We start from the raw sequence: 57671 nt of genomic DNA, 5'->3' as shown, positions 1-57671 counted from the left end.
GACATCGATCCGCCACACGACATCGCGCCCGGGCGGCACCGGACGGGTTCGGCAGGTGCCGGGATAGACCGGCCCGTCGGGACCGACTTTCGTCGCGGCGGCGGCAATTTCGGCGCGGGTACAGCCGCAGGGATAGACGAGGCCACGGCGATGGAGCGAATCGAAAGCCGCGCGATAGCGGGCGATTCGCGTCGATTGTGCTGCCACTTCGCGCCACTCAAGGCCCAGCCAGGCAAGGTCGGCGCGGAATTCTTCGGAAAGCTCGCTGCGGCTGCGCGCGCCGTCGATGTCCTCGACTCGCAGCAGGAACAGTCCCTCGTCCTCGCGCGCACGGTCGTGCGCCACGATGGCCGCATAGGCATGGCCCAGGTGGAGGGGGCCGTTGGGACTGGGGGCAAAACGGGTAACGGTCGTCATCACGCCCGCGTTTCTGGCGCGGAACGGAAAAAAGTGCAAAAGACGACGGAAAAACGACCAAGACGACTGGCCCAGAGGCGACAAATTCCGCCTTGGGTCAGCCGAAATGGAAAGATCGTGTGCCGAACCGGACGCTCAGACGAGCGTGGCGGTGAACATCAGGCCGCTGATACCAGCAGCGAGGATGATCGGCAGCACGACTGAAGCGATGCTGCGCATAATGTCCTCCTTGGAATGAAGGCTCTTTCAGGCAGTCTCCCAGGTTCGGTGCGCCGGCAGGGTGTGGAATGCAGGAGCGTCTGAACCGAGGCCGCAAATACGCCTTTTGACGTACATCACAAGTGCGGAGTCAGCGACTCTATTTGCAGTATTTGCAATTCGAATTTTGCATTGCGTGCTTCTCAATTGCCTTTTCAAAAGATTCACGGGGCCGCCGTGACCTGCCTTTTCCGGCAAGGCTGGACAGCGCAGGCGCACGTCTCTATCGGCCGGCCATGAGCATCGAGACTTCCGAATCCATCCTGATCGTCGACTTCGGCAGCCAGGTGACGCAGCTGATCGCGCGGCGCGTGCGCGAGGCCGGCGTCTATTCCGAAATCGCTCCCTTCACGCAGGCCGAAGCCGCCTTTGCCCGGATGAAGCCCAAGGGGATCATTCTCTCGGGCTCTCCGGCCAGCGTGCCCGCCGACGGCAGCCCGCGCGCACCGCAAGTGCTGTTCGACAGCGGCCTGCCCATTCTGGGCATCTGTTACGGCCAGCAGGTCATGAGCCAGCAGCTGGGCGGCCAGGTCGAACCGGGCGATGCCGGTGAATTCGGCCGCGCCTTCCTGACCGTGACTGAACCCTGCGTCCTCTTCGACGGACTGTGGCAGGTGGGCGAACGTCATCAGGTGTGGATGAGCCACGGCGACAAGGTCACCGAATTCGCCTCCGGCTTCCGCATCGTCGCGGTATCCGACGGCGCGCCCTTTGCCGTGATCGCCGACGACACGCGCAAGTATTACGGCACCCAGTTCCACCCCGAAGTCGTGCACACGCCCGACGGGGGCAAGCTCATCGCCAATTTCGTCCGTCACGTCTGCGGCTGTCGCGGTGACTGGACCATGGCCGAATTCCGCAAGACCAAGATCGCGGAAATCCGCGAACAGGTCGGTGACGCGCGCGTCATCTGCGGCCTTTCGGGCGGGGTCGATTCGGCGGTCGCCGCCGTTCTTATCCACGAAGCGATCGGCGACCAGCTGACCTGCGTCTTCGTCGATCACGGATTGATGCGCCTTGGCGAAGCCGAACAGGTCGTCGGCCTGTTCCGCAACCATTACAACATCCCGCTGGTTCACCGCGATGCCTCGACCCTGTTCCTGAAAGGACTGGAAGGCGTCACCGATCCGGAAGCCAAGCGCAAATTCATCGGCAAGACCTTCATCGACGTGTTCGAGGAAGAAGCCCGCCAGGTCGGCGGCGCAGATTTCCTTGCCCAGGGCACGCTCTATCCCGACGTCATCGAAAGCGTGTCGTTCACCGGCGGGCCTTCGGTCACGATCAAGAGCCACCACAATGTCGGCGGCCTGCCCGAACGCATGAATATGAAGCTGGTCGAGCCGCTGCGCGAACTGTTCAAGGACGAAGTCCGCGAACTGGGCCGCGAACTGGGCCTGCCCGACATCTTCGTCGGCCGCCACCCCTTCCCCGGCCCCGGCCTTGCCATCCGCATCCCGGGCGAAGTCACCCGCGAACGCTGCGACATCCTGCGCAAGGCGGACGCGATCTACCTCGACGAAATCCGCAAGGCGGGTCTCTACGACGCGATCTGGCAGGCCTTTGCAGTGCTGCTGCCGGTACGCACGGTCGGCGTCATGGGCGACTTCCGCACGTATGATTCGGTCTGTGCCCTGCGCGCAGTGACTTCGACCGACGGCATGACCGCCGACATCTATCCCTTCGACGCCGGGTTCCTGTCCCGCGTGGCGACCCGCATTGTCAACGAAGTGAAGGGCATCAACCGTGTAGTCTATGACTACACCTCGAAGCCGCCCGGCACGATCGAGTGGGAATGATCCCCTGACCGAACACGAAAAGGGCCCCAGACGACAATCTGCGGCCCTTTTTTCATGATGAAAGGTGGGGTCAGCGGCCCGGCGCCTGCCCCGTCTTTCCACCCCCCGTCGTGTTGCCTTGCGCCGTCCCGTTGCCCGGCGTGCTGCCATCGAGTGCGACCAGGCCCTTGCCCGAACCGTTCGCTGCGACACCCGTTGCAGGAAAAGTAAGGTCGGTCTTGCCCGCACGGACGACAAGGCTTCGGACCTGACCGCTGCTGTCGGCAACGACCTGCTTCACTTTGCCCAGGCGCGCGCCGGTCGGCGTCATGAACGCCATGCCCGGCGCGACCGGAACCGTCCCGGCCAAATTCCCCGCCGCGCTCCCCGCCAGGGCAAGGCTGCCCCGCCCTGCCGCGCCGCTCACCAGAACCGCGTCGTTCGCAGCGCCAGTCGCCAAATGATTCGCCGACCGATCCGCCATCCGGGCCGCTGTCGAGGCATAGCGGCTCGCGCGCGTGACCGCACCGGTTGCTGCTGCGGTCGTGGCCGTGCGGACCGACTGCGCCGTCGAGGTCACGGCATCGCTACCGACCAGTTGCGCCTGCGCGCTGCCCGATCCGCTTGCCGAACCGGCGGCATTGCCCGCCAGTGCGAGTGTGCGGGTGCCCGCTGCCGGAGCCGTGGCCGTCGCGGTCTGCGTCAGCCCGGCCGAACCGGATGCCGAACCGCTGCGCTGGGCCGAAACCTTGCCGGTGCGGGGATTGGCGGACTGGGTTCCGCTGGTCGTCGCGGCCCCTCGGGCGACCGTGCGGGTCGAGGACGCGGCGCTGCCCACTTCATCGTCGAAGCTGCCGACCGTGCTGCCCACGCCCCCAAAACCACCGCCAAAACCACCGAGACCGCCCGAGAGGCCACCCATCCCGCCCAGACCGCCACCGAGCGCACCACCCAGATGCTGGGCGTTGGCAGGCATGGCCATCGTGCAAAGCGAAAGCGCGGCAAGGGTCAGGGTCGTCTTCATCCGGTTCATCGCTCGTCTCCTGTCGTTCCTGGTTCCGAGCCGCATTCATTCGGGCTCTAGGAAAGGAACGGATGCCGCGCGATTTTTGATCCGGAAAAAACGACATTTCTCACAAGACAATGAAATACCTATGTTTTAATTACTCAAATACCCTTGCGACAGGTCTCGCACAGGATGCCGCGCCCGACGCGCGCGCCTGCAGGTCGAGCTTCGCCATTGGCCCGGACCAGTGACTGTGACGCATCGGCCCCGCTCGCCCGATAGGCAGCAAGTCGTGCCGCGACGAGGGGCGCTGCAAACGAGGTTCCGCGCAAGGCCCGCGTCCTTCCGTCAAGGCCGATGCCGGTCATGTCCGCCCCGGGCGCCGCATAGTCGAGATGAAGCGCATGGCCCGCCTCGAACAGGACCCGGCGACGTCCGTCGATGCCGGTCACGGCCACGACCCCGTCATAGGAAGCCGGATAGGAAGGCGGCGAGGCAGCCCCGTCGTTGCCGACTGCGGCGACCACGGTCATGCCCTGCGCCAGCACGGCGGCTACGGCCCGAGCCAGCAGCGGATTGGACGGGCCGACCAGGCTGATCGACACCACCGGCACATGTTCGCGCGCCATCCACCCCAGCGCCCGCGCAATCGCAAAGGCGCTGCCGCCTGCCGGATCGCGGCCATAGACGTCGGCGACATGAACGGCCCCCGCGCCCGCGCCGCGCAAAAGCGAAACGATCGCTTGCGCGTGATCGTCGGGGCAAGGCGCTCCGGCAGCGAAACCGGCCTGCGCGACGATACGCGGGCCCGGCAGGACACCCCCGTCGACAAGACCGATGCGCCCGCCATTGGGCGCCAGGAGCGCCGCGCCTCCTTTCCCGCCCCCTGCGCTGCCGCTTTCGAAATGAAGTTGATCGGCGGTGATCGTCCGGCCGGGCAGGACATGGCGCAAGTGGCGGAGGGCCGCGGCAAGGCTCTCGCCCGACGGGCTGGCAAAACGGGCATAAGGCAGATCGAGCCCGTCGATCCGACCCGTTTCGAGCAGTGCAAAACCGGCCTCGCCCGCCACCTTCAGCCCGGCGTCATCGGGATCGAGCAAGAGGAGTTCATGCGCGCGCGCCGGTTGCCCGAGATCGTCGACCTCCACCGTATCGCGGTGGGTGCGCACGAATGCAGCGAGACGGTCGGTCCGGGCGCGAACCATTCGGGCAAGATCCTGCCCCAGCGCATCGACAGGCTCGAGCACGGTGCCGATCCCCGACCGCAGTCGATCGAGCGAACCGGCCACGCCACCGCCGGGCAAAGCGGTCGGCAATCCCAGCTGCCCGCCCAGTTGGGCCATCGCCGGTCCCGCAACCAAGACCGCTGGCAGGACCGCCGCCAGAACCAGAAAGGCCGTGTATCGCCGCGCCATGGGCTTGTCCCCGGTTGAATTTCATCGCACCACTGCGGATCAAACGACCCTGGTCGTCCGTTCCATCCATGACCGTTCCGTCAAAGACAAGGCATCGGCGTTGAAATCGGCCCCATTCGGCGAGGAACTCGTGAGGCTGCTGCCGCAAATGCGGCGCTTTGCCCGCGGACTTGCCCGCGATGCGACCGACGGCGACGACTTGTGCCAGGCAACGATCGAGCGCGCGCTCAAGTCTGCGCATCTGTGGCAGGAAGGAACGCGGCTCGATGCATGGGTGTACAGGATCATGCGCAATCTCTGGATCGACGAAGCCCGGGCCCGCACGCGGCGCGGCCAGACTTTCGTGCCCGAAGAGGAAGGCGATCACGTCGGCATCGCCGGGGATGCGGGGATCGAGGCCCATGCCGAACTCGGGAATGTCGCCCGCGCCATGATCCACTTGCCCGACGAACAGCGCGAAGCGGTCATGCTCGTTCTGGTCGAAGGGTTTGCCTACAAGGAAGCCGCCGAAATCATCGGCTGCCCGATCGGGACGCTGACATCGCGGCTCGTGCGCGGGCGCGAAGCCCTGATGCGGGCGCTGGGAGAATTGCCGTGACCGTCACGCCCGAAGAAATCATGGCCTATGTCGACGACGAACTCGACACGCCCGCGCGCGAGCGCGTGACGCTCGCCGCGCTGGCCGACCCGGCCCTTGCCGAACGCATCGCCGCCGAACGCGCGGTTCGCGACAGCCTGCGCGCGCATTTCGCCAAAGTCGACGACGAACCGCTTCCCGCCGAATGGGTCGCCATGATCCGGAGCAGTGACGCCCCCACTGCGCCAACTGCGCAAGTCCATTCGCTCGACGAAGCCCGCGCGCGGCGCACACCGGCCTGGCGGCAACCCGTCTGGTTCGGGGCGGCGATTGCCGCATCGCTGGTGCTCGGGCTTTTTGCCGGAACGCGGATAACCTCGCCCGGACCGATCGTGACGCGCGGCGGCGCCCTTGTCGCCGGGGGCGAACTCGCCGGAGCGCTCGACCACCAACTGGCCTCGGCCAATGCGGGGGCGCCGGTGCAGATCCTGGGGTCGTTCCGCCGTGGCGACGGCAGTTTGTGCCGGGTCTTCAGCGGTCGCGCGGCCTCGGGCATTGCCTGCCGCGCGCAAGACGCATGGCAATTGCAGCACGTTCTGCCCGGCACGCAGGAAACCGGAACCGCCTATCGACAGGCCGGATCGGCGCAGGCCGAGCTTATGGAACTCGCTCAGCAGATGGCGACCGGCGATCCGCTCGACGCAGCGCAAGAGCAGGCCGCGATGAACGAGGGCTGGCGCGGGGCTGCCCGGAAATAGAGATGGAGACCGGCCCTCCTATGGACGGCGCCCGGGCTGCACCACGAACCCGCCATAGGCCTTGCCGGGATGCGCTTCGGCAAGGAGCTGCTGGATCACCTTTTCCGACTGGTCATAGTCGCCTTCGCCGAAATGGCTGTGGCGGATGCGCCCTTGCGCATCGACGAAATAGTGTGCGGGCCAATAGCGGTTCGAGAACGAATTCCAGATACGGTAGTCGTTGTCGGTGACCACCGGATAAGTGATGTCGAACCGCGCGATCGCCCGGCGCACATTGCCCAGGTCCTTTTCGAAATCGAACTCGGGTGCATGGACGCCGACAATGACCAGGCCGTCCTTGCCGTATTTGTCCTGCCACGCCTTGAGATAGGGCAGCGTATGCAGGCAATTGATGCAGCTGTAGGTCCAGAAATCGACCAGAACCACTTTGCCGCGCAGATCCTGTCGCGACAGCGGGGCCGAATTGATCCAGGTTCCACCGACATCGAGCGAAGGCACCTCGCCTTGCGAGGCAAGCGCGGGCGCGCTGCCGAGCAGGCTGCCCGCGATGGCGCCGACGACAGCCCCCATCGCGCCCACTCCGGCAAGCCCGCCCAGGACCGCCCCGCCCAGTGCCGAGCGCCGACCGCGTCGCAGGCGCCGGTCTCCGGTTACGAGCAGAATGGTCAGGCAGGAAACCGCCAGGGCACCGCCCAGCATGGTGAGGAGAAGTGCGGCCATCGAACGTCGCTCCGAATGGGGGGAACCCGCCCTTCCATTCGTTCTGCCCCGCCCGGCGGTTACACGCAGCGGGGTTGCCTCTGCGCCGGTCGGGTGCCATCCCCCCCGCCCGACGGAAAGGATCTCCCGGAACCTCCTTGATGCCCGACATGACCCAAACCACGATTTCCATTCGCACGGCGCAGGACGCCGATGCCCCGGCCGTCATCGCCTTGTGGCAGGCTGCGGGACTGACCCGGCCGTGGAATGATCCGGCAACCGACTACGCCCTTGCCCTTGCCCACCCCATGGCCCGCGTGCTGATCGCAGACGACCGGGGGCGGGACGGGCATAGCCCGGTCGGGACGATCATGGCCGGATACGACGGCCATCGCGGCTGGTTCTATTACCTCGGCGTCGCCCCCACGGCGCAGCGGCAAGGTATCGGCAGGATGCTTGTCCGCGCGGCCGAGGCATGGCTGACCTCCGTCGGCTGCCCCAAGGCCATGTTGATGGTGCGCAGCGACAATGCGGCGGTGACCGCGTTCTACACAGCGCTCGGTTATGAAGCGCAGGCGGTCACGACTCTGGGGCGTCGCCTCGACGGACGGTGAAATCAAATCCGAAAACCGTCAAAGGGCCGTAACATATGGCCAATCGGTAATCATTTGCTCACTGCCGGTTCGGGCCGCATTTCCTAAATGCAGATCCGGCGATGGACGGTCGCCCAGAATCGCGACGAGACGGTCCCCTGTTCCGATTCCTTCCCGACTGTCCATCGTCACCCGGTCAGTGCTATAGGCGCAATCAGCTCATTCCGGGGAACCCAGTGCAACGCCCGATTTTCTACGATCCTACCGGCCAACGGCGCCGATGGACACGCCGCGTCGTCTTCGCGATCCTTGCCGTCCTGATCGGCACTGCCATCGCCTTTGCGACCACGGTCGCCACCGTTCCTGCTTCCACCCCACTCAATCTCGGCTTTGAACGGCCGCAGCCGTTGCCGCTGCGGACCGAAGTCAGCCGCCTGTCGCGCGAACTCGGCTCGCTGTTCGGCCGTCGTGCCGCACCGGCCCAGCGCCAGTCGAAGAACCTGACGGTCGGTTTCTATTCGACCTCGGGCATCGACGGCGTCGATTCACTCTGGCGCCAATCCTCGCGGCTCGACTGGGTCGCCGCGACGCTGATGTCGCTCGACCATGACGGCAATTTCTCGGCATCCGACGATCCGCGCATGCGCCGCATCCTCGCCGGGGCGCTCCATCGCCCGCTGGTCATCGACGTCCTGCAAAATGCAGCGAACGGCGTGTGGGACGGCCCGGGAACCACCCGCGCTCTTGCCGATCCAATGAAGCGCGCCTCGATCGTGCGCAGTATCGACGCCGCGCTCGACGCCAATGGCGACGCGGGGGTCATGATCGACTTCGAGGCCCTGCAACCGGTCGGGATCAAAGTCCTGCGCCAGTTCCTGATCGAACTTCATGCCCGGCTCGCGCCCAAGCATCGCATCGTCTCGGTGACGGTGCCGGTCGACGACGAGAACTGGTCGCCGCGCGCCTTTGCCCAGGTCACCGACAAGGTCGTCCTGATGGCCTATGACGAGCACTATGAAACCGGGGAACCGGGGCCGATCGCCTCCAACGGCTGGTTCGTCTCGCACCTGACTTCCGCGCTCAAGGGCATTCCGGCAGACAAGGTCATCGTCGCGCTCGGCAGCTATGGCTACGACTGGCACGGGGGCGCCGCCGACCCGATGACCATCGAAGAAGCCTGGCTTTCCGCGCACGACAGCGGCACCAGCCCGATGTGGGACAAGGCCAGCGGCAATTCCGGTTTTGCCTTTGTCGAAGACAGCGACTCCAATCCGGGTACGCCCGGCATTCGCCACGACGTCTGGATGCTCGACGCCGCCACGAGCTGGAACCAGATGCAGGTTCTGGGACGCATGGGCATCGGCTCGGTCGCGCTCTGGCGCCTGGGGTCGGAAGACCCCGGTTTCTGGACCGCGCTCTCAAGTTGGCGGCAGGGGGGCAAGGCCGTTCCCAATCTCGGTCCTTTGCGCGAAATGACCAATGTCGACGTCGAAGGGAACGGCGAAATCCTGCGCATCGATTCGGTGCCCAAGGCGGGCAACCGAACGCTGGCTTTCGACGCGAAATCCTCGCTCATCACCGACGAACGCTATGACGCGCTGCCCACGCCCTATGTCGTGCGGCGCACCGGCGCGAGGGCGAAACAGATCGCCCTGACCTTCGACGACGGCCCCGATCCCAAGTACACGCCGCAGATCCTCTCGATCCTCGAACGCTATCACGTCCCCGGCACGTTCTTCGTGATCGGCGAGAACGGCGTTTCGAACCGCGGCCTGCTCGAACGGATCATCGCCAGCGGCTCGGAAATCGGCAATCACAGCTATACCCATCCGAACATGGCGGACATGAGCGACACCGGCGCCCGGTTGGAACTCAACGCCACGCAACGCCTGATCGAGGCCTATACCGGGCGCTCCACCCGTCTCTTCCGTGCGCCCTATTTCGGCGACGCGGAACCCACTACGCCCGACGAACTCGGCCCTGCCCTCATTGCCCAGCAACAGGGGTACACCATCGTCGGCCTCCACGGCGATCCGGGCGACTGGATGAAGCGCAGCGCCGACGACATCTTCCGCCGTTCGGTCAGCGCGGTCGAGGACCAGACCCCCGACCGCACCGTCAACGTGATCCTGCTGCACGATGGCGGCGGCGACCGCAGCCAGACCGTGCTCGCGCTGCCGCGCATCATCGAAAAGCTCCGTTCGGATGGCTACACTTTCGTTCCGGCCTCGGCTCTCGCGGGGCTCAACCGCGATGCGGTCATGCCCAAGGTCGAAGGCTGGGATCTGGTCGCGGTGCGGCTCGACGTCGGCATCTTCGTGGTGCTCGCGGGGATTCTCGACGGCCTCAAATGGATGTTCTTCTTCGCCATCGCGCTGGGCGTGATCCGTGCGCTGGGGATGACGGGCCTTGCCCTGTTCCCCGAACGCCGGGTCGGACTGCCGATGCCGACGGATGAGGCCGAGAACGGTGCCGAAGCCGGGGAAGCCTATCGCCCGCTCGTGTCGGTCATCATTCCCGCCTATAACGAAGAGCGCGTGATCGAGGCCTCGGTCCATCGCATTCTTGCCAGCGACTATCACCCGATCGAAGTGATCGTCGCGGACGACGGGTCGAAGGACCGGACGAGCCCGATCGTCGCCGAAGTCTTCGGCAACGATCCGCGCGTGCGGCTGATGACCATGGCGAACGGCGGCAAGGCCCGCGCACTCAACCGCGCGCTGGAACAGGCCAACGGCGAGATCATCGTCGCACTCGACGCCGATACCCAGTTCGAGCCGCAGACCATCGCCAAGCTGGTCCGCTGGTTCCAGCGCGAGGATATCGGCGCAGTCGCGGGCAATGCCAAAGTCGGCAATCGCGTCAATCTGGTCACCCGCTGGCAGGCGATCGAATATGTGACCGCGCAGAACATCGAACGGCGCGCGCTCACCCGTTTCGACGCGATCACCGTGGTTCCCGGTGCCGTCGGCGCCTGGCGCCGCAGTGCGCTCGAAGATGTCGGCGGCTATCCCGAAGACACCCTTGCCGAAGATCAGGACCTTACCATCGCGATCCAGCGCCACGGCTGGAAAGTCGCCTACGACGAAGACGCGGTGGCCTGGACCGAAGCGCCCGAAACCCTGCGCGCGCTGGGCAAGCAGCGGTTCCGCTGGGCCTACGGCACGCTGCAGTGCCTGTGGAAGCACCGCTCCGTCCTGTCGCGGCGCACGCCTTCGGGCCTCGCTTTCGTCGGGATGCCGCAGGCTTGGTTGTTCCAGATCTGCTTTGCCATGATCTCGCCGCTGATCGACTTGGCGCTCGCCGTGTCGATCGTCGGGACGATCGTGCGCATCATGCAGCACGGCTGGGCCCAGACCCAGACCGACGTGCTGCGCATGGGGGTCTACTGGATCGGGTTCACGTCGATCGACCTCCTGTGCGGCTGGGTCGCCTATCGCCTCGACGTGCGGGAAAAGCGGTTCCCGCCGCTGCTGCTGCTGATGCAGCGGTTCGTCTATCGCCAGCTCATGTACGGGGTGGTGATCCGCGCAGTCGGATCGGCGCTGGCCGGGCTCGGCATCGGCTGGGGCAAGCTCGAACGCACCGGCCGGGTCAGCACGCCCCAAACCTGAGGCCTAAGATCGTGATGCCGAAGCTGGTGCGGACCAGCCTCGGCATCCTATCGCGGAATGCGCAAGGTCGCGACCAACCCGGCCTTCTCGCCGTCGTCGCGCCCACGCAGAATGAGTTCGCCCCCGTGCAGCCGCGCGACAGCGGCCACCATGGCAAGCCCCAGTCCCCCGCCCGGCAAAGTCCGGGCATTGTCGAGCCGGACGAACCGCTCGACCACTCGCTGCCGATCCTCGGCAGGAATGCCTGGTCCATCGTCGATCACGTCGATTTCGGCCTGCGTAGGCAAGGCCGCCGTGCGCAGGACGATCCGGTGTCCCCCGTATTTGAGCGCATTGTCGACAAGGTTGGCGATCGCCCGCGACAGCAGCTCGCGGTCAACGGCCGCCACCACCGGCTCCAGCTCGGTCACGAGCTGCACGCCCGACTGCTCGGCCAAAGGCTCATAAAGCTCGGCCATGTCCTCGACCACCTGAGCGAGATTGATCGACTGGCGCCGGTCCGCGACCGCGCCGCCTTCGAGCCGGGTGATTTCGAGCGCAGTCTCGAGCATGCGGTGAAGGCCGTCCGCATCGGCGCGGGCGGCCTGCAAGGCCTCGACCGCGCCGGGTTCGTCCACCCGCAACAAGGCCGTGTCGATCGCCGCCGACAACCGCGCCACCGGCGAGCGCAGATCATGCGCCAGCGATCCCGATACCGAACTGAGTTCGGAAACCAGCGTATCGATCCGCTCGGCCATGCGGTTCATCTGCAAACGCAAATGGTCAAACCCGTCGCCCGCCCGGTTTTCAGGCAGACGCGCACCGAAATTACCCGAGGCCAGCTCCGTCGCGGTTTCGGCGATCGCATGAGTCCGACGGCTGATTTCCCACCCGAGCAGGAGCGCGCTGGCCAAGGCCAGCGCCACCGCCACCAGGATGGTCAGGCCCACCGCAGCCGCAAACGCCAGATTGAACCGCCGCTCGGTCGCCCCCATGACCCCCACGATCAGGCGTTCGCCGTCGGACAATTGCCCCGCGATCGCCATGCCCTCGATGTCCGGGATGTCGGGGCCGAGATGGACCATGACCGGTCGCGGGCGGGACGACACCTCGATTCCCGGAGCCCGCGCAAGATTGCTGAGCAGCGGCGCGCCCGATCCGGTAAGCGCAATGAACACCACCGGATCGGCCGCCGCCCCTTCCTGGTGGACGATCATCCGTGCCAGCGCCGGTCGTCCGCCCTGGATATAGGTTGCCAGCAAGTCGTCGCGCACGTCGAGCACCTGCCGCATACGGTCGGCGCGCACGACTTCGAGCATCTGCCCGCGCAGGAAATAGATCGCCGCCGCGCTCGACAGCAATTGCAGCACGAACACGGCCGCGACCAGCCACACCATCGTGGGCGAGAGGCGACGGGGAGACGACCGGGGAAACGAGGGCATGAACAATGCCTCGCGTCAGTCGGCGGCCAGCCGGTATCCCGCGCCGCGTACGGTGTGGAACAGCACTTGCGCCTCGCCGTCGTCGATCTTGCGCCGCAGACGGCTGATATGGACGTCGATGACATTGGTGCCTGGGTCGAAATGATAGTCCCACACCGCTTCGAGCAGCATGGTGCGCGTCACCACTTCGCCCTGATGCAGCATGAGATATTCGAGCAGACGGAACTCGCGCGGCTGCAAGGCGATCTTGCGCCCGCCCCGCTTGACCACGCGGGTCAGTCGATCCAACTCCAGATCGCCACAGCGCAAACCGGTTTCCTGCGCCTTGGCAGGCCCCGAACGCCGACGGATCAGCGCCTGAACCCGCGCGAGCAGTTCGGCAAAGGAAAACGGCTTGCCCAGATAGTCGTCGGCGCCGGCCGTCAGACCCGACACGCGATCATCGGTACTGCCCAATGCCGAAAGCATCAGCACCGGCGTATCGACATCAGCGGCACGCATCGCCTTGAGCAAGGAAAGTCCATCCATGCCCGGAAGCATGCGATCGAGCACCACGACATCGAATTGACTGTCTGTCGCCATGAACAGACCGTCACGGCCATTGTCGGCACGATCGACAACGAAGCCTTCTTCATCGAGGCCTCGCGCGATATAGTCGCCGATCTGGGCATCATCTTCGACCAGCAGAATTCTGGTTGACACTTTATCAATCCGTTACAGCAAGTTAATGATTGCCCCACCGCGCTGAAACGCGCTGCGATCAATGGTTTCACCATGCCCATACACTTTTCAGGCCGCAAGGTTTTTGGCTGGTTGTCACTGGCGCCCTTGCTCGTTCTCGTGATGATGGCGCTGGGTGGCTACTTCGATCTCAAGCCCCGGCGCTGGTTCGACGCGACGGCCCCGCGCCGCCATGACCTTGTTGCCGTTTACTTTTCCGGCGACATGGGGCTCGACATCGGGGCCAATGCCCGAACCATCGACGCCTTTCGCGCGCGCGGCGTGCCGGTGCTGGCGATCAACTCCTCGGCGCTGTTCCTGCATCGGCGCGACCGTGCCTATGTCGATACGCTCGTCGCCGATTCGATCCGCGACGCCCTGACGCGCAGCGGCGCGAACCGCATCGTCCTGATCGGCGGCTCGTTCGGGGCCGATATTCTCGACACCGGGGCAGGCGTCCTTCCCGCCGACTTGCGCGCCCGCATCGCCTCGGTCGTCCTGATCGTTCCGGGCACGCAAGTCTTCTTCCATGCCAATCCGCTCGGCTTCTTCTATTCCGGACAACCCGACAGCGATCCGCGCCGGACCGTGCGCCTGCTGCACGGCCTGCCGGTCACCTGCATCTATGGGACGAGCGAAAGCGACAGCCTGTGCCGGGATGGGGAACTGGCCCATGCCCGCCGCATCGCGATTGCCGACGGACACATGATGCTCGCCCATTATCGCGAACTGGTCTCCGCTTCGGTCGATGCCGCCCTCTCGCCACCCGCCACTCTCCAATAGCGCTCCCTCACGGAGTTCTTCGACCGAACGTCATGGTGTTGATGGGAAATTGGAGTATGACGCCGGGGTGAACCGGATTCCCACCCGCTCCCTGTCCTTGCCACGGGGTCGCTGACGATGTCGTCCCGCACCAGGCTGATCAGGGGGTTTCTGGTTGTTGCCCTCGTCGCGGCGGTGGGCACGATCGCATGGCGCTCGCTCAGCCATCTGGCGCATGAATTCCGCCCGGCCGATGCGCTTGCCGCACTCGCGGCGATCCCGCGCCGACACGTCGTCGGCGCAGTCCTGCTGACCATTGCCAGCTATATCCTGCTCACGTTCTACGACATGCTGGCGCAAAGGATCGTCGGCGTACGCGCGCCGCTCGGGCTCACCATGCGCGCGTCCTTTACCAGCTATGCCTTGTCCCACACGCTCGGCTTCGGGGCGATCACCGGCGGATCGGCGCGTCTGCGCATCTATGGCACGGCAGGCATCCCCCCGGCCAAAGTCGCGCGCATCGTCGTCATTGCAGGGGTATCGTTCTGGGTCGGCGTCGCGATCGCCAGCGGGACGGCGATGGCTTTTCTGGGCGCGCCGCTCGACCTTGGCATCATGACGATCCAGCCTGGCCCGGCCCATGTCGTCGGTGCGCTCGTCCTTGGCGTGGTCCTGACCTTCACCGGCGTGGCCGCCTTCCGCCCCGCCCTGCTCAAGCCGCTCGAACCTGTGCTCGGCACTTTGCGCGGACAGACCGTGCTCGAACTCGCGGTCGTCTCGACCGTCGACCTCGCCTGTTCGAGCCTCGCGCTCTACCTGCTCCTGCCCCATGCCGAATGGCATTTCGCCCGGTTCATGCTGGCCTATGCCATGGGAATCTCGCTCGGCCTCGTCACGCATATTCCCGGCGGGCTCGGCGTGTTCGAAGCAGTGATCCTCGCGACCGTTCCCGATGCCGGGGCCGCCGCGATCGCCGCCCTGATCGCCTATCGCGTCATCTATTACCTCATCCCGTTTTCGCTCGCGCTCATACTCAACGGCGCGATCGAGGCGGTCGGACTCGCTCCCCTGCTGCGCCGCCTCATCACCCCGGTGCGCAACGTCGTCCTGGAAATCAGCCCGGCCCTGTTCGGCGCGATGAGTTTTGCAGGCGGCCTCGTCCTGTTGCTGTCGGGCGCCTTGCCTGCCGAGCACGCACGGATGCACGACCTCATCCTGCTGCTGCCCCTGCCTTTCATCGAAACCTCACATCTGGCGGCCAGCCTTGTCGGAACCGGTCTCTTGCTGGTGGCGCCCGCCCTTACCCAAAGGCTCGTCAGCGGCATGCGCACGGCACGCGCGCTGTTCCTGCTGGGCGCGCTGTTCTCGATCGCCAAGGGGCTCGATTACGAGGAAGCGGGCGTCATGCTGGTCATGGCCGGGCTGCTGCAACTGGCCGCCCCCGCGTTCTATCGCGGGCGGACCGGCGCCTTTTCGACGCACAACCTGCGCTGGCTGATCGCGGCTGCGGTGGCCGTCGTAGTGACCTGCGTCAGTGGGGCGATGTTCTACAACACCGACCGCTTTCGCTCGGACCTGTGGTGGCATTTCGCGCTTTATGGCGACGGGCCGCGCTATCTGCGGGCAAGTTTCGGCGCGGGGGTCCTGATGACCGCATTCGCCTTGCGCGAATGGATCATCCAGCCGCGCGCGCAAGGCGGGGTCACCACTCTGTCGCCCGAAACGATCCGCCGTGCCATGGCGCAATGCCCGCGCAGCGACGCCGCCCTTGCCCTCACCGGCGACAAGCGGTTCCTGGTCAGCGAGGCAGGCGATTGCTTCCTCATGTTCCGCCCGCTGGGGCGAACCTGGGTCGTGATGGGCGATCCGGTGGGCCCGCGCGAACGCTGGTCGGCGCTGGTATGGGAACTGCGCCGCCTCTCGCACTTGTGCAACGCGCGGCTGTGTTTCTATCAGGCGAGCGAAGAGATGTTGCCGCTGATGGTCGAACTCGGCCTTGCGGTGATGAAGTACGGCGAAGAGGCGATTGTCGATCCGGCCACCTTCACACTGACCGGGCCGCGCATGAAAGGCCTGCGCAACAGTCGCGCCCGCGCCTTGCGCGAAGGCCTGTCGCTGACACTGGTTCCGCCAAGCGACGTGCCGCGCTGGCTGCCCCGGTTGAAGCCGGTTTCCGACGAATGGCTGAGAACACAGCACGCGCTGGAAAAGGGGTTCAGCCTCGGCCATTTCGAGGCCCGCTACCTCACCCATTTCGAACTCGCTGTCGTCATGCGCGACAACGAACCGGTGGCCTTCGCCAATATCTGGGCCTCGGGCGACGGACAGGAAATGTCGGTCGACCTGATGCGGCAGGGCAGCGCCGCCCCGCCGGGCACCATGGACTATCTTTTCACCGAGCTGATCGGGCTCGCCCGCGAACGCGGATACCGCCGCTTCAATCTCGGCCTTGCCCCGCTGTCGGGCGTACCGGGCGGGCGGCTCGCGCCGTTCTGGGCCCACCTTGCCCGCGCGGTCTACCAGATCGGCGGCGCGGTCTACAATTTCGCGGGCCTCAAGTTCTACAAGGCCAAGTTCGATCCCGCCTGGGAAAGCCGCTACATCGCCTGCCCGCAAGGTCCGGCAGGCTTCTTCGCGGTCGGAGCCGTCGTCCGCCTGGTATCGGTCGGCGGCATTTAGGGAGAAGCCCTAGCGAGGCCCGCCCGGCGTCGGCCCGCCGGCCATACCCCCTGCGGGCATTCCGCTTCCGCTCATGCCGTTTCCGGGCAGGCCGTAACCGCCCCCGACTGTCCCGCCGCCAAAGCCATAGCCCTGTTGCAGGACCGGCCCCATGATGCCGTGCGTACCAAGGGCTGGCGTGACCGAGCCCGTGGATTCGCCCGGATCGGCGACTGGCCCCGCAACCGGACCTCGGGCCAGTTGCGCCGCCGGCGCAACCGGAACGACCGGCTCTGCAGGCTGGGGCTCTTCGGTCGGAGCCGCTGTCGGTGCCGCGGCAGAAGACATTCCCGTCGAACTCGCCGATACCTGCGGCACTGCACTTTCGGCACGCGGCGCTCCGGCTTGCTGTCCGGTCAGTGCAAGGGCCTCGCTTGACGTGACCATCTCCGGCGCTGCTGCCGGGGCCTCCATCGAACGGGCAGGGATCGACGCCATCGGCTGCGACCCACTCGAAACGGGCGCGTCACCCCCGCGAGGCTGAATCAGGGCCAAAAGGGCAAGCCCCGCCGCCAGCGAAGCGAGACCGGCAAGCCAGCCATGACGCCGCAAGGCTCCGGCAGGGCGGACATCACTCCCGGCCGCCGCTGCAACACTCTCGGGCTCACGGCTCCATGCGGATGGAAGCGCATCAACATCCGCGCACCGTTCGCCTGACGGATCTGCCGGAAGCTGGGCCAGACGGGGAACTTCGCGCACGATCCGCTCGGCAAGTCCGGGCGGCAGCGCAGGCCCCGACTGGGCACGAAGCAGCGCGCGCAGGGCTTCCTCCTCCTCGCGCGGCAGGTCTTCGTGCTCTCCGTCGCGAGCAAGGGCTTCGATGTCCCGCACGTCCACCGGAACGGCAGCAGGCCTGCGGGAAGACGGTCGTGTCATGGGTGGCGGCTCCGCTCGATGCTGCTCGCCGCGACAAGATCACGCCAGCCGGGCGTGCGCGAGGAGAGAATCTCGCGCAACTGGCGCCGCGCCCGGAACAGCAGGGACTCCATGGCCTTGATATTGAGGTTGAGCACTTGCGCCGCCATCGCGTTGGATTGGCCTTCCAGATAGCACAGCACCAGCGCCGCGCGATAGCGTTCGGGCAAGGCGTCGAGTGCGGCGGTAACTTCGCCATGGGCCTGATCGGCTTCGATCAGGATGTCCGCCAACGGCGCATCGTCGGCCTGATCGGGCACGTCGGGCGTTACCACCACACGAAAGCGGCGCTTGCGGTCGAAACAGAGATTGAGAGCAATGCGGTGAAGCCAGCCGACGAGCCCCGCTCCGCTCGGTTGCCAGCGCGGGGCATGTTGCCAGAGGCGAACGAAGCATTCCTGCACCACATCCTCGGCCTCGTGCCCGTCGCCCAACATGCGCGCGGCCACGCGATAGAGAGCGCCGCTGTGTCGATCGACCAGGATGGAGAACGCCTCGACCGAACCTTCGCCCACCGCGCGCATGAGGCTGGTATCGTCCTGCCCCGAACGATTTTTCCCAACTTTTAGGGCTGCGGATCGCGACGGCGCGGATCCCTGCGATTTCGTCTCGAAGGAACCGGCCCTGTCACTGGCCCGGTCGCGGGACCCGCCACTGGCCCGCTCACGCGGTGGTTCGATCCCGTGGGCGCGGTCACTCTCATCAAGAGATTCACCAAGCGCTCTGCCACCAAAGAAAGTCATAGGCTCGATCTGCCGCGCACGAGGGAAGCTCCACACCAATCCCCATTTTCGCACGTCCAGCCCGACGATTTCACTGGAACCTCCCGCCTGAACGGGAAATTTACGACAAACCGAGCCACGTTCTTTTTTTGACCGGCTTGCCTTGCATGGTTTTCGCAGTATCCACGTTACCCGTTCAGGCCCCCGAATGTCGGGTTTTCGCCTCCTTGGGGGGAGTGCGACAGGGGGCCAGCTCTTTTCGATAGGGTCAGGGTCCGCTTTGCCGGAATCTGGCCACCAAACCCATCGGTTTCAAGGGGGGCACTCCCGCGAACCGTCATGCCGGATGATAGAATGCTGATGCAGCGCAAGATTCCGCAGTTTCTGGCCTCGGCCGCACCGGTTGCCGTCTATGTGGCCGCTGGCCTTTCCGCCGCTGCGCCGGCTTACGCCGACACCACCATCACGGGCACAACGACTTCGGCCCAGACGACATCGACAGCAGGCAACGTCACCGTCGCCGGAACCGGCACTCTCAAAGTCGCCAGCGGCGCTGCCGCTACGGTTGATTCGTCGAGCACCGTCACGGTCAATTCCGGCGGCACGATCTCGGCCGGTACGGCCTCTGCAGCCGTCGACGGCTCGATCGGCGTGCTCATCAACCCCGGCATCACAACCACGATCACCAATGCCGGCACGATCGCGGTTCTGGAAAACTACACCCCGACGTCGACCACCGGCAGCTCCCTGACCGGTGCGATTTCGGGCGTCAGCAACCGCTACGGCATCTACGGAGCATCTGGCGGAACGATTACCGGTTCGATCTCGAACACCGGTTCGATCACCGTCGACGGGGAAAACTCCGCCGCAATCCAGATCGACAGCACGCTTAACGGCAGCCTGACCACCAGCGGCACGATCACCGTGCTCGGCGACAGCAGCTACGGCATCAAGACCGCGGCAGTGACCGGCAATGTGACCGTGGGCGGCACCGTGACCGTGGCCGGTTCGAGCGCACAGGGCGTTGTCCTGAGCGGCGATGTCGGCGGCATCTTCAAGATCGACGGCGCAGTCACCAATTCGCTCAGCTACACGACCAGCAGTTCGACCACGCTCACCTTGTGGAGCACCCGGCTCAACACCGCCACTCCGGTGGTGGAAGTGGACGGCAACGTCGCGGGCGGGATCCTGATCAACGCGCCGACGTCGTCGAACTCGACCGATACCGATCGCGGCTCCATTGTCGCCTATGGCAACAACACCGCCCTTCAGATCGGCGGTGCCAACAATATCACCATCGGCGCGGGCACGACCGACAACGGGTCCTATGCGCTGGGCATCGACGGTTCGATCACCGCAACGACGACCACCAGCGGGATCGATGTCCTGGCAGTTTCGATCGGCGGCGAGGGCGGCAACGTCACTCTGACCAACGGGATGGAAGTCTACGGGACGGTCACGGCGTCCACCGCCGACAGTTCGGCCACCGCAGTCCTGATCAATTCGGGATCGACCGTCGGATCGATCTTCAACACCGGCACTATCAAGGCCACCGCAACCGGCCAATCCAACGGTAACCTTTACGCCATTCGCGACCTGTCGGGTTCGGTGACATCGATCACCAACCAGGGCTATATCATCGCCACTTCCACCACGGCAGGCAGCGCCAGAGCAATCGACCTGTCGGCCAACACCAGCGGCGTCACGATTACCCAGTCGCTGACTTCGGACAACCAGACGAACCAGGCGACCGACAAGGCCGCCACCGGCTACAATGTCGACACCGCCACGGCCTATGCCGGGATCACCGGTGACATCTATACCGGCAGCGGCAACGACACGCTCAATATCCAGTCCGGCACCGTCACCGGCAACGCCTACCTGGGCGCGGGCAACAACACGGTCGCTCTCGCCGACGATTCAAAGTGGGTGGGCAACATCGACTTCGGCTCGGCAGGTACCGAAACGATGACGCTGACCGGCAACGCGCGTTACACCGGCACGGTCACGCTGAACAACCAGCCCGGCACACTGACGGTATCGGACTCCGCCCGCTGGCTGGGCGCCATCGTTGGCGGTTCGGCTCTTGATGTCACTGTCAACGGGGGCACCTTCGGCGCCAATTCGACTGCGACCAGCACGGTCAAGTCGCTGACCGTCGGAGCGGGCGGCACGCTGCGCGCCTACATCGACGGTGATACCGGCACGAGTTCGAAGCTGGTCGCGACCACCGCCACGTTCGCCAGCGGAGCAACGATCTCCACGAAGATCACCTCGCTCGCCAATGTGGTCGGCACCTACAACGTGCTGAACGCAACGACGCTGAATGGCGCCAGCACGCTGACCAATTCCTCGCTCAGCCTGCCTGTCCTGTTCACCGGTTCGGTCAGCACCGATGCGAACAACGTCTATGTGACGATCGCCAAGGCAACCGCATCCGAGCTCGGCCTGACCGCCGCGCAGGCAAGCGCCTATAACGCGATCCTCTCGGATGCGGCGGACAACACCTACGTCGAAAAGACCCTGCTCGAGATCTACGACAAGCCGACGCTGCGCGGCCGCTTCAACGAAATGCTGCCGGACTATGCGGGCGGCACGTTCGACATCGTCACGCGCGCCTCGCGTCTGGTCGGTCGCCATATCGACGACGATTCGTCGATGTTCTCGATCAGCGACACGGCTGCCTGGCTCGAACCGATCGTGTTCCGCGGCACGCGCCGTTATGGTGACACCGCTGGGTTCAAGACGAGCGGCGGCGGCCTCTCGGCCGGTTTCGAAAAGGTAACCGGCATCGGCAACGTCGGGTTCACGATCTCGTGGTTCACGGGCAGCGTCAACACCGGCTCGTACCAGCACATCAAGAACAACGACTACGAACTCGGCCTGTTCTGGCGCAAGTCGAGTGGCCCGCTCTACATCTGGGCGCGCGGTGCGGCGGGGCGTTCGTCGTTCAATTCGACCCGTACGTTCAACGGCACTTATACGAACGAAACGACCACAGCGGTCACGCCCGTCAATTTCAGCTATACGGCAGCCGGTCACTGGGCGGGCTGGTACGTTACCGGCACGGCTGGCGTCTCGTACAAGGTGCCGATCAACGATCACTGGTCGATCCGTCCGCGCGGGGTGATCGAATACGATCGCCTGCAGGAAAACAGCCACATCGAAACGGGCGACACCCCGATCGCGCTGACGGTGGATTCGCGTCACAGCAGTCAGACGACCGCGACCACGACGCTGCTCGCGGCATGGAGCTCGGGCCCCTCGAACCACGAAGGACGTCCCTTCTCGGTCGAACTCGAAGCCGGTCGCCGCAGTCACCTGACCGGCAACCTCGGCGACACGACCGCATCCTTCGAAACCGGCGACCGCTTCACGGTCAACGGCGGCCACCTGCCGTCGGCCTGGGTCGGTCAGCTCAGCATCCTTCAGGGTGGTCTCGACTACACCTGGAAGATCGGAACCGACTGGGAACGCAGCAGCGACGGCGGCATTTCCTACGGCGTGCGCGCTTCGATCTCGATCGCGATGTAAGCCAAAGCGATCAGAGGCCCATATGAAAAGGGGCGGGAAGCCATCGCGCTTCCCGCCCCTTTTTCTTGTCGAAAGGCCCGATGGATCAGACCGTCTCCGACGTCTCCAACAGGGGTTGCGCGGCGAACCAGGGCTTGAGGCGACGAATCGCTTCCTCGACCAGCGGCGTCGACACGGCAAAGCTGAAACGGATAAACCGGTTGCCCTCGACCGGATCGAAATCGATCCCCGGCGCAATCGCAACCCCCGTATCTTCCAGCAGGCGCAAGGCGAACGCCATGCTGTCCTGCGTCAGATGACCGACGTCGGCATAGATATAGAAAGCCCCGTCGGGCGGCGCGATCCGCTTGAGCCCGAGATCGGGCAAGGCGGCAAGCAGGAGATCGCGGTTGCGGGCATAAGTCGCGACATAGCCTTCGAGTTCCTCGCGGCAGTCAAAGGCGACGAGCCCGGCTTTCTGGCTGATCACCGGCGGGGTAAGGAACAGGTTGCCCATGCGCGCCCGCGCCGCGTCGGCCAGATCCTCGGGCGTCACCAGCCAGCCCAGACGCCAGCCGGGCATGCTGAAATATTTCGAGAAACTGTTCACCACCAGAGCATCGGGCGCGACTGTCAGGATGCTCGGCGCGTCGCCGGAAAAGGTGATGCCCTGATAGATCTCGTCGGAAATGATGCGGATGCCGCGTTCCCGGCACACTTGCGCGATCCGCGCCAGTTCGTCGGCGGGAATGATCGTCCCGGTGGGGTTGGCGGGACTGGCGATGATGACCGCATCGGGCGCGGGTTCGAGAGCCACCAGCGCAGCCGCATCGATCTGGTACCCGCTCGCCTCGCCACAGGGCACTTCGACCGGCTCCATGAACAGGGCACGGGCATTGTTGCGATAGGCGACATAGCCCGGCCGCGCGAAAGCGACCCGCGCGCCCGGCCCGCCGATCAGCGAAAGCGCCATGACCAGCGCGGGAGAAGCCCCGCAGGTGAGCACGATCCGCGACGGATCGACAGTGACGCCCGCAGTTTCAAGATAATGGCGAGCGATCCGCGCCTTGAGCGCCTGGCTTTCCCAATAGCCCATCGGATCGGTGTCGAGCACTTCGTGCGCGGCAGCAATGGCCTTGGCCGGTGCCCCTGTCGAAGGTTGGCCGAATTCCATGTGGATGATGTCCCGGCCTTGCCCGGCGAGCCGGTGAGCAAGCGTGGAGACGGCGATGGCGTGAAACGGGTCGAGTTGCGCGATCATGACCACCGTCTAGCAGAGGCAAGGCGGCGGCGAAACGGGATGAAATTCCCTGTTTCCCCGTGCATTGCGATTGACAGACCCGGCAAGCGGGCAGACCTTCCCAAGCAAGTCCGCGCGACACGGATCGCCGGACATCACGAGGAGAGGTCCATGCAATCCCATGTCGAGGCAGAGCACGAATCCGCCCCAAACCTATCAAATGATAAGGCACCCGGAACACCACCGGCCCTGCCGCTGGGCACAGCCCTTGTCGTCACGATCGTGGGGTTGGCAATCATCATCGGCTTCATCGCCATCGGCACGCTGCTCCATGTCGTGCCGCTTTACGCCGGGTTCCTGTTCCTGTGGTACTGGACCTCGGTCACGCATTCCTCTCCGGCCGCTCTCGCGCCGGCGATGATCGGCAGCCTTGTCGGCGCGGGGCTGAGCTACATGCTCCAGACCGGAACCGCGACCGGCAATGCGCCGCTGGCTCTGGGCGCGCTCGGCCTGATGATCGTGGCGCTGTTTCTGGTCATTGCCGGACGCCTGCCGACATTCTGCAACGCGGCCACGATGCTCTATGTGACGGTTTTCAACGCGCCGATCCTTCAGGGCGGCGAGGATTTCCGGCAAGTCATTCTCGCAACGGTGCTCGGCATCGTGTGGTTCGGTGCCACGATCATGGGCGCGGTCTGGCTCGCCGCGCGGGTCGCGCGGTCCCGAACCGCAGAAAACCCAATAGCGGAAACCGTTCCCGTCCCTGCCTGATCGCCCCGTTCGACATCCCGCGCAAATTTTTTTCGCATGCGATGGAAGGAAACCATCCCATGCATCGTTGTGGAATATGAACGGGTTGGACCGGGGTGCTTGCGCCCGCCTTCCCGGATAGGGCGCGCACTTCCAGCCCCCAGCGCCCGCCCCTCTCCCTATAGTCCCCCAAAATCTAGGGGAGAGGGGCCTTCTTTTTCATTCCGAAGGCCGATCGGCAATTGGCCTTTCGGCCCCACCGGGCTTCTTTCACGAAAAGACGGCGTTTTCAGGAAAAAGAGGGCAGGCGCCGCAAGTGGTTGTAGGCGTCGATCACTTCGGTGAGGCGCGCCTCGTGCGAACGATCCCCGCCATTGCGATCGGGGTGATAGCGCCGCACCAGTTCGGAATAGCGCCCGCGCAAGGCCCGCCGATCGGCGTCGAAATCCAGCCCGAGCACTTCATAGGCGCGCCGGTCCGCCGGATTGAGCCCGCGCCGGGCCGCATCCTGTCCTTTGAGATAATCGTCCCGCCGCATCCGGGCACGCGCGTGAATTGCATCAAGCGGGTCGGCAAAGTCGTTCCAGCGCGGCGCCTGATCGATCCCGGCATCCGGACGGAATGCGCGGTTTTCGCTTTCCCAGCCCGAAATCGGCGATTGGGCGCGCTGGATCTGTTCCGGGCTCATGCCGCGAAAGAAATCGTACCCCTGATTGAACGCGCGGATATGTTCGAGGCAGAACCAGCGATAGTCGCCGGGTCCGTCGAAACCGGACGGGCGCACGCCGGGCGCACGGAATTCCCCGGGCTGGGTACAGCCGGGCACGCAGCAGGGATGCGTCGCCCCACGCACCCGTCCATGGAATCTGTCCTGTTTCATGCCCCTTCCCCATGGCGCGTGATCGGTTAGGATGGAAGCCATGACCGGATCCGTTGCTCATGAAATCAGGGAAAGGCTCACCACCGCCTTTGCCCCGACCCTGCTCGATGTCATCAATGACAGCCACCATCATCACGGCCACGCCGGGCACGACGGCTCGGGCGAATCGCATTTCACCGTGGTGATCGAAAGCGCAGCCTTTACCGGCCAGTCGCGCCTTGCCCGTCAGCGCATGGTCAATGCCGCGCTCGGCGACATTCCGGGCGGGCGTGTCCATGCCCTGGCCGTCAGGGCCCGCGCACCGGGCGAGGCGAATGGCTGACGAACCGGCGGCCGCGCCCGGCCTGTTGCGCCGCCATCAGGGCGGGCACGCCGCCGTCACCAATCTCGAACTGTTCTTCGACCTCGTCTATGTCTTTGCCATAACGCAGATTTCGCATTTCCTGCATGTCCATTCCGATCCTGTCGGGCTGGTCGAGGCCGCGATCCTGTTCCTCGCGATCTGGTGGGCGTGGATCTATACCGCCTGGGCGACGAACTGGGCCAATCCCGACAGCGTGCCGGTGCGCCTGATGATGCTCGCGGCCATGCTGGCCAGCCTCGTCCTGGCGATGACCCTGCCCCATGCTTTCGATCCCGGATTCCACGCGATCGCGTTCGCGGGAACGTATTGCCTGCTCGAAATCGGGCGGACCCTGTTCATGGTCTGGGTCATGCGCCGCGAACACCCCCAGGGCAGCCGCAACATGCTGCGCATCGCCTTGTGGTTCGTCGCCTCGGCCCCGTTCTGGTTCGCGGGCGCCGCAACGCCGGGCGCAGGTCGCATTGCCCTGTGGGGCTTGGCGCTCGCCATCGAATACGGCGGACCGCTGGCGTTCTTCCGCGTGCCCGGGCTCGGCCGATCGAGTGCGGCGGACTGGGATATTTCCGGCGGCCATATTGCCGAACGCGCCTCGCTCTTCGTCCTGATCGCGCTGGGCGAAGGGATCGTCGTGACCGGATCGACTTTTGCCGAGAGCGATCCCACGCTTCCTTCGATTGCCGCCTTTCTCGCCTGCTTCGTCGGCTCGGCGTTGATGTGGTGGATCTATTTCGACCGCGGCGCCGAACGCGGGGCCCAGCACATCGCCCGCAATGCCGAGGCCGGACGCATCGCACGCGGCGCCTATACCTATCTGCACATGCCGATCGTCGCGGGCATTGTCGCCACGGCAGTCGCTGACGCGGCCCTGATGAGCCATCCGGAGGGGCCAGCCGAACCGGTCCTGATCGCGGCGGCGGCGGGCGGCCTGATCGTGTTCCTGACCGGCCTTGCCCTGTTCAAGCGGGCATTCAGCCCCCACCGCAATCTGCCGCTCAGCCATCTTGCCGGTCTGGTGCTGCTCTTCACGCTGGTCGTCGCGGCGCTGGTCGTGCCGATCCCGGCGGTCGGCTTTGCCGCGCTCTGTTCAGTCGCCCTGCTGGTCGTCGCGGTGTGGGAATGGGGCTCCTATCACGGCGGCTGGCGCCCGCGCCTTGCCCGGCGCGGCCTGATCCGCGCCTAGGCCGCAAACCATTCGACCCAGGCGCCGTGGGCATGGGCAGTTCCCAGAACAAGCGCCTCCCCATCCCCCGGCCAGAACCGCACCGACAATTCGTGGCGGAACGTCTGCCGGTTGGTTTCCAGCCGGATCCACGCGAGCCGTCGCGAAGTGGTCGCCTGCACTCCCATCGCCTCGATCCCCCGCGTGATCTGCTCCCGCGTCGCTTCGGGCAGGTATTGCCAGACGATCGAGTGGAAGAAGACCCGCGTGGTGTCGGCCGGTTGCGGCGACGCAAGGCGCGCGCCCACCCAGTCGCAGGCCTCGGCGCGGTCGAGCCTTGGCCGCTGCATCCGGGCGAGCGCAATGGCGGCATCGATCCGGGCCATGCGCTCGGTCATTTCCGGCCAGACATAGGATTTCAGGCGCAAGGCCTGCGCCGGGTCAGCCAGATCGACCGGAGCCCGATCGCAGCCCCGAATCCCGACGATGTCGATTCGCGCCGAGGGCGGCGGCGGACCTTTCCACTCGGGCGCAATCTGCATCGGTGACGCCAGGGGACCGGTCGTCGTGCCGCCAAGGTCGAAACGGAAACGGTCGAGCATGGTATTGATCCCCGCGCTCGCCCCCAGTTCATTGAGTTCGAACCTTGGGCCCATCCGCTCCGACAGCCACAGGAGCGCGGCCATGATGCTGGCCGAGCGTCCCGCTTCGTTGGTCTGGGGCGGGCCGTCGAGCCACGGCAGGAGACGCGCGTCATGATCGGCAACGATCGCGCCAACCAGCGCATCCACTTCATTCTGATCGACAATTTCCCCGGCATAGACAGGGGCGAGGCGCCGGTCGGTCCCGGTCAGGACCAGATGATGGAGCCCTCCGGCAAGCCGCAGCGCCAGCGCGTCCTCCATCGCGGTATCGGGCCAGGATGCCAGTCGCCGCCCGACCTCCGTCGACCCGGACATGAGCGCGATCTGTGCCCGCGCGATCCGTCCGGTCGCCGGTGCCCCGGCCCGCGCGGTATAGTCGGCCATCCATTCAAGCGCGGCCAGAGCGAGGGAATTTGCCGAAACGGGAGTGCGGGATAGCGGATCGCCTGCTGTCATCGGTTCCACGAGGTTGCCCTTTCCGGCCCTTTGCCATAGGGCGCATGGGCCATGACCGCGTCACTTGTCTTTGCCCTGCCCAAGGGTCGCATTCTCGATGAAGCGCTGCCCCTGCTCGAACAGGCAGGAGTAGTGCCCGAGGCCGAGTTCTTCGACAAGAGCTCGCGCGCCTTGAGCTTTGCCACCAACCGCCCCGACGTGCGCATCATCCGCGTGCGCGCCTTCGACGTCGCCACGTTCGTCGCGCATGGGGCTGCACAGGCCGGAATCGTCGGATCGGACGTGATCGACGAATTCGACTATGCCGACCTTTACGCTCCGGTCGATCTCGACATCGGGCATTGCCGCCTGTCGGTGGCAGAACCCGTCGGCCTGGTCGAAAGCGGCGCCAATGCGCATGAAAGCCATGCGCGCGTCGCGACCAAGTATCCCAACCTTACGCGCCGCCATTTCGAACGGCTCGGGGTTCAGGCCGAAGTGGTCAAGCTGAACGGCGCGATGGAACTCGCGCCGTCGCTGGGCCTTGCCAGCCGGATCGTCGATCTCGTTTCCACCGGGCGCACGCTCAAGGAAAACGGGCTTGTCGAAACCAGCCAGATCCTGCCGGTTTCGGCCCGCCTGATCGTCAATCGCGCCGCGCTCAAGACCGACAGTGCGCGTCTGGGCGCGCTCGTCGATGCTTTCCGCGAACTCGTCGCCCGCCGAAAGGCTGCCTGATGCTGCGTCTCGTCTCTTCCGAACCGGGCTTTGCCGCTGCGTTCGACCGCATGGTCGACGATCGCCGTGAAAGCGATGCCGATGTCGCCCGTGACGTCGCGGCAATCATCGCCGACGTGCGTGCGCGCGGCGATGAAGCCTTGGCCGAATACAGCGAGCGGTTCGACCGCTTTGCGCCTCAGAGCGAAGCGGACTGGCGCATCGCGCCTGAAGCCTGTCGCGAGGCTTTCGACGCGCTGACCCCGGACTTGCGCGCCGCGCTCGAACTCGCGGCCCAGCGGATCACCGCCTATCACGAGGCACAGCTTCCGCAGAACCGCGACTATACCGACGAACACGGCATTCGCCTCGGCGCGATCTGGCGCGGTGTCGACGGGGCCGGGCTCTATGTTCCGGGCGGTCGCGCGGCCTATCCTTCCTCGCTGCTGATGAATGCGATTCCGGCCAAGGTCGCGGGCGTCGAGCGCCTGGTGATCGCAACGCCGACCCCGGACGGCGAAATCAATCCGCTGGTCCTTGCCGCTGCGCACTTGGCCGGTGTCGATGAAATCTGGCGCGTGGGCGGGGCGCAGGCGATCGCCGCACTCGCCTATGGGACGGAGCGCATTCGTCCGGTCGACGTCATCACCGGCCCCGGCAATGCCTGGGTCGCGGAAGCCAAGCGCCAGCTTTACGGCGTGGTCGGCATCGACATGGTCGCAGGCCCTTCGGAAATCCTCGTGATCGCCGACGCCAAGAACAATCCGCAGTGGATCGCCGCCGATCTCCTGAGCCAGGCCGAACACGACCCGGCCGCGCAATCGATCCTGATCACCGACGACGCGGCCTTTGCCGATGCCGTCGCGGCAGAAGTCGAAAAGGAAATCGCCCTGCTGCCCAAGGCCGGCATCGCGCGCGAAAGCTGGGACACCTACGGCACGATCATCATCGTCGACTCGCTCGACGAAGCCCCGGCTCTTGCCAACCGGATCGCGGCCGAACACATCGAGATCGCGACCGACGATCCCGAGGCCCTGTTCGCCCATGTCCGCCATGCCGGATCGGCTTTCCTCGGGCGGATGACGCCCGAAGCCATCGGCGACTATGTCGCAGGACCCAACCACGTCCTGCCGACCGGTCGTCGCGCCCGTTTCTCATCGGGCCTGTCGGTGCTCGATTTCATGAAGCGCACCTCGTTCATTGCGGTCGGCGGCAACTCGCTCGGCGTGGTCGGTCCGGCCGCGATCGAACTTGCCAATGCCGAAGGGCTGACCGCACATGCCCGTTCCATCGAAGTAAGGCTGGGAATATGAGCCGTATCGAAGCCAAGGCCCGCTCGGCCGCCCGTCTCGCCGCCGTTCAGGCGCTGTACCAGCTTGAAATGGAGCAGCCCGAACTGACGACGCTGCTCGATGAATTCCATCGTCACCGGCTCGGTCGCGAGATCGAGGATGTCGAATATCTCGATGCCGACGTCGCGTTTTTCGATGACGTGGTAAAGGGCGTCGTCGCACGCCGCGACGAGATCGATGCAAAGCTGACCGAGCGTCTGGCCCAGGGCTGGTCGCTGTCCCGCCTCGACAAGACCATGTTGCAGATCCTGCGCGCGGGGACTTACGAATTGCTGGCGCGCAGCGACATCGGCGTCGGCACGGTGATCGACGAATATCTCGACGTCGCCCATGCCTTCTTCGACGCGCGCGAAGCGAAGTTCGTCAACGGCCTGCTCGACGCCCTCGCCAAGGACGTTCGCTGAGCCCCATTTTGACCTGATCGCATCCCGCGCCCCGGAACGGCGCGCGGGATGTAGCAGGGATCACAGACGTTCGGCGTGCCAGCGGATGTGATCGGCCATGAATGTCGAAATGAAGTTGTAGCTGTGGTCGTAGCCCGGCTGCATGCGCAGAGTGAGGTCCACTCCGGCCCGGTCGGCAGCTTCGCACAGCAATTGCGGACGCAGCTGTTCGGCAAGGAAGCTGTCAGCATCGCCCTGATCGACCAGGATGTCCCCGGCCGGACGATGGCCGTCCTCGATCAACGCCACTGCATCGTGACTGCGCCAGCCGGTCCGGTCTTCCCCGAGATAGCCGCCGAGCGCCTTGTGCCCCCAGGGAACCTGTCCGGGCGCGACGATCGGCGCGAAGGCGGAAAGCGAGCGGAAACGGTCGGGATAGGTCAACCCCAGCGTCAGCGCGCCATGGCCGCCCATCGAGTGACCGGTAATGCCCATGCGAGCCGGATCGATCGGGAAATGCGCGGCAACGAGCGCGGGCAGTTCCTCGGCGATGTAGTCCCACATGCGATAATGGGCCGCGAACGGCGAAACCGTCGCATTGACGTAGAACCCGGCGCCCAGACCGAAGTCATAGGCTCCTTCAGGATCGTCAGCGACGCCTTCGCCACGCGGCGAGGTATCGGGCGCGACGAAAATGATGCCGTGTTCGGCACAGGCGCGACGATATTCGCCCTTGTCCGTGACATTGGCATGGGTGCAGGTCAGGCCCGAGAGATAGAAGAGAACCGGCAGCTTGCCGCCTTCCTCTGCCTGCGGGGGCACGAAAACGGAAAAGGTCATGTCGGTATCGGTCGCGCTCGATGCGTGACGATAGACGCCGAGCGTGCCGCCATGAGCCTTGCTGGTCGAAAGCGTTTCCACGGGAACTCCACCTCAATTTCGGGATCGCGGCGCGGTCTAGACCATTGGTTGGAAAGAGATGAACCGCTTTTTCGCTAATACCGGCCCCCGATCATGGGCGGGCCGCCATTCCGACGTCGTCGAAAGGGCGGCACCGCCACGGGATCAGGCGATCACGTCGAGCGCGCAGAGCTTGTTGCCGGTGGGATCGCGGAGATAGGCGAGGTAATAGGGCGAGCCTTCACGCGGTCCCGGCGGATCTTCGCACGCGGTGCCGCCTGCTTCCTGTCCGGCCTTCCACCAGGCATCGGCCTGTTCGGGCGTCATCTTGAACCCGATCGTGCCGCCGTTGGCGCCACAGGCCGGTTCGCCGTTGATCGGCTTGGTCACGATGAAAATGCCGCCGTTATGCTGATAGATCAGGCGCCCCTTGGGGTCGATCACGCCGGGGCCGCCGCCGAATGCGGCGAAGGTCGCGTCATAGAACGTCTTGGCGGCGTCGATATCATCGGCGCCGATCATGATGTGACTGAACATGGGGGAACAGGCTCCTCTCCGGTTGGGATCGCAGGTCTGCCCCCTGTGTGCCGAAGCGGTCAAGAGCGTTGAGGGATGAGAAAACCGGAACGCCGCCAAACGGAACTCCGGCCCCCTTTCAGATCATGAAATTGATCTGGAGACGAAACGTCACCGGCGCGACCAGCTGCCCGGCGTCGCCGCTCGCCGGATCGGCCGAGCGGACATATTGGGCAATCGGCACTTCCACATCGCCAAAGACCGACATGCGCCGGTTGAGCCGGACTTTGAGCCCCGGCGCGATCAGCAAGCGGCTGTAGCCGGTATTGTCGGTGTCGGAATTCACCCCGGTATCGCGCGCGCGCACCGACCCCAGCAAGGCAAGCGACGGCGCCAGCCCGCTCCGCCCCATGTCGTAAGTCAGCCCCACCGCCGCATCGAATTCGTTGCCGGGGCGATAGCCGTCCTGCGACGCGACCGCGAACTGAAACTGTCCCTGCGCATAATAGCTGAGCGCGCCGTGGACCTGCCCGACGTGATAGGCGTGGAACTGAAGATCGGTGCTGCCCGATCCCGGCAGGGTATCGCGATCGAATGCATCGCCGCCCAAGGGCCCCTTGTAGCTGTGCCAGCGTCCGGTCGGCAGTTTGACGCCGATCCCGACGCCCGTGGTCTGATCGGGGGAAAGGCCGGTATAAGTCAGCCGCACCATGGCATCGCCCGCCGCCGTCATGTGGCGCGTGTTCACCGTCCCCTCGGGCGCGGCATAATCGCCTTCGTCCGTGGTCGTGAACGAACGGTCGACGATCGGCAATTGCGCCATGACCGTCCACTTGCGGTTGATCGCGTATTGGCCGCCGATGGTGTAGAAATCGGTCGCGATGCGCTTGTCGGGATTGTCTGCGGCATCGGCACCATGGCCCTTTTCGCGCAAGTCGCTTTGCACCATGTGCGCATAGCGAGCCCAGAGCGTGATGCCATCGCCCGTCTGCGACGGCATCACCGTGCCGTCGCCCACATCGAAAATACCGCAACCACAGGCACAGGCAAAAGCCGCCGCAGGAGCGAGCGTGAGCAGCGCGGCAGAGCCCGCGACTGCGAAACGAAGGAATTTCACCGGTTTTCCTCTCGGGGAACGTAAAGTCGGCCCGGCTGTCGCAAACCCTGCGACAGCCTCTCTTGAAAGTCAGGAGATCAGCCGAAAACCGGTGGCGCGCGCAAAGGCGGTCGCAGATAGGCCGCGCGCCGGGGTGCGGGAAGCAACCGGGGCGCGAAAGCAAGAGCCATGACAAAGGCAAGGGCGGCTGCCAAAAGAACGGGATCGACCCCGCTCAGCCCGGCCATGCCAAGCGCCGTGAACGGACAGGTTTCCCCCGCCCGTTCGTGCTTGCCCGCGCTCTTGCCGCCCAGATGGATGTCGCGCACGATCGCATGGCCGAAATCGGCCGCATCATCGCAGATCCGCACGGTCAGGACTTTGCCCCCGCCCGCTGCGGCCTGGTCGAGCATGTATCCAGCCGGGATGATCGCCTTCATCACCAAAGCCAGCGCGATCACGGCCAGAGCCATGCTGCGATGGGCAAGGAAAAAGGCGCGAAAAGCGGTCATCGGCGACATTCATACCGATGAACGGGTTCGCTGTCACCGCAACCTTTGGGCCGGGCCCGGCAAGCCCCATGGATGGCCAAAGATCTCATTTTGCGAACACAGCCATCGAGAAACGCTTATAGATTTCGAACGGTTCGCATTGCACAGTCCCCGCGAGCGAGCCGGGTGCATCGAAGCCCTGCCGCATGGGCGAGACAATCGGCAGGATCATGAGAACATTGAAAAGTCAGGATAACGGCCCCGCACACAAGCCTGCGACATCCGCCTCCGAAATGCGGACCGTCCTGGGCGAACGGGGCATCGTGACCGCGCCACATCATCTGGCCAGCGAAGCCGGGCTTTCGGTCCTGCGCGACGGCGGCAGCGCGGTCGAAGCCTGCGTCGCGGTCGCGGCCTCTCTTGCCGTCGTCTATCCCCACATGACCGGGATCGGCGGCGACGGTTTCTGGGTCATCCGCGAGGCCGACGGGCGCATCCACGGCATTCACGGTTGCGGCGGCGCGGCCGGAACCGCCACGCTCGACCTCTATGCCGGGCATGACAGCGTGCCCTGGCGCGGGCCGCTCGCTGCCAATACCGTCGCAGGCACGATCTCGGCCTGGGAAGCCGCCCTTGCGAGCGACAGCGGCACCCTGCCGCTTTCCCGCCTTGTCGCCGATGCCATTGCCCATGCCGAAGCCGGTGTCGCGGTCACGGCGGGCGGCGCCGAGATTGCCGCCGCCAAGGGCCCCGAACTGCGTAACCAGCCCGGCGCCTGGGCCTCGACGTTCGAACCCGAAGGCCGCCCGCTCGTCGCCGGGGACGTGCTGCGCCAGCCGGTTCTGGCTGAAACCCTGCGCCGTCTGGCACAGGACGGTCTCGACAGCTTCTATCGCGGGGCGCTTGGTGCCGACATCGCCGCCGATCTCGCTGAGCTCGGCAGCCCGGTCTCGGCCGCCGACCTTGCCGCCCATCAGGCAACGCGCCCGGCGCCCCTGCGCACGATCACGCGCCACGGGACCCTGTTCAATTCCGCCCCGCCGACGCAAGGGGCCGCCTCGCTGCTGATCCTGGCCTTGTTCGACCGCCTCGCCGCCGGGGACGTCGACAGTTTCGAGCACGTCCACGCACTTGTCGAGGCGACCAAGCAGGCCTTTCTCTGGCGCGACCGCCATTGCGGCGACGTCGCCTATATGGAGGACGACCCGCAGGCCCTGCTCGACAATGCCGCCGCGCTCGATACCATGGCTGCGCAGGTCGATCCGGCCCACGCCCTGCCTTGGCCGCAACCGACGCAGTGGGGCGACACCTGCTGGTTCGGCGCCGCCGATGCCAAGGGGCAAGTCGTCTCGTGCATCCAGTCGACCTATTTCGAATTCGGCTCGGGGCTGGTCCTGCCCCGCACCGGCATCACCTGGCAGAACCGGGGCGCCTCGTTCCGTCTTGCGCCGTCGGGCTGGAACGCGCTGAAGCCGGGGCGCAAGCCGTTCCACACGCTCAATCCCGCGCTCGCGACATTCGACGACGGACGCGTCATGGCCTATGGCACCATGGGCGGCGAAGGCCAGCCGCAGACGCAGGCCGCCCTGTTCAGCCGCTACGCCCGCTTCGGCACCGACCTGCAACAGGCGATCAGTTCGCCGCGCTGGCTGCTCGGACGAACATGGGGCGACCAGTCGACCACGCTCAAGATCGAGGACGGGTTCGCCCCCGAAGTCTATGATCGTCTTGCCGCAGCCGGCCACGATGTCGAACGCGTCGGCGGGCTGACCGCGATGATGGGCCATGCCGGGGCCCTCGTGCGCCTTGCCGACGGCAGCTTTGCCGGGGCGACCGATCCGCGCAGTGATGGCGGAGTTGCCGCGTGGTGATGACGAATGGCGGCGCCCGCGCCGTCGCGCGCTGCGCCGAACTGGGATGCCCCCCCTATTCCGACATGGAAGGCGGGCTCTATCGCGCATGGCTGACCCCCGCCTATCGCGCCACGCTCGACCGGGTCGGGCAATGGATGCGCGAAGCGGGCATGACCACCCGGATCGATGCTGCCGCCAACCTCATCGGCCGCTACGAAGGAACTGCGGACGCCCCCCCCCTGCTGATCGGCAGCCATCTCGACAGCGTGCGCAATGCGGGGTTCTATGACGGTCCGCTGGGCGTCATGCTGGGCATCGAATGCGTCGCTGCTCTCCATGAACAGGGTCGCCGCCTGCCTTTCCCGATCGAGGTGATCGGCTTTGGCGACGAGGAAGGCAGCCGCTTTCCCGCCGCCATGTTGACCAGCAAGGCACTCGCAGGCCTGCTCGAAACCGTGCCCGAGATGACTGATGCGAACGGGATCACGCTGGCCGAGGCGCTGGCCGGGTTCGGGTCCGCGCCGGATCGGCTGGTACAGGCACGCCATCCCGGCGCGCGCGCCTATTTCGAAGCCCATATCGAACAGGGCCCGGTGCTCGAGGCCGAAGGGCTGGCACTCGGCGTCGTCACCGGCATTGCCGCCCAGCTGCGCCTGTCGGTGACGGTCGCGGGCACGGCCGGTCATGCCGGCACGACTTCGATGCCCCTGCGACGCGACGCCCTGGCGGGGGCGGCCGAAATGGTGCTCGCGGTCGAAACGATCGCGCGTGACGACGCCTCGGATCTCGTCGCGACAGTCGGGCGGATCGAAGCGATGCCGGGGGCTGCCAATGTCATTCCGGGCGAAGTGCGCTTTACCGTCGACATCCGCGCCGGAGAGAACGCGCACCGCGACCGCGCGGCCAAGGCGATCCTTGCCGCCCTGCGCGCCGTCGCCGACCGGCGCGGGCTCGGCATCGCGATCGAGCAAGTCCACGATCTGGCCGCCAGTCCCTGCGACGCGGACCTTGCCGCGCGTCTCGAAACCGCATTGGTCGCGGCCGGGCATCCGTCGCGGCGGCTGGTGTCGGGCGCCGGGCACGATGCCATGGTCATGGCTTCGCTCGCGCCCACCGCCATGCTGTTCATCCGTTGTCGCGAGGGGATCAGCCACAATCCCGCCGAACACGTCGATCCCGCCGATGCGCAAGCCGCGCTGGCAGTGATGCTGGGCTTCATCATGGAGAATGCATGACACGCGATCTTGTCGGATACGGCGCCTGTCCCCCTGCCGCCGCATGGCCGGGCGGCGCGCGCGTCGCCGTGCAATTCGTCATCAATTACGAGGAAGGCGCGGAAAACTGCGTCCTCAACGGCGATCCGCTGTCCGAAGGGTTCCTGTCCGAAATGGTCGGCGCCGCACGCCATCCCGGTCGCGCGATGGCGATGGAAAGCCTGTATGAATACGGCAGCCGCGCGGGCTTCTGGCGGCTGCATCGCCTCTTTACCGAACGCGGCGTTCCCGTCACCGTCTTTGGCGTTGCCGCCGCGATGGAGATGAACCCGGACGCGGTCGAGGCCATGATGAGCGCCGATTGGGAAATCGCCTCGCACGGCTATCGCTGGATCGATTATCAGGACGTCCCCGAAGCGGTCGAGCGTGAGCATATCGCCCGCGCCATCGCCACCCACACTCGCCTGACCGGCACGCGCCCGCTGGGCTGGTATCAGGGGCGGACCAGTCCCAACACTGCCCGCCTCGTCGCCGAGGAAGGCGGCTTCCTCTATGACGCCGACAGCTATGCCGACGACGTGCCCTATTGGGACGACCGCCACGGCAAGGCGCAGTTGATCGTCCCCTATTCGCTCGACGCCAACGACATGAAGATCGTCGCGCTCAACGGCTTTACCGAGGGCGAGCAGTTCTTCCGCTATCTGCGCGACACATTCGACCAGTTGCGCGAGGAAGGCGGACGGATGATGTCGATCGGCCTGCACGGGCGCATTGCCGGTCGCCCCGGACGGGCACGCGCCATCGCCCGTTTCCTCGACCATGTCATGGCAAGCGGCGACGCATGGATCGCCCGGCGCATCGACATCGCCCGCCACTGGATCGAACACCACCCTTTCGGGAAAGCATCCGCATGACCATCGACGACCCCGTGCTCGTGGCCGAAGTGACCGCCGCGTTCGAAGCCTATGAACGCGCGCTCATGACCGACGACATTCCCGCCATGGACGCCTTGTTCCACGACGCGCCGACCACCAACCGTTTCGGCGTCGGCGAAGTCCTCTGGGGGATCGAGGCGATCCGCGAATTCCGCAAGGGACGCGGCGGATCACCCCAGCGCAAGCTCGGCCACGTGGCGATCACCGTCTATGGCGACCGCTTTGCCACGGTCGACGCGGAATTCTTCCGCGAAGGATCGGACCGGCGCGGGCGCCAGTCGCAAAGCTGGGTCAAGTTCCCCGACGGCTGGAAAGTGGTCTCCGCCCACGTCAGCCTGGAGGGCACCACGCATTGAATGAAGGCGGCATCGGGCATCCCGATCAGACGATCGGCGCGCCCAACTGCTCCATGCCGCTCGAAACATGCTGACAGAACAGCGAGGCGGGCACCGACATCGAACGCCCGCCCCCGGTGATCAGCGACAGGCTCGAGGCTTCCAGCCCTTCACCCGCGACCGGGACGAAGACCAGCGAGCCTTCCTTCAATTCCTTCATCACGTCGAATTCGGTCAGCCAGCCGATGCCGATGCCGTCCTGCACCAACGCCTTCATGGTCCGGGTATTGTTGACTTCGGCAATGCCGCGCACTTGCCCGGTCATGTTCGCTTGCCACAGCTTGTCGAGCATGCGCCGCAGCGAGAGGTTCTCGTTGGGAATGATCATCGGATAGCCGACGCATTCGAACAGGTTCACCGACTGCTGCGTGGCCAGCGGATGATCGGGCGGCGTGACGACGCCCAGCCCGTAAAGCAGCGTGCGTTCGACCCGGACCGATGGGTTTTCCGGCGGGTTGAACGTGATGCCGAGGTCGATCTCGTTGCGCAGGACCTGTTCGACCACGGCATAGGCGCCGCCGACCTCGATCCGGAAATGAATGCCGGGATACGTCTCGCGAAACGAAGTGAGGCAGGTCGCAAGGAATTCGGCGGCCCCCTCGATAATGCCGATCGTGACTTCGCCCCGCCGCAGGCCGATCAGATTGTCGATCTCGGACTGGATCCGCTGAAAATCGCGGCGCCAGCGGCGGACCCCGTCGACCAGCAATTCGCCCGCCGCTGTCATCCGCATCCCGCTCGACGTGCGCTCGAACAGGGGCGCGCCGATTTCCTCTTCGAGTTGCAGGATCTGCCGGTCGATCGCCGAAGGGGCAATCCGCAGGGAATCGGCCGCCCGGCGCAGGGCGCCACGCCGTACCACTTCGTCGAAATAGATGGCCGCCTTGCCGAACAGCATGGGCTCTCGTCCTTTCCAAAGATCCGCTCGCGCCGGAGAGGCCTGCAACTCCGCGTGCCGATTACATAATCGCCGGTCTTTCGGATCAGAAATCCATACTGTCCAGCGTCTCGCACAAATGCGCGGTCAGGATTTCGGGCATGGCGAGTTGCGGGACGTGCCCGCAATCGAGGCTGATCCGCCGCGCCCCGGGCCCCAGATCCTGCATCGCCCGTTGCAGGCGGATGTCGATCGAACGATCGCGCAAGGCTTCGACATAGACCCGCGGCACCCGGCCATAACGCTCGGCGGTGACGGTGGGGGCGACCGCCCGGCCCGTTTCAGGCTGCGGACGCAGCGCCTGCGCCGCCTTGCGCGCAGCCTCGGGCGAGCAATCGTGAAGGAATATCTCGAGCGCGGCCTCGACCGGGACCGACGTCGCGCTACCGTCCGCACTGCGTTCGAGGAACGGCACGATGCCGCCGAAATCGGCACCGGGATGCAGGGTGCGCGCATGAGCCACCAGTTCGGCAAAGCTCATGCCCGAAGGCAGCATCATGCCCACCAGATAGACGAGCGCGGCGATGCGGTCGGGCACGAGTTCGGCCACCTGGCTTGCCGTCAGGCCGCCGCCGCTGTGGCCTACCACCACGCAAGGTCCGGGCTGTTCCTCGATCACGTGCGCGACATGGCGAGCGCAGTGGTCGAGCCCGTCCGCGAGCGGTTCGGGGTTCCAGCCGTTGCCGGGAAGATCGACCGCCACGGTCCGCCAGCCGCGCGCTTCGCAATGCGGGCGCCACGCGTCGAAAGCCCAGCTTCCCTGCCAGGCGCCGTGGATCATCACGAGCGTGCCGTTGGCCACCTTACCCACCGTACGTGCGCGCATAGGATTCGGCGAGGTGACGCTCGGTGGTGATCGGCGGGTATTTCGGGGTTTCACCCGGCGCGAGGCAAGTCGGCAGGCATTCGACGACATAGTCGGGATTGCCGGTGAAGAAGAACGGGACCGAATAGCGCTCCTTGCCCGAGCGGTTGATCACCCGGTGCGGGTTGGACTGGAACCGGTGATTGGTCCAGCGCGCGATGAGGTCACCCAGATTGACGACATAGGCCCCCGCGATCGGCGGCGCGTCGATCCATTCCCCGGTCACGACGTCCTGCACCTGCAACCCGCCCGCCTCGTCCTGAAGCAAGAGGGTGACCGAGCCGAAATCGGTATGTGCGCCACATCCCTTTTCGCCCGGCTGGGGATTGGCCGGTTGCGGCGGGTAATGCAGCAGCCGCAACCGGCACGAGGCGTCGCGGTTGAAATCGTCAAAATAATCGCCCGGCAGATCGAGCGCGAGCGCCAACGCGCCCATGACATCTGCGGCAAGGCTTGCCGCTGCCGTGAAATAGGCATTCATCGTCGCCTGGAATTCCGGCATGTCCCCGGGCCACTGGTTGGGCCCGACACCGAAACGTCCGGCCAGCACCCGCGGATCGTCGGCGGTCACATCGGGTCCGACGTAGAACCCTTCCTTGAGATCGGGCGGAGAACCTTCTTCAAGCGTCTGGGCCTTGAGCGGTTCCCAGCCAAGCCGGTGACGGGTGCGATCGAGATGCACGGCATCCTTGTCCGCATCGGGCCGCGCAAAGAACGCATGGGCTTGCTCAAAAACGCCCGCGATCAGGGCCGGATCGATCCCGTGATCGACCAGATAGAGGAAACCGTGACGCTCGGCGGCCCGGCGCAAGGCCGCGATTTCCGCCGGATCACCGGCAAAGAGCTTCTGCCCGCTGAGCACGGGAATGGTGATGGTGCCGGACATGGAGAAGAACTCCGTGAAAACAGGGGGCTCGGGACGGGCAGGAACGCCCGACCTTATTCCGCCGGGCTCTCGGCGACCGTCGAGCTGCCGTGGAGGAAGAGATTGAGGATCATGGCCGTCGCCGACGCGAGCACGATGCCCGAATGAAGGATCGGGCCGAGCACGGGCGGCATGTACTGAAAGAACTTCTGCGACAGGACGGGAATGAGCCCCATGGCGACCGACGCGGCAATCACCGCGAGGCGTTCGTAAGTCAGTTCGACTTCCGACAGGATGCGCACCCCGGTTGCCGCAATCATACCGAACATGACAAGCCCTGCGCCCCCGAGCACGCTGAGCGGAACGGCCGCGACGATCGCCGCCAGTTTCGGACAGAGGCCAAGCGCGATCAGGATCGCCCCGCCCGCCGCGCAGACATAGCGCGAGCGCACCCCGGTCATGCTGAGCAGGCCGAGATTCTGGGCATAGGAGGTATAGGGAAAGGTATTGAAGATCCCGCCGATCAGCGTGCCGAGCGCATCAGCGCGCAAACCGCGCGTCAGGTCGCGGGCATCGGCCGGACGTCCGACCAGAACCCCTGCCGTCAGGAACATGCCGAAGGATTCAACCATCGAGACCAGCATGACGAAGCACATGGCAAGCGAGATCGGTGCTTCGAAACGCGGCAGGCCGAACTGGAACGGCAGGATCAGCGCGAACCACGGCGCGCGGGCGACTTCGGAAAAGTCGGCATGGCCGAACAGGGCGGCAACCAGCGTGCCGATGACCACCCCGAACAGGATCGCGCCATAGCGCAGCGGCCCCCGGCTGAACTTGATCAGCATGAAAATGGTGACAAGCGTCAGCAACGCGATCCCGAGATTGGACGGCTGACCATAGGTCACGTCGCTTGGCTGCCCGCCTGCGGCCCAGTCGATCGCGATGCGCATGAGCGAAAGGCCGATGACCAGAATGACCGTGCCGGTAACGGTCGGAGGGAAGAAGCGCTGCATACGCCCGACGAAAGGCGCGACGATCAGGCCGAAGATCCCCCCGACAATGACCGCGCCATAGATCGTGGGCAACATGGCGACCCGCGCCGCCGTGGTTTCGGGCGCGGCGGCAAGCAAGGCGAGCATGGGACTGACCGAAACGAAGGTCACCCCCATCATGATCGGCAGGCGAATGCCGACACCGGGAATGCCGAGCGTCTGGATCAGCGTGACGATCCCCGCCGCGACGAGATCGGCGCAAACCAGCAAAGTCAGCCCCGAAGGCGAGAGGTGCAAGGCCTGTCCCATGACGAGGGGGACAGTGACCGCCCCCGCATACATGACCAGCACATGCTGAAGCGCGAACATGAACAGCCGCCCCGGAGCGGGAATGCTGTCGACTGCATCGCCGCTGACCGCATTACCACCGGCCATCTGGCCCACAGCAACCGGATCGTGCCCTGCCGGAGTGTCGGGTGAATGGCTCGTCATGGTTTCCGATACCATATCCCCGAAAGACAGGGCCCGTTCCTTCATTGCGGTTCTCCAGCCTTTTTGGAGTCGGGGTCCGGCACCGCGACAGTGCCGGACCCTCGGGGGATCAGAACTTCACGCCGACGCGACCGATGACCTGGCGCGGCGGAACGTAGACGTCGAAGACACCGCCCACGCCGAAGTTTTCGGCAAAGCGGGTGGCGATGTCGCTGCTGTCGGTAAGGTTGGTGACCTGCAGCTCGAGATACCAGGGCCCGCGCTTGGGCTGGAAATGCAGGTTGAGGTTCATCATGAACTGGCTGCCGACGCGATCGGTGGCAGGATTGTTGTAGACGCGTTCCCAGTAGGGCGAGCGGTAATTGGCATCGACCGCCGCATCGAGCTTGCCGAACGGCAGATCGGTCGACTTGCTGATGGTCATCGCGGTCGAGAAGTTCGGCACGCGACCCAACTGGTTCCCATAGACGTCCGACGCGAAATAGGCGGCATAGCGCGCGTCGACATTGCCAGTCCCGTAAGGTCCGCCGGTCGCCCGGTTGATCGCCTGCGCCGAATAGGCGTCGAGCATGTGCATGTGGCTGTCGACCCGGCTGCCCATGGCCGTGGCATTGGCGTCGATGCGCCAGCCCTGCGGCAGGATCAGCGAGACTTCGGTTTCCAGACCATAGACCTTGCTCTTGGGGATATTGGTCTGCCCGCCTTGATAGGGCAGCGGATCTTCGGAGTCGGTCTGGTAATTGCGATAGTCGTTGTAGAACGCCGAGACGTTGAGGCGCAGCTTGCGATCGAAGAATTCGTTCTTCGACCCGATTTCATAGGCCCGGACGAATTCGTGAGTGAACGACTGCGGTATCTGCGTCGATGAGGTATTGAGGTTGGCGCCGCCCGGCTTCACCCCGGTCGAGAAGCTGGCATAAAGCGTCGAGTGCGGGGCAACGTCGTATTCGACCGAGGCCTTGCCCGTCACCTTGCGGAACTCGCTCTTCAGATCGGCGATGTTGAAATTGGCCGCCGTATGCGCGGTGTACTTGTCCCAGCTGTACCGCAGACCGCCGGTCAGGCGCAGCTTGTCGGTAATGTGCCAGGTGAGCTGACCATAGCCCGCCGCCGAATTGCGGTGCGCGTTCGACACGCTCGCAAACGACAGGCCATAGGCCGCCTGCTGCGCAAGATAGAGCGCCGGGTTGCCCGCCGCCGAATAGTCGATCGTATAGGGGGTGCCGATCAGGCTCGAACCCTGCTGCGTCTCGAAGACGTTCTCGTTGCCCGAGGTGTGCTGGTAGAACAGGCCGACGATCCAGTCGAACCGTCCACCCGGCTTCGAGGCAACGTTGAATTCCTCGTTGACGGTGTTGAGGCCCCACGAGTGTTCGGGGATGTTGTCCTTCACGCCATAATATTCGAGCGCCTGCGCGGTCGAGAGCGAGTCCGCCGAATTGCGGTTGTTGATGAAGGCGTACTGGTAGCTGGTGCTGAACTTCGCCGTCGCGCCGCCCAGGTCATAGGCCGCCGTTGCCGCCGCGATGCGGCTGCGGGTCTGTTCGGGGGTCGCATAGTCGTTGCTGGTCGCACGAACGCCCGCGATCGGGTCGATCATGTTGCGCGCGCCGACACCGTTGATGTCGTTGCTGTAGAGTTCGCCCCAGACCGTGACGGTCAGGCGATCGGTCGGCGTCCACAGGAACGTGCCGCGCGCGGTCCAGGCGTTCTGGCTGCCGATGTGGTCGTTGCCCGGATAATTGGGCGCGTAATACCAGCCGTCATGCGCTTCGTGCTGGACGGTAGCGCGGAAAGCCAGGTTCTTCGTCAACGGCAGGTTGACCATGCCGTTTTCGCGCTGGTAGTTGTAGCTGCCGTAACTGCCTTCGACGCCCATGTGGAACGCGTCGAGCTTGGGCATGTTGGTGGTGACGTTGATCGCGCCGCCGTCGGCATTCTGGCCGTTGACGGTTCCCTGCGGCCCGCGCAGCACTTCGAGCTGTCCGACGTCGAGATAGCTCGACACGACCGCGATCGGGCTGGCGATATAGACGCCGTTCTCGACATAGGCGACGCCGGGCTGTGCCGACAGGTTCTGCAACCCGTCATAGCCCACGCCACGGATGGTGATGTTGACCGGAAACGCGCCCGAATCCGAAACGGTCATGCCCGGAATGTGCCGGTCGAGATCGATCGCCGACCGGATGTCGATCTTGGCCAGCTGATCGCCCGACATGGCGGTAATGGCGATCGGCGTCTTTTGCAGACCGGTCTTGGTCTTCTGGGCCGTGACGGTGATGGTTTCGAGCTGGGTCGAAGCGGAAGGCGCCTCAGCCCCCGCAGCTCCTGCATCTTCTGCATGTGCGACGGCGGGAACCAGTTGGGCCAGTGCCATGACCGACGCTGCCGCACGCACCAATAATCTCGCGTTGACCTTCATGATTGCTCCCCATGTCCACCTCCCTGCTTGACGGTGTCCAGATCGTTGATTGGGCAGGTTTCGCAGGTACCATTTCGCCGGAGCGGTCTGCCGGGCAGCTTTGTGACAGTGGCCCCATGTTCTGACTACATGTAAAATTGACAAACCTATGTTCTCAAAATGAGAGCATCCCCGACGTGTCGGATGTCCTCATTTTGAGAACACAAGCTTCGATATTCGGCGATAGATTTCGGACGCCCCTCATTGCAGAAGACCTCGACGAGCTGTCGAAACGGCGTCTGATGGGGGAAAGCGATGTCCGGCAGCGGGGGTTCACGAAAACGAGTTGGAGAAAACGATGCCTGACCTCGATCCGCTGCTGTTTGGCGAGATCGACCCGCCGCAGCGGCTCTTGATGGGCCCCGGCCCGGTCAATGCCCACCCGCGTGTCCTGCGCGCGATGAGTGCGGATCTTTTGGGTCAGTTCGATCCGGAAATGACCGGCTACATGAACCAGGTCATGGCGCTTTATCGCCCGATCTTCGGCACCGGCAACCGCTGGACCATGCTGATCGACGGGACCGCCCGGGCAGGGATCGAAGCCGCGCTCGTCAGCCTGCTTCAACCCGGTGATGTCGCGCTGGTCGTCAATTACGGCCGCTTCGGCCTGCTGCTTCAGGAAATCCTGACCCGCCTCGACGTGCGGTTCGAAACGGTCGATGCGCCCTGGGGCGAAGTCGTGCCGATGGAGGCCATCCGCGAGGCGGCGCTGCGCCTCTCCCCGCGCGTCATCTGCACCGTGCACGGCGACACCTCGACCACCATGGCTCAGCCGCTCGACGGGATCGGCGCGATCGCCCGTGAAGTCGGCGCGCTCGTCTATGTCGATGCCACCGCGACGATCGGCGGCATGGAACTCTCCGCCGATCGCTGGGGCGCGGATGTCATCACCGGGGGCTTGCAGAAATGCCTCGGCGGTCCGTCGGGTTCCGCGCCGATCACGGTGTCCGATGCGGCGGCGGACCTCATCTTCACCCGTCGTCACGATGAAAAGGGCATTCGCGCCGCCGACGCCGTCGACGGTTCGGGCCGACGGATCGGTTCGAACTATTTCGATCTCGCCATGATCATGGATTACTGGAGCGAAAAGCGCCTCAACCACCATACCGAGGCGACGACGATGCTCTATGGTGCGCGCGAATGCGCCCGCGTCACGCTCGCCGAAGGACTGGCCGCCCGCTATCGCCGTCACAAGGCGGCAGGCGCGGCAATGAGCGCGGGCCTGCGCGCGATGGGCCTGACCCTGTTCGGCAGCGACGCCCACCGCATGACCAATGTGACCGGCGTCTTCATTCCCGAAGGCATCGACGGCGAACGCGTTCGCACCGCCATGCGCGATCATTTCGAAATCGAGATCGGCACCGCGTTCGGTCCTCTGGCGGGCCGGATCTGGCGCATCGGGGCGATGGGATACAACGCCATGAAGCACAAGGTGCTGATCACGCTCGGCGCGCTGGAAACCTGCCTGCGCGCCGAAGGGGCCAGCCTGCCCGCAGGCGAAGCGGTTCCGGCGGCGCTTGCCGCATGGGCAGCCGTGATGGAGGCCGCATGACCGCCGAGCCCACTCACCCCGCGCTCTTCGAACACAGCCCGTGGGTCGAGGCACGGGCCGATGCCGCGCCCTCGTCCGGGGACCGCCACGCCGATCTCATGCGCGTGGTCCATGCCGCGACGCAGGACGAACAACTCGCTCTCATCCGCGCACACCCGGAACTTGCCGGAAAGGCCGCCATCGACGGCACTCTCACGCACGCAAGCGCGTCCGAACAGGCCAGCGCCGGGCTCGACCGGCTTACGCCCGAGGAATTCGAGCGTTTCCACGCGCTCAACGCCGCCTATCGCGCGGCCCACCAGATGCCGTTCATCATCTGCGTCCGCCTGACCGACAAGGCGGGCATTCTGGCCGCGATGGAAGCCCGCATCGCCAACGACACCCCGACCGAAATCGCGACCGCCCTTGCCGAGATCGGCAAGATCACCAAGCTGCGACTGGAGGATGCCCGATGACCCTTCCTGCTCAAGACGCCATCGGCCTTGCCGCACTCGAAGCGCAATTGCGCCGCCAGCTCGACCTGACCAATTGCGGCGGTCCCGACTGGACACGCCCGCGCCACCATCCGCGCGGCCCCGTCCTCGACGTCGTGGTCATCGGCGGGGGACAGAGCGGCCTTGCCACCGCGTTCGGCCTGCGGCGCGAGCGGATCAACAACGTGCTCGTCCTCGACGAAAATCCCGAAGGCCTCGAAGGTCCGTGGGAAACTTATGCGCGGATGATCACCCTGCGCACGCCCAAGCATCTGACGCCGATTGACTACGGCCTGCCCGCGCTGACGTTCCGCGCCTGGTACGAGGCCCAGTTCGGCAGCCAGGGCTGGGACGCGCTCGACAAGATCCCGCGCAGGGTCTGGATGGATTACCTCAAGTGGTATCGCCGCGTCCTTGCCTTGCCGGTACGCAACGGCGCGCGGCTCGACCGCATCGAACCGGTCGAGCCGGGGCTCTTCGCGCTCCATCTCGCCGACGGCGACAGCCTGCTTGCCCGCAAGGTCGTTCTCGCGACCGGCATTCAGGGCGGCGGGGAATGGCATACTCCCGATTTCATCAAGGCCGCGCTGCCCCGCGAGCTTTACATGCATACCAGCGAGATGGTCGATTTCACCCGCCTTGCCGGAAAGCGGATCGGCATTCTGGGCGGCGGCGCCAGTGCCTTCGACAATGCCAATGCCGCGCTTGGCGAAGGGGTCGGCGAAGTCCACGTCTTCATGCGCCGCAAAGTGCTGCCGCGCGTCAATCCCATCCGCTACATGGAACGGGTCGGCTTTACCGCCCGCTATCCCGCGCTCTCCGACGGGGAAAAGTACCGGGCCATGGACTGCTTCCTCGGCCACAACCAGCCGCCGACCAACGACACGTTCAGCCGTGCGGCGTCATGGCCGGGCTTTGCGCTCCATATGGGCAGCCCATGGGAGAAAGTCGAACATGTCGATGGCCGCGCCCGGGTGACGACGCCCAAGGGGACGTTCGATTTCGACTTACTGGTGCTCTCGACCGGCCTCATCAGCGATCCGGCCCTGCGTCCCGAACTGGCCGAAATCGCCCCCGCGATCGCCACCTGGGGGGACAAAGTCGCGATCGAAGGCCCGCGCAACGCCCTGATCGACGCGCACCCCTATCTCGGCCCGGCGTTCGAATTCCTGCCGCGCGACGGGGCCGATCCGGCACGCCTGCATGGCCTGTTCGCGTTCAACTATTCCGCGCTGATCAGCCAGGGGCTCTCCGCCTCGGCGCTTTCGGGCATGCAGAATGCCTTGCCGCGCCTGATCCGGGGTGTCGCCGATCAGCTTTTCCTCGACGACCGCGAAACCATGATCGCCGAGTTCGCCGCCTATGACGAACCCGAATTCCTCGGCGAATGGCCGCTGGCGCGCGAGGCGGCCGAATGAGCAGCCTTTCGACTCATGTCCTCGACACCGTGGCCGGGCGCCCGGCCGCCGGCGTCGCAATTGCGCTTCATGCCGGGGACACGCTGGTGGCCGAAGGGACGACCGATGCCGACGGCCGCTGGCGGGCGCCGATGCCGCTCGACGCCGGGCGCTATCGCCTGACGTTCGCGGTGGCCGCCTATTTCCGGACGCAAGGGACGCCGCTGGCCGATCCGCCCTTCCTCGACGTGGTTCCCATCGATTTCGGCGTCGGGGCAGAAGGGCACTATCATGTCCCGCTGCTGGCCTCGCCGTTTTCCTATTCCACCTATCGCGGCAGCTGACATGAACGAACGCGACGCCCTGTTCTCCCCCCGGTCGATCGAACGCGACGACGCGGTCCTTGCTGCAGCCGTGGGCGAAGTGCTGGGCCTTGCCCTGCCCGAACCCTGCACGCCGGGCGTCGCAGCCAATGTCCGCATCCTGTCCGGACATCTCGCGACCATGCGCGCGGCCAGCGAAACCCCGGCGCAGGAGCAGACGCGATGACGCTGCCGCTCGACGCTCTCGCCATCGCGGCCAGCGTTCGCCAGGGACAATGCAGTGCGACCGAGATCGCCCGCGCCGCCCTTGCCCGTATCCGCGCCAAACCTGACCTCCTCGCCGTTACCCGCATTCTCGAGGACCGCGCGCTTGCCGAAGCCGCGCTCGTCGATGCGCAAGTCGCGCGGGGCGAAGATCCCGGACCGCTCGCGGGCGTTCCCTATGGCGTCAAGGACCTGTTCGATGTCGCCGGACTGCCGACCACAGCGGGAGCGGCCCGACTCGAATTCGCCGAGCCCGCAGCCCACGATGCCATCGCCATCGAACGGCTGCGCGCGGCGGGCGCGGTGCTTTGCGCCACGCTCAACATGGACGAATTCGCCTATGGCTTCGTCACCGACAATGCCCGCTGGGGCATTACCCGCAATCCCCATGACCCCGACCGCTTTGCCGGGGGCTCGTCGGGCGGGTCGGCAGCAGCGGTCGCGGGCGGATTGCTGAGCTTCACGCTCGGATCGGATACCAACGGCTCGATCCGCATTCCCGCCAGCCTGTGCGGCCTGTTCGGGATCAAGCCCACGCACGATTCGCTGCCGATGGAAGGGACCTTTCCCTTCGTCCACACGCTCGACGACATCGGTGCTTTTGCCCGCTCGGCCTCCGACCTTGCGCTGATCGACAGCGTCCTGCGCGGGGAACCGGCAGCCAACGACGCGGGCCCTTTGCGCGTCGCCCTGCTCGGCGGGTGGTTCGCCCGCGATCTCGTCCCCGATCTGCGCGCCGCGCTCGACACGCTGGCCTCCGCGATTGGTCCCTTGCCGACGGTCGAACCCGAAGGCGTGGCGGCAGCACGGTCGGCAGCTTTCGTCCTCTCCGCATGGGAAGGCGGGCGACTCCATGCCCCATCGCTCGCCAGCGATGCCCTGTCCTATGACCCGGCGACCCGCGACCGCCTGATCGCGGGGGCCGCCTTGCCCGAAGACGTCCACGCCGAGGCACTGGCCCGGCGCGAGGTCTTTGCCCACACGTTCGATACGATCTTTGCCCGATACGACGTGCTGATCGCGCCGACCGTCGTCGGTCCCGCCCCCCTGATCGCGCATCCGGTCGTCACGATCGACGGCGAGGAAAAGCCCGCCCGCGCCAATCTCGGCCTGTTTACCCAGCCGATCAGCTTCCTCGGACTACCGGTCATTGCCGCGCCGCTCGCCGTTCCCGGCCTTCCGCTCGGCATCCAGTTGATCGGCGCCAAGGGCAGCGATGCCCGCCTGATCGCCTTTGCCCGCGATCTCGAAGCCAAAGGCCTCCTCGCGACCAAGCTGCGGGACTGATACCAACTTGCGATGAGCCTCTCTCATCGCAAGGTGGTTCAAGGCCGCGCGCCGTTTGAGCGAAACGACCTGCAATGAGTTTTCTCATTGCAGGTCCGCATGCACCCCGGGTTCAGGCCTGTTTCTGAACGGGCAGAGGGCAGGCGCCCTCCGCCTGTGTCACTTCACACAGATGGCACAGGGTGTGGATGACACCCGACACGATCGGATCGCGCAGACTGTACCAACGGGTGTTGGCATCGACCCGCACCGAGACCACGTTTTCCGCGCGCAAGAGCGCCAGATGCTGCGACACGCCCGACTGCGACAGCCCGGTCAATGCAACCAACTCGGTCACGCTCGCTTCCCCTTCGTCCATCCGGCACAGCATCAGGAGGCGTTCGGGATGGCTCATCACCTTGAGCCGCTGCGCCATCGAAGCGGCATTGGCCTTCAGTTCGGAAAGGTCGGTCGGTTTCATGACTCCCGCCCAGATAGGGCGATCCCGTCGTCGCGCAAGACGACGTAGATCGCCGGAATGACCAACAGCGTCAAAAGGGTGGACGAAGCGAGCCCGAACAGCAGCGAGATCGCCAATCCCTGAAAGATCGGATCGGTCAGGATCACGCTCGCCCCGATCATCGCCGCCGCCGCCGTCAGCGCGATCGGCTTGACGCGAATGCGCCCCGCCTCGATCAGCACTTCACGCAAGGGTTTGCCCGGTGCGGCCGTATGACGGATAAAATCGACGAGCAGGATCGAATTGCGCACGATGATCCCGGCCAGCGCGATGAAGCCGATCATGCTGGTCGCAGTGAAGGGCGCGCCGAACAGCATGTGCCCGAGCACGATCCCAATCAGCGTCAGCGGCACCGGCGTCAGGATCACCAGCGGCAGGCGGAACGATCCGAACTGTCCGACCACCAGCACATAGATGCCCACAAGCGCGATCATGAAGGCCCCACCCATGTCGCGGAACGTGACCCAGGTGATTTCCCATTCGCCATCCCACAGGAGGCTGGCGTGGCTTTCGTCGTCGGGCTGCCCATGCATCAGGATCTGCGGCTTTTGCAGGCCATGGGCTTTCCAGTCATAGGCATCGATCGCCTGATCGACGGCGAGCAGGCCATAGATCGGCGCTTCGTAACGCCCGGCAAGATCGGCCATGACCATCGCCGCCCCGCGTCCGTCACGCCGGAACAGGCGTGTACCGCCGGTTTCCTGTCGCGCATCGACCAGTTCGCCAAGGCTCAGCAGCTGTCCACCCGGCGCCATCGCCACCGGCGTTGCCGCGAGCGTCCCGTTCCAGTTGCGCTGCGACTGGTCGAGGCCCACTTCGATCGGCAGCGGATCGCGATCGGTTCCGCGCGGCGCATAAGCGACCGTCTGCCCGCCCATCAGCGCGCCGATGCTGTCGAACACTTGCCGTTCCGACAGGCCATAATGGTCGAGCCGGTCCCGGTCGGGCACCAGCCGCAATGTCGGACGCGGCACGCCAAAGCTGTTATCGGTATCGACGATGAAGGGCACCGATTTGAAGATCTGCTCGACCGCCAGCGCCGTCTTTTGCCGGGTGGCCTCGTCCGGGCCATAGATTTCGGCAAGCAGCGTCGCCATGACCGGCGGCCCCGGAGGCGTCTCGACCACCTTGATGACCCCGCCTGCGGGAAGCGCCACGGATTTCAGCCGCTCGCGCAGATCGACCGCGACCGCATGGCTCGACCGGCTGCGTTCGTCCTTAGGCTGGAGAGCGACCATGAGATCGCCCATCTCGGGCCGGGCGCGCAGGAAATAGTGCCGGACGAGCCCGTTGAAATTGAACGGCGCGGCCGTCCCGGCATAGGCCTCCATCGCGACGACCTCGGGCACGCGCCGGGTCACGGCGGCGGCCTGTTCAAGCACGCGTGAAGTCGTTTCCAGACTGGTTCCGGCGGGCATGTCGACCACCAGCTGCACTTCGCTCTTGTTGTCGAAAGGCAGGAGCTTGACCGTGACCGCCTTGAAATAGAACATCGAGCAGGCAACCAGCGTCGCCACCCCGACCCCGGTCAGGAAACGGCGCGCGCTGCCTTTGGTGGCGATGACGCGGCGGGCATAATGGGCATAGATCGCCCCCAGCTTCCCGCCGTCTTCGAGCGTGTGGTCGTGGGTCAGCGTCTTGCGCGCGAAACGGATCATCAGCCAGGGGGCAATGATCACCGCGACAAAGAACGAGAACACCATCGCCGCCGAGGCATTGATCGGAATGGGTGCCATGTAGGGGCCCATCAGCCCGGACACGAAAAGCATCGGCAAAAGCGCGGAAACCACCGTCAATGTGGCGATGATCGTCGGATTGCCGACTTCGGCAACGGCATCGACCGCCGCATCGACGCGGCTGCGCCCGTCGGGTTTGCCGACGTCGGGCATGCCCCAGTGACGGGCGATATTCTCGATCATGACGATGGCGTCGTCGACGAGAATGCCGATCGAGAAGATCAGTGCGAACAGGCTGACGCGGTTGATCGAGAACCCCATGATTCGGCTGGCGAACATGGTCAGCATAATCGTCGTCGGGATGACGATCGCGGTCACGCCGGCTTCGCGCCAACCGATGGCAAAGCCGATCAGGATGACGATGGAAACCGTCGCCAGTGCGAGGTGAAAGATCAGCTCGTTGGCCTTGTCGTCGGCAGTCGCGCCATAATTGCGCGTGACATCGACCGACACCTGCGCGGGGATCAGCGAGCCCTTGAGCGCATCGACCCGTGCGACCACGGCTTTCGAGACGTCGACGGCATTGGCCCCGGCCCGCTTGGCAATGGCGATCGAGACGGCAGGCGCCATGGTCCAGGCGTCCTTGCCATCGACGCGGGACCAGCGCCAGGAATGGGCCTGATCCTCGCTCGGCCCCTGTTCGACGCGGGCCACATCGCCCAGCAGGACCGGCGCCCCGGTCGCGGCCCGCACGGTCAGGCGGCGCACTTCGTCCGCACTCGACAACGGCAGGCCCGCCGTCACCGCCAGCGCCTGTCCGCCCTGCCGCACGGTTCCTGCCGGGAACGAGCGACCCGACTGGCTCAGCGCTTCCATGACCGAGGACAGCGGCACGCGCGCGGCGGCCAGCCGGACCGGATCGGGAACGACCCGGATCGCGTCACGCTGCCCGCCGGTCACGAAAGTCAGGCCGACATTGTCGACTTTGGCCACTTCGCTGCGCAACTTGCCCGCGAGCGTCTGGAGATTGCGCTCGTCCCATTGTCCGGCAGCCCCCGGTCGCGGCGTCAGGGTCAGAACCACGATCGGCACGTCGGAAATGCCGCGCACGGTAATCTGCGGCATCGGCACCCCGGTCGGGATGCGCTCGATGTTCGCCTTGATCTTTTCATCGATGCGCGTGGCGGCGGCTTCCGGATCGGACCCGACATCGAAACGCGCAGTAACGAGAACGCCGTGGTCTTCGGCCTGGGTATAGACGTGTTCGACCCCGTCGATGCTCTTGACGATCGATTCCAGCGGCTTTGCCACCAGTTCGACAGCCTCGGGCGCATTCATGCCCGGTGCGGCGACACGAATGTCGACCATCGGCACCTTGATCTGCGGCTCTTCCTCGCGCGGGATGGTGATTGTCGAAATCAGGCCCACCAGGATCGCGGCCAGCAGAAACAGCGGCGTCAGCGGCGACCCGATCGTGGCGCGCGTGATCCGGCCGGAAATGCCGAGTTTCATGGCCGTGCTCCCGCCGCCGAGGCCTGCGCGGGGGCGACAAGCGTATCGCCCGGATTGACGCCCGAAAGGATTTCCACGCGATCCCCGTCCGCCGCCGAAGTCTGCACCGGCACGTCATTGGCCGCACCATGAGCGTCGACCAGCGTCACGTAATCGATGCCGAACCGCGTTGCGACGAAGGCACGCGGAACCAGCAGCGCGCGATGCGTGCCCGCCGCGACCCGCGCGGGCAGACGCCGCCCGATCAGGCTGGGATCAAGCCCCGCCATGGCGACATCGGCCCGGACTTGTCCCGCCTCGACTGCCGGATAGATCCGCGCGACCTGTCCCTCGCCCGCGATCCCGTCGACCCGCACGCGCGCGCCGGGCGAAAGCCGCGCCGCCAGCGCCTCGGGCAAATCGAGCCGCAGGACCAGCGGCCCCGACGTGACGACCGCAACGATCATGCCCGGAGCGACCGGAGCCCCGGCCGGAACGTCGGCGCGCAGGACGCGCCCGTCGGCAGGGGCAACCACCGTGCCGTTGCCGGCGACCGCATGGACGGCCGCTTCCTGTGCGCGGACGGCATCGGTCGCGGCCGATGCGGCATGAGCGGCGGCCTTTGCCTGATCGAGGCGGGCCGGCGCATAGACGCCGTTCGCGGCCAGGAACTTCACACGGTCGAGTTCGGCTTTCGCGGCTTCGGCCTGGGCCTGCGCCGCGCGGGCCTGCGCCCCATAGGCACCGGCCTGATACCCCAGTTGCGCATCGGTGATGCGCCCAATCACCTGCCCCTTGCGCACAGTATCGCCCGCACGCACCGACAGCGAGGAGAGGACACCGGGAATCCGCGCGAGAACCTGCGCTTCATCGCGCGTCGTCACTTGCGCCGACACGCTCTGCCAGTCGGGCGCATCGACTTGCGCGACCGTCAGGCGCGGCCCCGAGGCGACCTTGGCCCCATGCTCACCCGCGCCATCTGCTGCCTTGTTCCCGCCGCAGCCCGTCAGGGCCAGCACGAGCGCAAGCGCCGTGGCAGAAAAACCCGGCTTCCCGTTGCCGATGCGCATCCTGTCTCTCCCGGTGATCATCGCTGTGATTGCCTGGTGCGCCCGATCAACGCTCGACGGGCAGCCCGGCATTGACCCACGCGCCAAAGCCGCCGGCCAGATGCGTGTCGACCGCCGCCCCGGCCGTCGCGCAACGGTCGAGTGCCTGCCCCGAACGCTTGCCGCCCAGACAGTTGAGCACCAGCTTCTTGCCCCCCGCATCGGGCAAGTCCTCGGCACGGAAGCGCGAAAGCGGCAGGTTGATCGCACCGGGAATGTGCCCGGCGGAAAACTCGTCCTTTTCGCGCACGTCGACGACAACCACATCCTTGGCCTCGACCATGCGAGCCAGTTCGGGAGCGGTGATTTCCTGATGATTTGCCGTTTTGCCGAAACCGAAGATCATGTCGCATCTGCCTTTTGCGGAGGGGACAAGCCGGAGCGCCCCTATAAAATCACATATTGCTAATATGCTTTTTTTCGAATATTCGTCAAGCATGATTCAAACGATGCCGCCGGTTGGCCCAGACATCAACGGCGGCACCCCTTTCGGGAGATCATGCCATGAAACTACCCCGCATCGTCGTATTGGGGGCAGGCTTGGGCGGAACCATCGCGGCCTATGAAATCCGCGAGGCCACGCAGGGTAAAGCCGAAGTCACCGTTGTTGCCGAAGGCGAAGATTACTGGTTCGTCCCCTCCAATCCGTGGGTTGCAGTCCGCTGGCGCGAACCCGATGCCATCCGCGTTCACCTGCCGCCGGTCATGGCCCGTCGCGGCATCGGCTTTACCGGGGTCGGCGCCGAGCGAGTCCATCCGCAGGAAAACCGCCTGACGCTGCGCGATGGAACGACGATGGCCTATGACTGGCTGGTCATCGCCACTGGTCCAGAACTGGCTTTCGACGAAATTCCCGGCCTTGGCCCCAATGGCGGCCATACCGTTTCGGTCTGCCGCACCGACCATGCCAATTCGGCGGCCGATGCTTTCGACGCGTTCTGCGCCAATCCCGGCCCGATCGTCGTCGGTGCCGCGCAAGGGGCCTCGTGCTTTGGCCCGGCCTATGAATTCGCGCTCATTCTCGACACCGAACTCAAGCGGCGCAAGATCCGCGACCGGGTGCCGATGACGTTCGTGACGTCCGAACCCTATATCGGCCATCTCGGCCTCGACGGGGTCGGCGACACCAAGACCCTGCTCGAAAGCCAGCTGCGCGAGCGTCACATCAAATGGGTGACCAATGCGCGCATCACCAGCGTCGAAGCAGCCACGATGCATGTCGAGGAAGTGGGCGAGGACGGCACAGTCAAGAAGGCGCACGACCTGCCTTTCGGCTACTCCATGATCCTGCCTGCGTTCCGCGGGGTGAAAGCGGTCCATGGGATCGAGGGGCTCACCAATCCGCGCGGGTTCATCCTCGCCGACAAGTATCAGCGCAATCCGACCTTCCCCAATGTCTATTCGCTGGGTGTCTGCGTGGCGATCCCGCCGATCGGCCCGACGCCGGTCCCGGTCGGGGTGCCCAAGACCGGGTTCATGATCGAATCGATGGTGACTGCCATTGCCCGCAACATCGCCTCGGAACTCCATGGCGAGCGTCCGAGCGAAGTGGCGAGCTGGAACGCGGTCTGTCTCGCCGATTTCGGTGACGGCGGTGTCGCTTTCGTGGCCCAGCCGCAGATCCCGCCGCGCAACGTCAACTGGTCGAGCCACGGCAAATGGGTTCACCTGGCCAAGGTCGGCTTCGAAAAGTACTTCCTGCGCAAGGTGCGCAAGGGGACGAGCGAACCACTCTATGAAAAGTTCGCTCTGCAAGTGCTGGGCATCAGCAAGCTCAAGGAAACCGTGAAGGAGATCGTGTGATGTCGCTCGATTCTGCCGTACTTCGCTTCGCCGGGGCCGTCGTTCTCGGCAGCGCGCTTGCCGCGCATTTCATCCACCCTGCCTGGATCTACCTGACCATGTTTGCCGGTGCTAACATGCTTCAGGCCAGCTTCACCCGGTTCTGCCCCGCCGCGATCGTGTTCAAGGCACTTGGGGTCAAGCCGGGCTCGACGTTCCAATAAGCATAACGGGGAGAGTTGCCATGGACCGCGCGCGTCGCATTCTTCGCCTCGCGGCTCTTCCGGCGCTCTTGCTGCCGGGAGCCGCACTGGCTGACAGCCTTACCTCGACGATCGCCGATGCCCTGGCCCATGCCCCGGCCCTTGCCGAGGCACAGGCCGGGGTCGATGCGGCAAAGGCCCGGCTCGACGGCGCCCATGCCCAATCGATGCCCACCCTCGGGATCGAGGGGCAGGTCGGCGCCGGACGGCTCGACAACGGCGGCTTCTTCGGTTTTACCGCGCGCAATGTGACGCCGCTCGCCTTGCGCGCGGGGGCCGAACTGCCGATCTATGCCGGGGGCCGCGTGGCCGCCGCCATCGACCAGGCCCATGGGGGGCAGGCCATCGCCGCGCTCGCCCTTGCCGATGCCCGCTCGCGCACCACGGTCGATGCCGTTGCCGCCTATGCCGAAGTGCTGACCGCACGCCGGATCGAAACCCGCTGGCAACAGACCGACGGGGAACTCGCCGAAATCGAAAGGCAGGCCGCCTTGCGCTTCAAGGCCGGGGAAATTCCCCAGTCCGACCTTTCCTCGGCCAAGGCGCGCCGGGCCGAAGGGACCGCCGGTCTTGCCGCCGCGCAAGGACGGCGGATCGTTGCCGAAGCTCGCTATCGCCGCCTTACCGGGCACGATGCCGGGCAGCTCGATCCCCTACCCGCCTTGCCCGCCATCCCGCCGACGCTCGACGAGGCCATCGACACCGCCCATCGCTCCAACCCCGTCCTTGCCCAGGCCGAACGCGCCGTCGACGTCGCCAAGGCGGGCGTGCGCGGCGCGAAAGCCGAAGGCATGCCGGTCATCGGCGCTTTTGCCGAAGCCTCGCGCACGCGGGACCAGTTCTTTCCCGATTATCGCGCCGACAGCATGAGCGTGGGCGTGCGCGGTCGCTGGACCCTGTTCAACGGCGGACGCACGGCGGCAAAGATCCACGAGGCCGACGCCGGGCTTGATGCCAGCGAAGCCCGCGCCCGCGACGCGCGCGAAGCGATCGACAGCGCGGTCATCGACGCATGGACCGGCCTTCACTCCACGACCGCCATGGTCGAGGCCGGACACGCCCGTGCGGCAGCCGCTGCCGAGGCGCTGCGCTCCACGCGCCTTGAAGCCAAAGTCGGGGAAAAGCCCACGCTCGCGGTGCTCGATGCAGAACGCGAGGCGACCGGCGCGGACGCCGCCGCGATCGAGGCCGAAGGACAGCAATTGGTCGCCGCATGGCAGCTCAATGCCCTTGCCGGCGCGCTCACCCCCTGAAAGGAGAACCACGATGCACAAGGATTGGCCGGAAATGGCCAAGGAACTCTCGGGCGCCATCAAGGAAGTGCGCCTCGGCACGCCCGAGGTGATGAAGGCGTTCTCGGCCATGGCCGCTGCCGCCACCGGTCCCGGCACGCTCGACACCAAGACCAAGGAACTGATCGCGCTCGCCATCGCGGTCGCCATCCGCTGCGACGGTTGCGTCGCGTTCCATGCACAGGCCGCCGTCAAGCACGGCGCCAGCCGCGACGAGATCATGGAGACGATGGGCATGGCACTCTACATGGGGGCCGGACCCAGCCTGATGTACGCGGCCCAGGCGGTCGAAGCCTACGACCAGTTCGCCGCCGCCGCTGCGGAAGCCTGATTTTTAGAGATTCCGGCGCCGCCTTCCCCGATCTCACTGGCGCCGGAGACCCGCTGCACGACCCAGGGAGCGTGTGGCGGGTCACCCAAGAAAAAAGCCCCCGCCGAGCGAAC

The 57671-nt window shown here is 65.6% G+C and carries 53 protein-coding genes (1 of these 53 cut by a window edge); 28 read left to right on the top strand and 25 right to left on the bottom strand.

Features of this window, described 5'->3' with window-relative positions:
* Positions 1-417 carry the 5' portion of a tRNA glutamyl-Q(34) synthetase GluQRS gene (gluQRS, locus tag Y88_RS12965; RefSeq protein WP_018075484.1) on the bottom strand. It extends 432 nt beyond the left edge of the window, so only the first 417 of its 849 coding nucleotides appear in the window; its start codon is at positions 415-417; the stop codon falls past the left edge of the window.
* 494 nt (positions 418-911) lie between these two features.
* Between gluQRS and guaA the strand changes: the two genes are divergently transcribed.
* Positions 912-2471: a glutamine-hydrolyzing GMP synthase gene (gene guaA, locus Y88_RS12960; RefSeq protein ID WP_008070002.1), complete on the top strand. Its 1560-nt coding sequence runs from the start codon at positions 912-914 to the stop codon at positions 2469-2471.
* Between the two features lie 70 nt (positions 2472-2541).
* Here the strand turns inward: guaA and Y88_RS12955 are convergent, their stop codons facing one another.
* Positions 2542-3483 carry a hypothetical protein gene (locus tag Y88_RS12955; protein WP_008070000.1) on the bottom strand — a complete coding sequence of 314 codons (942 nt, stop codon included), beginning with the start codon at positions 3481-3483 and terminating at the stop codon, positions 2542-2544.
* Positions 3484-3617: 134 nt separating this feature from the next.
* Positions 3618-4871 carry a S8 family serine peptidase gene (locus Y88_RS12950; protein WP_008069999.1) on the bottom strand — a complete coding sequence of 418 codons (1254 nt, stop codon included), beginning with the start codon at positions 4869-4871 and terminating at the stop codon, positions 3618-3620.
* Between the two features lie 4 nt (positions 4872-4875).
* Between Y88_RS12950 and Y88_RS12945 the strand changes: the two genes are divergently transcribed.
* Both Y88_RS12945 and Y88_RS12940 read left to right on the top strand, forming a co-directional pair.
* Entirely contained in the window at positions 4876-5469 is a 594-nt protein-coding gene (locus Y88_RS12945; protein WP_018075486.1) for an RNA polymerase sigma factor, read from the top strand.
* Positions 5466-6206, top strand: a complete 741-nt coding sequence (locus tag Y88_RS12940) for an anti-sigma factor (RefSeq protein WP_008069996.1) — start codon at positions 5466-5468, stop codon at positions 6204-6206. Before Y88_RS12945 ends, Y88_RS12940 begins: the two co-directional genes overlap by 4 nt.
* Before the next feature lie 18 nt (positions 6207-6224).
* On the opposite strand, the gene Y88_RS12935 is transcribed toward Y88_RS12940, so the two are convergent.
* Positions 6225-6926 carry a thioredoxin family protein gene (locus tag Y88_RS12935; RefSeq protein ID WP_008069995.1) on the bottom strand — a complete coding sequence of 234 codons (702 nt, stop codon included), beginning with the start codon at positions 6924-6926 and terminating at the stop codon, positions 6225-6227.
* A 140-nt stretch (positions 6927-7066) separates the two neighbouring features.
* Here Y88_RS12935 and Y88_RS12930 point away from each other — a divergent pair, with 140 nt between their 5' ends.
* Entirely contained in the window at positions 7067-7519 is a 453-nt protein-coding gene (locus Y88_RS12930; protein WP_008069994.1) for a GNAT family acetyltransferase, read from the top strand.
* 215 nt (positions 7520-7734) lie between these two features.
* Positions 7735-11112 carry a glycosyltransferase gene (locus tag Y88_RS12925; protein ID WP_008069993.1) on the top strand — a complete coding sequence of 1126 codons (3378 nt, stop codon included), beginning with the start codon at positions 7735-7737 and terminating at the stop codon, positions 11110-11112.
* A gap of 47 nt (positions 11113-11159) precedes the next feature.
* Here Y88_RS12925 and Y88_RS12920 read toward each other — a convergent pair whose 3' ends face one another.
* Both Y88_RS12920 and Y88_RS12915 read right to left on the bottom strand, forming a co-directional pair.
* Positions 11160-12533, bottom strand: a complete 1374-nt coding sequence (locus Y88_RS12920; protein WP_232281063.1) for a sensor histidine kinase — start codon at positions 12531-12533, stop codon at positions 11160-11162.
* A gap of 15 nt (positions 12534-12548) precedes the next feature.
* On the bottom strand, positions 12549-13235 hold the full coding sequence (locus tag Y88_RS12915) for a response regulator transcription factor (RefSeq protein ID WP_018075487.1): 687 nt from the start codon (positions 13233-13235) through the stop codon (positions 12549-12551).
* Positions 13236-13346: 111 nt separating this feature from the next.
* On the opposite strand from Y88_RS12915, the gene Y88_RS12910 reads away from it, so the two are divergent.
* Together Y88_RS12910 and mprF are read left to right on the top strand one after the other, a co-directional pair.
* Complete coding sequence (locus tag Y88_RS12910; protein ID WP_018075488.1) at positions 13347-14036, top strand: AcvB/VirJ family lysyl-phosphatidylglycerol hydrolase; 690 nt, start codon at positions 13347-13349, stop codon at positions 14034-14036.
* Between the two features lie 117 nt (positions 14037-14153).
* Entirely contained in the window at positions 14154-16694 is a 2541-nt protein-coding gene (gene mprF / locus Y88_RS12905) for a bifunctional lysylphosphatidylglycerol flippase/synthetase MprF (RefSeq protein ID WP_008069987.1), read from the top strand.
* Positions 16695-16703: 9 nt separating this feature from the next.
* On the opposite strand, the gene Y88_RS12900 is transcribed toward mprF, so the two are convergent.
* Both Y88_RS12900 and Y88_RS12895 read right to left on the bottom strand, forming a co-directional pair.
* Positions 16704-17609: a hypothetical protein gene (locus Y88_RS12900; RefSeq protein WP_157132649.1), complete on the bottom strand. Its 906-nt coding sequence runs from the start codon at positions 17607-17609 to the stop codon at positions 16704-16706.
* Positions 17606-18391 carry an RNA polymerase sigma factor gene (locus tag Y88_RS12895; RefSeq protein WP_269724243.1) on the bottom strand — a complete coding sequence of 262 codons (786 nt, stop codon included), beginning with the start codon at positions 18389-18391 and terminating at the stop codon, positions 17606-17608. The genes Y88_RS12900 and Y88_RS12895 overlap by 4 nt, the downstream gene beginning before the upstream one ends.
* A gap of 339 nt (positions 18392-18730) precedes the next feature.
* On the opposite strand from Y88_RS12895, the gene Y88_RS12890 reads away from it, so the two are divergent.
* A complete protein-coding gene (locus Y88_RS12890) occupies positions 18731-21904 on the top strand; it encodes an autotransporter domain-containing protein (protein ID WP_232281062.1) in 3174 nt (1057 codons plus the stop codon).
* A gap of 85 nt (positions 21905-21989) precedes the next feature.
* Here the strand turns inward: Y88_RS12890 and Y88_RS12885 are convergent, their stop codons facing one another.
* Positions 21990-23144 carry a pyridoxal phosphate-dependent aminotransferase gene (locus Y88_RS12885; RefSeq protein ID WP_018075489.1) on the bottom strand — a complete coding sequence of 385 codons (1155 nt, stop codon included), beginning with the start codon at positions 23142-23144 and terminating at the stop codon, positions 21990-21992.
* A gap of 261 nt (positions 23145-23405) precedes the next feature.
* Between Y88_RS12885 and Y88_RS12880 the strand changes: the two genes are divergently transcribed.
* A complete protein-coding gene (locus Y88_RS12880; protein WP_008069975.1) occupies positions 23406-23894 on the top strand; it encodes a hypothetical protein in 489 nt (162 codons plus the stop codon).
* A 268-nt stretch (positions 23895-24162) separates the two neighbouring features.
* On the opposite strand, the gene Y88_RS12875 is transcribed toward Y88_RS12880, so the two are convergent.
* Positions 24163-24753 carry a J domain-containing protein gene (locus tag Y88_RS12875; RefSeq protein ID WP_026166855.1) on the bottom strand — a complete coding sequence of 197 codons (591 nt, stop codon included), beginning with the start codon at positions 24751-24753 and terminating at the stop codon, positions 24163-24165.
* 31 nt (positions 24754-24784) lie between these two features.
* On the opposite strand from Y88_RS12875, the gene Y88_RS12870 reads away from it, so the two are divergent.
* Entirely contained in the window at positions 24785-25075 is a 291-nt protein-coding gene (locus tag Y88_RS12870) for a BolA family protein (RefSeq protein ID WP_008069973.1), read from the top strand.
* A complete protein-coding gene (locus tag Y88_RS12865; RefSeq protein WP_008069972.1) occupies positions 25068-26297 on the top strand; it encodes a low temperature requirement protein A in 1230 nt (409 codons plus the stop codon). Before Y88_RS12870 ends, Y88_RS12865 begins: the two co-directional genes overlap by 8 nt.
* Here the strand turns inward: Y88_RS12865 and Y88_RS12860 are convergent.
* Entirely contained in the window at positions 26294-27385 is a 1092-nt protein-coding gene (locus Y88_RS12860; RefSeq protein ID WP_008069971.1) for a DUF2332 domain-containing protein, read from the bottom strand. The two genes, Y88_RS12865 and Y88_RS12860, sit on opposite strands and share 4 nt — an antisense overlap.
* A 42-nt stretch (positions 27386-27427) precedes the next feature.
* Between Y88_RS12860 and hisG the strand changes: the two genes are divergently transcribed.
* Genes hisG through nusB form a run of 3 tightly spaced genes read left to right on the top strand, consistent with a single transcriptional unit; the run spans position 27428 to position 29828 of the window.
* Positions 27428-28093, top strand: coding sequence for an ATP phosphoribosyltransferase (gene hisG, locus Y88_RS12855; protein ID WP_008069970.1), 666 nt, complete (start codon positions 27428-27430; stop codon positions 28091-28093).
* Positions 28093-29385, top strand: a complete 1293-nt coding sequence (hisD, locus tag Y88_RS12850) for a histidinol dehydrogenase (RefSeq protein ID WP_008069965.1) — start codon at positions 28093-28095, stop codon at positions 29383-29385. Before hisG ends, hisD begins: the two co-directional genes overlap by 1 nt.
* Positions 29382-29828 carry a transcription antitermination factor NusB gene (gene nusB / locus Y88_RS12845; RefSeq protein WP_008069962.1) on the top strand — a complete coding sequence of 149 codons (447 nt, stop codon included), beginning with the start codon at positions 29382-29384 and terminating at the stop codon, positions 29826-29828. The genes hisD and nusB overlap by 4 nt, the downstream gene beginning before the upstream one ends.
* Before the next feature lie 60 nt (positions 29829-29888).
* Here the strand turns inward: nusB and fghA are convergent, their stop codons facing one another.
* The 5 genes from fghA to Y88_RS19725 form a co-directional block, all read right to left on the bottom strand.
* Entirely contained in the window at positions 29889-30728 is an 840-nt protein-coding gene (fghA, locus tag Y88_RS12840; RefSeq protein ID WP_008069960.1) for an S-formylglutathione hydrolase, read from the bottom strand.
* A gap of 144 nt (positions 30729-30872) precedes the next feature.
* The gene (locus Y88_RS12835; RefSeq protein WP_008069958.1) at positions 30873-31244 is read right to left on the bottom strand and encodes a VOC family protein; all 372 of its coding nucleotides are present in this window, start codon (positions 31242-31244) and stop codon (positions 30873-30875) included.
* A gap of 118 nt (positions 31245-31362) precedes the next feature.
* Positions 31363-32340 (bottom strand): hypothetical protein, encoded by a 978-nt coding sequence (locus Y88_RS12830; RefSeq protein WP_008069956.1) that lies wholly within the window; start codon positions 32338-32340, stop codon positions 31363-31365.
* 77 nt (positions 32341-32417) lie between these two features.
* Positions 32418-32831, bottom strand: coding sequence for a DUF2946 family protein (locus Y88_RS12825; RefSeq protein ID WP_026166856.1), 414 nt, complete (start codon positions 32829-32831; stop codon positions 32418-32420).
* Between the two features lie 85 nt (positions 32832-32916).
* Positions 32917-33042, bottom strand: coding sequence for a hypothetical protein (locus Y88_RS19725; RefSeq protein ID WP_008069951.1), 126 nt, complete (start codon positions 33040-33042; stop codon positions 32917-32919).
* 61 nt (positions 33043-33103) lie between these two features.
* Here Y88_RS19725 and Y88_RS12820 point away from each other — a divergent pair, with 61 nt between their 5' ends.
* The 4 genes from Y88_RS12820 to hpxZ are packed head-to-tail and all read left to right on the top strand — an operon-like array spanning position 33104 to position 37168.
* A complete protein-coding gene (locus tag Y88_RS12820) occupies positions 33104-34681 on the top strand; it encodes a gamma-glutamyltransferase family protein (protein WP_018075492.1) in 1578 nt (525 codons plus the stop codon).
* Positions 34681-35898: an allantoate amidohydrolase gene (locus Y88_RS12815; protein WP_018075493.1), complete on the top strand. Its 1218-nt coding sequence runs from the start codon at positions 34681-34683 to the stop codon at positions 35896-35898. The genes Y88_RS12820 and Y88_RS12815 overlap by 1 nt, the downstream gene beginning before the upstream one ends.
* Positions 35895-36791 (top strand): allantoinase PuuE, encoded by an 897-nt coding sequence (gene puuE / locus Y88_RS12810; protein WP_008069946.1) that lies wholly within the window; start codon positions 35895-35897, stop codon positions 36789-36791. The genes Y88_RS12815 and puuE overlap by 4 nt, the downstream gene beginning before the upstream one ends.
* Entirely contained in the window at positions 36788-37168 is a 381-nt protein-coding gene (gene hpxZ, locus Y88_RS12805; protein ID WP_008069944.1) for an oxalurate catabolism protein HpxZ, read from the top strand. Before puuE ends, hpxZ begins: the two co-directional genes overlap by 4 nt.
* Before the next feature lie 25 nt (positions 37169-37193).
* On the opposite strand, the gene Y88_RS12800 is transcribed toward hpxZ, so the two are convergent.
* The 5 genes from Y88_RS12800 to Y88_RS12780 all read right to left on the bottom strand — a co-directional run bounded on the left by Y88_RS12800 (position 37194) and on the right by Y88_RS12780 (position 43780).
* Positions 37194-38105 (bottom strand): LysR family transcriptional regulator, encoded by a 912-nt coding sequence (locus tag Y88_RS12800; protein ID WP_008069941.1) that lies wholly within the window; start codon positions 38103-38105, stop codon positions 37194-37196.
* 85 nt (positions 38106-38190) lie between these two features.
* Entirely contained in the window at positions 38191-38955 is a 765-nt protein-coding gene (locus tag Y88_RS12795) for an alpha/beta fold hydrolase (RefSeq protein WP_198133354.1), read from the bottom strand.
* Positions 38948-39895 (bottom strand): isopenicillin N synthase family dioxygenase, encoded by a 948-nt coding sequence (locus Y88_RS12790; RefSeq protein WP_008069937.1) that lies wholly within the window; start codon positions 39893-39895, stop codon positions 38948-38950. The genes Y88_RS12795 and Y88_RS12790 overlap by 8 nt, the downstream gene beginning before the upstream one ends.
* A 53-nt stretch (positions 39896-39948) precedes the next feature.
* Entirely contained in the window at positions 39949-41358 is a 1410-nt protein-coding gene (locus Y88_RS12785) for a nucleobase:cation symporter-2 family protein (RefSeq protein WP_232281061.1), read from the bottom strand.
* A 109-nt stretch (positions 41359-41467) separates the two neighbouring features.
* Positions 41468-43780 carry a TonB-dependent receptor gene (locus Y88_RS12780; protein WP_232281060.1) on the bottom strand — a complete coding sequence of 771 codons (2313 nt, stop codon included), beginning with the start codon at positions 43778-43780 and terminating at the stop codon, positions 41468-41470.
* Between the two features lie 337 nt (positions 43781-44117).
* Here Y88_RS12780 and Y88_RS12775 point away from each other — a divergent pair, with 337 nt between their 5' ends.
* Genes Y88_RS12775 through Y88_RS12750 form a run of 6 tightly spaced genes read left to right on the top strand, consistent with a single transcriptional unit; the run spans position 44118 to position 49115 of the window.
* Positions 44118-45371, top strand: a complete 1254-nt coding sequence (locus Y88_RS12775; RefSeq protein ID WP_008069931.1) for a pyridoxal-phosphate-dependent aminotransferase family protein — start codon at positions 44118-44120, stop codon at positions 45369-45371.
* On the top strand, positions 45368-45826 hold the full coding sequence (gene uraD, locus Y88_RS12770) for a 2-oxo-4-hydroxy-4-carboxy-5-ureidoimidazoline decarboxylase (RefSeq protein ID WP_018075498.1): 459 nt from the start codon (positions 45368-45370) through the stop codon (positions 45824-45826). The genes Y88_RS12775 and uraD overlap by 4 nt, the downstream gene beginning before the upstream one ends.
* Positions 45823-47262: an FAD/NAD(P)-binding protein gene (locus Y88_RS12765; RefSeq protein WP_008069927.1), complete on the top strand. Its 1440-nt coding sequence runs from the start codon at positions 45823-45825 to the stop codon at positions 47260-47262. Before uraD ends, Y88_RS12765 begins: the two co-directional genes overlap by 4 nt.
* Positions 47259-47585: a hydroxyisourate hydrolase gene (uraH, locus tag Y88_RS12760; RefSeq protein WP_008069924.1), complete on the top strand. Its 327-nt coding sequence runs from the start codon at positions 47259-47261 to the stop codon at positions 47583-47585. Before Y88_RS12765 ends, uraH begins: the two co-directional genes overlap by 4 nt.
* 1 nt (position 47586) lies before the next feature.
* On the top strand, positions 47587-47790 hold the full coding sequence (locus Y88_RS12755; protein ID WP_008069923.1) for a hypothetical protein: 204 nt from the start codon (positions 47587-47589) through the stop codon (positions 47788-47790).
* The gene (locus Y88_RS12750; protein WP_008069921.1) at positions 47787-49115 is read left to right on the top strand and encodes an AtzE family amidohydrolase; all 1329 of its coding nucleotides are present in this window, start codon (positions 47787-47789) and stop codon (positions 49113-49115) included. The genes Y88_RS12755 and Y88_RS12750 overlap by 4 nt, the downstream gene beginning before the upstream one ends.
* Positions 49116-49227: 112 nt before the next feature.
* On the opposite strand, the gene Y88_RS12745 is transcribed toward Y88_RS12750, so the two are convergent.
* From Y88_RS12745 to Y88_RS12730, 4 genes are read right to left on the bottom strand one after another with little or no spacing between them, the layout of a single operon-like run.
* Entirely contained in the window at positions 49228-49575 is a 348-nt protein-coding gene (locus Y88_RS12745; protein WP_008069919.1) for an ArsR/SmtB family transcription factor, read from the bottom strand.
* Positions 49572-52802, bottom strand: coding sequence for an efflux RND transporter permease subunit (locus Y88_RS12740; RefSeq protein WP_008069917.1), 3231 nt, complete (start codon positions 52800-52802; stop codon positions 49572-49574). Before Y88_RS12740 ends, Y88_RS12745 begins: the two co-directional genes overlap by 4 nt.
* On the bottom strand, positions 52799-53851 hold the full coding sequence (locus Y88_RS12735) for an efflux RND transporter periplasmic adaptor subunit (protein WP_008069915.1): 1053 nt from the start codon (positions 53849-53851) through the stop codon (positions 52799-52801). Before Y88_RS12735 ends, Y88_RS12740 begins: the two co-directional genes overlap by 4 nt.
* A 46-nt stretch (positions 53852-53897) precedes the next feature.
* Complete coding sequence (locus tag Y88_RS12730; protein WP_008069913.1) at positions 53898-54236, bottom strand: rhodanese-like domain-containing protein; 339 nt, start codon at positions 54234-54236, stop codon at positions 53898-53900.
* 158 nt (positions 54237-54394) lie between these two features.
* Here Y88_RS12730 and Y88_RS12725 point away from each other — a divergent pair, with 158 nt between their 5' ends.
* Genes Y88_RS12725 through Y88_RS12710 form a run of 4 tightly spaced genes read left to right on the top strand, consistent with a single transcriptional unit; the run spans position 54395 to position 57558 of the window.
* Positions 54395-55693, top strand: coding sequence for an NAD(P)/FAD-dependent oxidoreductase (locus Y88_RS12725; protein ID WP_026166859.1), 1299 nt, complete (start codon positions 54395-54397; stop codon positions 55691-55693).
* Positions 55693-55896, top strand: coding sequence for a YgaP family membrane protein (locus tag Y88_RS12720; protein ID WP_008069909.1), 204 nt, complete (start codon positions 55693-55695; stop codon positions 55894-55896). Before Y88_RS12725 ends, Y88_RS12720 begins: the two co-directional genes overlap by 1 nt.
* A gap of 20 nt (positions 55897-55916) precedes the next feature.
* Positions 55917-57188, top strand: a complete 1272-nt coding sequence (locus Y88_RS12715; RefSeq protein WP_008069907.1) for a TolC family protein — start codon at positions 55917-55919, stop codon at positions 57186-57188.
* Positions 57189-57201: 13 nt separating this feature from the next.
* On the top strand, positions 57202-57558 hold the full coding sequence (locus Y88_RS12710) for a carboxymuconolactone decarboxylase family protein (RefSeq protein WP_008069905.1): 357 nt from the start codon (positions 57202-57204) through the stop codon (positions 57556-57558).
* Positions 57559-57671: the final 113 nt, after the last annotated feature.

It is taken from the genome of Novosphingobium nitrogenifigens DSM 19370, from assembly GCF_000192575.1.
In the GTDB taxonomy this organism is placed as follows: domain Bacteria; phylum Pseudomonadota; class Alphaproteobacteria; order Sphingomonadales; family Sphingomonadaceae; genus Novosphingobium; species Novosphingobium nitrogenifigens.
The sequence above is the reverse complement of the archived record's forward strand: the minus strand, read 5'-3'. Positions and strand labels throughout refer to the sequence as shown.

Coding starts and splice junctions, on each gene's coding strand:
- guaA (WP_008070002.1), top strand. CDS start 912: ATGAGCATCGAGACTTCCGAATCCATCCTGATCGTCGACTTCGGCAGC.
- Y88_RS12955 (WP_008070000.1), bottom strand. CDS start 3,483: ATGAACCGGATGAAGACGACCCTGACCCTTGCCGCGCTTTCGCTTTGC.
- Y88_RS12950 (WP_008069999.1), bottom strand. CDS start 4,871: ATGGCGCGGCGATACACGGCCTTTCTGGTTCTGGCGGCGGTCCTGCCA.
- Y88_RS12935 (WP_008069995.1), bottom strand. CDS start 6,926: ATGGCCGCACTTCTCCTCACCATGCTGGGCGGTGCCCTGGCGGTTTCC.
- Y88_RS12930 (WP_008069994.1), top strand. CDS start 7,067: ATGCCCGACATGACCCAAACCACGATTTCCATTCGCACGGCGCAGGAC.
- Y88_RS12920 (WP_232281063.1), bottom strand. CDS start 12,533: ATGCCCTCGTTTCCCCGGTCGTCTCCCCGTCGCCTCTCGCCCACGATG.
- mprF (WP_008069987.1), top strand. CDS start 14,154: ATGTCGTCCCGCACCAGGCTGATCAGGGGGTTTCTGGTTGTTGCCCTC.
- Y88_RS12900 (WP_157132649.1), bottom strand. CDS start 17,609: ATGACACGACCGTCTTCCCGCAGGCCTGCTGCCGTTCCGGTGGACGTG.
- Y88_RS12895 (WP_269724243.1), bottom strand. CDS start 18,391: ATGACTTTCTTTGGTGGCAGAGCGCTTGGTGAATCTCTTGATGAGAGT.
- Y88_RS12890 (WP_232281062.1), top strand. CDS start 18,731: ATGCAGCGCAAGATTCCGCAGTTTCTGGCCTCGGCCGCACCGGTTGCC.
- Y88_RS12885 (WP_018075489.1), bottom strand. CDS start 23,144: ATGATCGCGCAACTCGACCCGTTTCACGCCATCGCCGTCTCCACGCTT.
- Y88_RS12875 (WP_026166855.1), bottom strand. CDS start 24,753: ATGAAACAGGACAGATTCCATGGACGGGTGCGTGGGGCGACGCATCCC.
- Y88_RS12870 (WP_008069973.1), top strand. CDS start 24,785: ATGGAAGCCATGACCGGATCCGTTGCTCATGAAATCAGGGAAAGGCTC.
- Y88_RS12865 (WP_008069972.1), top strand. CDS start 25,068: ATGGCTGACGAACCGGCGGCCGCGCCCGGCCTGTTGCGCCGCCATCAG.
- hisG (WP_008069970.1), top strand. CDS start 27,428: ATGACCGCGTCACTTGTCTTTGCCCTGCCCAAGGGTCGCATTCTCGAT.
- hisD (WP_008069965.1), top strand. CDS start 28,093: ATGCTGCGTCTCGTCTCTTCCGAACCGGGCTTTGCCGCTGCGTTCGAC.
- nusB (WP_008069962.1), top strand. CDS start 29,382: ATGAGCCGTATCGAAGCCAAGGCCCGCTCGGCCGCCCGTCTCGCCGCC.
- Y88_RS12835 (WP_008069958.1), bottom strand. CDS start 31,244: ATGTTCAGTCACATCATGATCGGCGCCGATGATATCGACGCCGCCAAG.
- Y88_RS12825 (WP_026166856.1), bottom strand. CDS start 32,831: ATGACCGCTTTTCGCGCCTTTTTCCTTGCCCATCGCAGCATGGCTCTG.
- Y88_RS19725 (WP_008069951.1), bottom strand. CDS start 33,042: ATGATCCTGCCGATTGTCTCGCCCATGCGGCAGGGCTTCGATGCACCC.
- Y88_RS12820 (WP_018075492.1), top strand. CDS start 33,104: ATGCGGACCGTCCTGGGCGAACGGGGCATCGTGACCGCGCCACATCAT.
- Y88_RS12815 (WP_018075493.1), top strand. CDS start 34,681: ATGACGAATGGCGGCGCCCGCGCCGTCGCGCGCTGCGCCGAACTGGGA.
- puuE (WP_008069946.1), top strand. CDS start 35,895: ATGACACGCGATCTTGTCGGATACGGCGCCTGTCCCCCTGCCGCCGCA.
- hpxZ (WP_008069944.1), top strand. CDS start 36,788: ATGACCATCGACGACCCCGTGCTCGTGGCCGAAGTGACCGCCGCGTTC.
- Y88_RS12800 (WP_008069941.1), bottom strand. CDS start 38,105: ATGCTGTTCGGCAAGGCGGCCATCTATTTCGACGAAGTGGTACGGCGT.
- Y88_RS12790 (WP_008069937.1), bottom strand. CDS start 39,895: ATGTCCGGCACCATCACCATTCCCGTGCTCAGCGGGCAGAAGCTCTTT.
- Y88_RS12785 (WP_232281061.1), bottom strand. CDS start 41,358: ATGACGAGCCATTCACCCGACACTCCGGCAGGGCACGATCCGGTTGCT.
- Y88_RS12780 (WP_232281060.1), bottom strand. CDS start 43,780: ATGAAGGTCAACGCGAGATTATTGGTGCGTGCGGCAGCGTCGGTCATG.
- Y88_RS12775 (WP_008069931.1), top strand. CDS start 44,118: ATGCCTGACCTCGATCCGCTGCTGTTTGGCGAGATCGACCCGCCGCAG.
- uraD (WP_018075498.1), top strand. CDS start 45,368: ATGACCGCCGAGCCCACTCACCCCGCGCTCTTCGAACACAGCCCGTGG.
- Y88_RS12765 (WP_008069927.1), top strand. CDS start 45,823: ATGACCCTTCCTGCTCAAGACGCCATCGGCCTTGCCGCACTCGAAGCG.
- uraH (WP_008069924.1), top strand. CDS start 47,259: ATGAGCAGCCTTTCGACTCATGTCCTCGACACCGTGGCCGGGCGCCCG.
- Y88_RS12755 (WP_008069923.1), top strand. CDS start 47,587: ATGAACGAACGCGACGCCCTGTTCTCCCCCCGGTCGATCGAACGCGAC.
- Y88_RS12750 (WP_008069921.1), top strand. CDS start 47,787: ATGACGCTGCCGCTCGACGCTCTCGCCATCGCGGCCAGCGTTCGCCAG.
- Y88_RS12745 (WP_008069919.1), bottom strand. CDS start 49,575: ATGAAACCGACCGACCTTTCCGAACTGAAGGCCAATGCCGCTTCGATG.
- Y88_RS12740 (WP_008069917.1), bottom strand. CDS start 52,802: ATGAAACTCGGCATTTCCGGCCGGATCACGCGCGCCACGATCGGGTCG.
- Y88_RS12735 (WP_008069915.1), bottom strand. CDS start 53,851: ATGCGCATCGGCAACGGGAAGCCGGGTTTTTCTGCCACGGCGCTTGCG.
- Y88_RS12730 (WP_008069913.1), bottom strand. CDS start 54,236: ATGATCTTCGGTTTCGGCAAAACGGCAAATCATCAGGAAATCACCGCT.
- Y88_RS12725 (WP_026166859.1), top strand. CDS start 54,395: ATGAAACTACCCCGCATCGTCGTATTGGGGGCAGGCTTGGGCGGAACC.
- Y88_RS12720 (WP_008069909.1), top strand. CDS start 55,693: ATGTCGCTCGATTCTGCCGTACTTCGCTTCGCCGGGGCCGTCGTTCTC.
- Y88_RS12715 (WP_008069907.1), top strand. CDS start 55,917: ATGGACCGCGCGCGTCGCATTCTTCGCCTCGCGGCTCTTCCGGCGCTC.
- Y88_RS12710 (WP_008069905.1), top strand. CDS start 57,202: ATGCACAAGGATTGGCCGGAAATGGCCAAGGAACTCTCGGGCGCCATC.